We start from the raw sequence: 54,590 nt of genomic DNA, 5'->3' as shown, positions 1-54,590 counted from the left end.
AGTTCAGTTAATCCTGGCAGTGGCGGTTATGCTCCATCAATCGGGTCAACTTCTAATTCACCTTCTGGATTTGGTGGCTCGAATACCGGAAATTCTGGAGTTCAAGGCGGCAATATAGGTAATAGCGGTGTAAGCCCAAATGCTTCCAGCTCAACCGGTGCTAATATAGGTACTAGCGGACGTAGTGGCAACAACGCTGGTACCTCAGCTACGAGCTCATCGGGAGCTACTATAGGAAATACTAATATTCCGGCATCTACCTCAAATTCTACTGGTAGCAATACCTTTGGAGGTTCTTCTACAAATACTAATAATGGTAATATTGGTAGTAGTAGAGTAGGGGGTAGCTCTAATAATGCTATGCCGGTTATTGAAACTGGTAGGGATAATAGTATTAGCAGTAGCAGTAGTGTAGGTTCCAGTGCGGCAAGTACAGGAGCTGTAACTACTAACCCAAATGATGGGTTTAATGCAGCAAGAAGTAACACGAATGCCGGTACTCAAGATATCTCTGAGCGAACTTCTAAAATTAGAGGTGCCGAAAGCTCTTCAGATAGCGTACCTGCAGAACAGGATCAAGGTGTTTCTCGTAGAAGAGGAGAAGCAGTCGGTGCCGGTGATTGTGATAGTAATGAAGTTGCGTATGGTTTATGGGGCGCTCCTTATCTTGGTAGAGCCACACAAAAGGCACAGCATAATCTTATGGGTTATAAAACAAAATCTGTTGGGGGATCGATCGGGGTTGATGCTTTAATAAATGATAATATAGTAGCTGGAGCCGCTTATACGAAAGTTGATACTAAGTTAAATTACCAAGGTGCTAAGGCTGGTAATCATACTAAAGTTAACACGGATATGTTTTCTATATATGGTTTATATAACTTCGTAAATAACCTGTTTATAGAAGGTATAACGTCGTATTCACGTAGTACCATCAAAACTCAGGAGATCCGTAATATAATAAACGGTTTAGAAAATGCACGCTCTAAATATCGTTCTTATTCTTACAGTGGTCAAGTAGTGGGGGGATATAATTATTTATGGAATGAAACAACTTTATCGCCAATGGTTGGGCTTAGACTTGCTAAAATAAAAGATACCGGTCATCAGGAATATGGTACGTCATTCCAGAACTTAACTATCAAGAGGCGTCAATATAATAAACTTGAAGGAATAGCTGGTGGAGAAATTAAAACCACCTTTTATAAAGGCGAGTTTTTAATAAGACCGCAAGTACACGCCTTTATTAATTACGACTTTAAAGGTAAAACGCCGCCAGTTGTTGCAGAGCTTAGCGGTGTTAAAAATCCGCTGCCTGTACCTACTCCTAAATCTACTAAAATACTATATGATTTAGGGGCAGGTATAGAGATTAAAAAAGGTAGAATGGAGTATGGTTTTCACTACGGTTTAAACCTTGCGAAAAAATATCAAGCTCAGAGCGGGACTTTAAAGCTTAAAATAAATCTCTAATTTTTATAAGTGGTGTCATTCCCTCGAAAGAGGGAATTTACTTAAAAATATAATATAAAGTTAAATACCGGCTTTCACCGGTATGACACCAAAATTTGAGCCATGCAATAAAGTTGATAACTCTTGAAGTTGAGGATATTTTTCCGGGTTCCCGTTTGAACTAGAATGAAATAAATTTATACTTAGAAATGTGTGGTTTTTTATTTAGCGATTTGGTTCGTCTAAATGATTTTTTTCGTAATTCTCATGTCGCTCTTGTGCTTCAATACACAATGTAGCAATCGGTCTTGCTTCAAGACGCTTTACGCCGATCGGTTCACCTGTTTCTTCACAATAACCGTAATCTTTATTTTCTATACGCAATAAAGCTTCTTCTATTTTATCAAGTAATTTACGGTATCTATCTCTAGTACGCAGTTCAAAAGCCCTACCTGTTTCACTCGAAGCGCGATCGTTAAAGTCTGGTTCGTTCAAATTTTCTTCTTTAAGATGATTTAAAGTGTCTCTCGATTCGCCTAATAGAGAATCTTTCCATTCTAAAAGTTTTTGTCTAAAATATTCTAGTTGAAAAGGATTCATATAATCTTCTTCATTAGAAGGCGTATAACCTGGCGGTAATGTAAGTTTAGGCATATTAATTTCTCAAGTGTAAAACTTTAAAGTAATATAATATATAATTTTAAATTAAAGCAAGAAGATTATTATGTTTAAGGTATTTTTTCTTGTTTAATAGGATGAGTAGCATTATATACCGCTTCTAAATGTTTAATACTTGTTTTGGTATAATTTTGGGTAGTAGATAAACTTTTATGACCTAATAATTCTTGAATAGAGCGGAGATCAGCACCGTTTTCTAGTAAATGAGAAGCAAAGCTATGTCTAAATGAATGAGCAGTCAAGTGTTCCGGTAGACCGTAAAAACGTCTCAACTTAATAAGCTCTCGATTAAAAACCGGAGGTTGTAGCTTTTTGCCTTGTTTACCTCTAAATATTGGTTCTTGAGGTTGCAAATCATAAGGTAGTAATTTTAAATATTCCTCGATTAAGCTGCGGACTACAGGTAACCAAGGGATAACTCTCTCTTTACTAGCTTTGCCTCTTATCTTAATAAAATCTAAATTTTCTAAGTGAGTTTTAGTAATAGCCAATGCTTCCGAAATACGTAATCCCGATGCATAAATAAGTATAAGAAGTGCCTTGTTTCTAAGTTCTAGCCATTCAATATTAGTAAATTCATTAATATGTTCAAGGGATATAGTAGCTTCTTCTTGCGATAAAGCCTTAGGTAATAATTTACTTTTTCTAGGGGATTTTACGGAGAAAATAATATGAGAATTTATCTGAATTGTTTTTTCTAAAAATTTATAGAAGTTTTTTACAGCAGATAGCCCTCTGGCAATAGAAGAAGCGGTAAAATTATCACAATGCCTTTTTGATAACCAGCTTCTTATAAATCTTATATCTGCTTCCTCTATACTACTAACTGTTACTAATTCTGAATTATAATAATTCATAAATTCTAGAAAATGTTTAAGATCATTACTATAGGAGGTAATAGTGTGATCAGAATAATTTTTTTGTAATTTAAGATATTTTTGCCACTTATCTATTAATTCTTTAGTTTGTGTATCTAGTAGCATCATTACAACTTTAATAATTTGATAATATATCTTAACATGAAATAATAAATATTACTATGTTGACTCATATTTTTATAAATGTTAGCATAAATAATATAAAAGCACCGTTAACAAAATTAATTTTAAAGCTAATTAAAAAACCTTGTTAATAGTGCAAAAGGTTATGTAAATAACGTAATCCGGCTTAACGGTAAACTATAATTAAACTAATCTAAACAATATTTTTAGGAGAAAGGTAATGTTAAATAATACACAATTTTTGGATATGATGAAATCTTATATGAATCCGGAATCTTATATGAATTCCATAAAAAATATGCCTAATGTTGATCTTTCCTCTGTTGCCGGCACCATGCAAAAAGTCATGAATATTTTTACAACGACTAATCAAATAGCTACTGAAAGCATGCAGGCACTAATTAAAAAAAATTCCGAGATTTTACAAAGTAATGTTAATGATATTTTAAATTCCACTAAGGAAGCAATGAGCTCCGGAGATTTAAATCACACATCCGAGTGTCAGAAAAAATGTTTAAAATCGGTTTATGAAACCTCTATGAATAATGCAAAAGAATTAGCAAATATTGCTTATGAATCTTCTGCAAAGATATTAGAGGCCGTAAATAAAAATGTGGCTGAAAATGTGCATCAGGCTGCTGAAAATATACAAAAGAAAAAATAGTACAGCGTCATCGCGAGGATAGGTTAAAGCATATTCTATGTCATTCCCGCGAAGGCGGGAATCCAGAAAAAAATAGTCATTCTGAATTTATTTCAGAATCTACTAAAAAAGATGCTGAAACAAGTTCAGCATGACAAGACTGGATTCCCGCCTTCGCGGGAATGACATAGGGCACTTTTTTAGAACCCTGCAACAATGCTTATAGTTGCTCACAATGACGATTTAGATTCAATATTTGAGCAGATTTAATTGTTGTTCCCGTATGTGAAGTTAAAAAAATTATCCCACCGCTATTTGCTTTCATAACAATCAAATTATTTAACAAATCCCGATTTTCTTTACTTAAATGAGTTTCTACTTCATCTAGTAACCATAAATCAGATTGGCAGGCAATAAGTCTTGCTAATGCCACCGTTTTTTGAGTGCCCTTAGACAATTTATAACATTTTTCATTTAACAACTCATATAATTTAAAATAATGTATTGCTGCCTCAAGAGTTTCAGGGGAATTATAAATTTCTGACCAAAATTTAAGATTATCAAAAACAGTTAATTCAGCTTTTAAACCCAAATTATGCCCAATATAGTTGCAGTAAGGCTTTCCTAGAATATTGCAATCTATATTTTTATAAAAAATATTTCCGCTAGTTGGTTGCATAATATGTGCAATCATTTTAAGAAGAGAAGTTTTTCCTGAACCATTAATCCCTTGCACACAAACAATAGAAGAGGGCAAAAAGGTAATATTTAAGTTAAATAAGTTTCTTTGCGCAATATTAAATTTTAGTTGATGAAATGAGAGCATTTAAGAAACCTGTAGTCATAAACTTAATTGTATTTTAAGAGCATATATAATTAATTGCATATCATCATTAGAAACCGTTGTAATTTTAGATTTTAACCTTACTTTACTTACAGTCATTATTTGATCAGTCATAGCTTTACTTTGTTTACCACTTATTATTACATAAGCTTCACAAGGATAACATTTACTAGTATTATTTGTTAAAGGTACAACTTGTATTCTATTTAATGCTTGATTAGAATAATCGTTGCTAATAATTACTGCAGGTCTAGTTTTATTTATTTCTCCTCCAATTGAAGGATCGAAATCTACCCACCATACTTCACCTCTTTTCATCAAATTCATCCTGGCTTAATCCTTCTATCCACTCCTGTGCTTCTTGTTCTCTCTGCGTGTCCTTAGCCATAGCGTAATAAGCAGCTGCAAGTTGTTCATTAATTAAATACGGTTTCACTAAACCTTCTATAAATTTACTAATTTTTCGTTCACCGATCATTGAGTGTAATTTATAATAAACTGTTTCATCTATAGAAATTGTTAATTTTTTTTGCATAAAATATTTCTGTATACGTGTAGTATACGTATAATATCATATGTATATGAACTAATCCATTATTTTTAATAATTTTTGAAAGAAAATTATACAAGGAAATTAAAATTAAATATTTTTTTGAGCAAATAAATTAAATCATTTAAAATATTTGTTTTTTCTTGTAGGCTAACTAAAGTGATTTAATTTGAGGACAGGATGACTAAAGCCAATAATTCAAAATATGTTAAGGAATTATTAGTAGATAATATTATATATAAAATATTTGATATTAATAAAGCCGCAAGTGATATTAATCTGCCGCTTAAAAAGTTGCCTGTTAGTTTAAGAGTGTTATTTGAAAATATATTGCGTTGTCATGGTCTTGAACAAAATTTGCTAGTTTTTAAAAAATGGTTAATAAATAAAAAATCAGAAGCAGAAATAGATTTTATGCCGACCAGGGTTTTAATGCAGGATTTTACAGGGGTACCTGCTGTTGTCGATTTAGCTGCTATGCGTGATGCTATGAAAAAACTAGATGGGGACCCGTTAAAAATTAATCCGCTTATCCCTGTAGATCTTGTAATAGACCATTCAGTAAGTGTTGATTATTATGCTTCTGATAATTCATTTGATAAAAATGTTCAAATGGAAATGACTCGTAATATAGAGCGGTATGAATTTCTAAAATGGGGGCAGCAAGCATTTGATAATTTTAGAGTAGTCCCGCCAGGTACCGGAATTTGTCATCAGGTAAATTTAGAATATTTAGCAAAAGTCATATGGACAAGGGAAGAAGAAGGCGTAAATATTGCTTATCCCGATACGTTAGTCGGTACGGACAGCCACACTACAATGGTTAATGCTCTTGCCGTTCTTGGCTGGGGAGTCGGAGGAATTGAAGCAGAGGCAGCAATGCTTGGGCAGCCGTTATCGATGATTTTACCGGAAGTAATCGGCGTGAAATTAAGCGGTAAATTAACCGGTACGGCTACCGCTACCGATCTTGTGTTGACAGTAACGGAGTTACTTAGAGAGAAAAAAGTAGTCGGAAAATTTGTAGAATTTTACGGCGAAGGCCTTACCTCTCTTTCACTTGCCGATCGAGCAACTATTGCTAATATGGCTCCTGAATACGGCGCTACCTGCGGTTTTTTCCCGATAGATAACGAAACTTTAAAATATTTGGAACTAACCGGTAGAGATGCTGCACATATTAAATTAGTAGAGCAATATGCAAAAGTACAAAATTTATGGTATGAAGCAGGCGAAGATGCTGAATATAGTGATATTTTAGAATTAGATTTAAACCTAATTCGTTCTTCTTTGGCAGGTCCAAGACGTCCGCAAGATAGAATTATTTTGGAAAATGTTGCAGATAATTTTAAAAAGGAATTACCAGCACTTGCGTTAAATGAAGCTGATATAGATAAAAAATATTCAGTTAGTAATAAAGATTATACTCTCGGCAATGGTGATGTGGTAATTGCGGCGATTACTAGCTGCACTAATACCTCAAATCCTTATGTAATGATTGGTGCCGGATTGCTCGCTAAAAAAGCAGTAGAGTTAGGGCTTGCGACTAAGCCATGGGTGAAAACCTCGCTTGCTCCTGGTTCAAAAGTAGTGACGGAATATTTAAAAGCCAGCGGTCTTGATAAATATCTTAACGAACTGGGATTTAGCTTGGTTGGTTACGGCTGCACTACCTGCATAGGTAATTCGGGTCCGCTTATGCCGGAAATAGAAGAAGCTATCAATAAGAATCAGTTAGTTGTTGCTTCGGTTCTTTCGGGTAATAGAAATTTTGAAGGTAGAATAAATCCGTTAACCAGGGCAAATTACCTTGCATCGCCATTATTAGTAGTAGCGTATGCCTTGACCGGTACTATGAATATGGATCTTACTAGCCGGCCTATAAAAGAAAATATTTATCTAAAAGATATTTGGCCGACAAGGCAGGAGATAGAGCAGGTGATTAAAAATTCAATTAATTCCTCTATGTTTATCAATAAATATTCTGATATATTTGTTGGGCCCAAAGAATGGCAGGAATTAAAAATTAGCAATGCAGCAACTTACAATTGGCGCAAAGAAAGTACTTATATACAAAACCCGCCTTATTTTGAAAATAAAATAGAAGGAGTACATAATATAACTGCGGCACGAATTCTTGCTATTTTTGGAGATTCTATTACTACAGATCATATTTCACCGGCTGGTAATATCAGTAAGTTAAGCCCGGCTGCTAAGTATTTAACCGATCATAATATAGTTTCTACGGATTTTAATTCTTATGGATCACGTCGGGGCAATCACGAAGTAATGATGCGTGGAACCTTTGCCAATATTCGTATAAAAAATGAAATTTGCAGCGGAGTTGAAGGCGGAGTTACCGTAGATTATTTAGATAATCGACAAGTAAGTATTTTTGAGGCGGCAATGGATTATAAAGCGCACAATATTCCATTAGTAATTTTTGCCGGAAAAGAGTATGGTACAGGTTCTTCAAGAGATTGGGCAGCGAAAGGACCGCAGCTACTGGGTGTGAAAGCCGTAATTGCTGAAAGTTTTGAAAGAATTCATCGCTCGAATTTAGTAGGTATGGGGATTTTGCCGTTGATTTTTACCAACGGAATGACCAGAAAAGATTTGCAGTTAGACGGATCAGAGGTTATTAATATTGAAGGCTTAAATGATCAAATAAAGCCTTATCAAAAGCTTAAATGTGTGGTAAAAAGACAAAACGAGATTGTAGAAACTTGTGATCTAATATTGCAAATATTTACAGATAATGAGATAAATTATATAAAGCACGGTAGTATAATGCATTTGGTGGTGGAGAATTTAAGGAGAGTATAAACGTATTCAATGTCATTCCCGCGCGGCGTTAGCGTTGTTGCATGGCTCTTAAAAGCGCTCGATGTCATTCCTGCGAAAGCGGGAATCCAGGAAAAAGTAAAACAAAAATACTAATAATGTATTGGGTATATATATTATGTTCTGATCGCAACGGTACTTTATATATTGGTATTACCAATAATATACTGCGTCGTACTTATGAACATAAGCACAAAGCAATTAAGGGATTTACAGCAAAATATAATGTTATAAAGCTTGTCTATACAGAAGAATTTGCTGATATTAAAGAAGCACTTGCTAGAGAAAAAGTATTAAAGAAATGGAATCGTGGTTGGAAAATAAAATTAATAGAAAAAATCAATCCTGATTGGAAAGATTTAGGCAAAGATTTTTCTGGATTCCCGCCTTCGCGGGAAGGACATAAAAAGGAACAAATATATGGATAAACAAATAAAAGAATACACCAACCCGGGTAAGAAAAACCTAATTATAGTATACATCCTATTTTTATGTGGAATCGTTGCCCCTTTATTAGCGATAGTCGGTGCATTTTTCGCTTATGTTAATAAGGATGTTAGCGATAGATTTTTATCAAGCCATTATATATTTTTATTTCGTACCTTTTGGCTTGCATTTATCGGCTATATCATATCAACAGTTACTATGATAATCCTTATCGGATTTATATTATATTGTATCATAGCTATTTGGTTTTTACTACGACTTGCCGTAGGTTTTAAATATTTATTGAACGACTGGCCTCACCCAAATCCTGAGACATTTTGGATTAAATAAAAATGATCAAACTTACTATAAATACTCAGGAGATAGAAGTGCCGGAAGGTAGTACGGTTTTTCAGGCCTGTACAAAAGCGGGTATAGAAATCCCGCATTTCTGTTATCATGAGAGGCTGAAAATTGCCGGCAATTGTCGTATGTGCCTGGTTGAAATGGAAAAATCGCCAAAGCCTATAGCATCCTGTGCAATGCCTGCTGGTAATGGTATGGTAATTCATACTGATACACCAATGGTAAAAAAGGCTCGCGAAGGGGTGATGGAGTTTTTACTCATTAACCATCCTCTAGATTGCCCTATTTGTGATCAGGGCGGGGAGTGTGATTTGCAAGATCAGGCTTTTAAATATGGTAAAGGCACTAACAGGTTCCACGAGAATAAGAGAACCATTAAAGATAAATATATGGGGCCGCTCATAAAAACGGCAATGACTAGATGTATACAATGCACTAGATGTATTAGATTTGCAAATGATATAGCGGGTGTTGAAGAGATGGGAGCTATCGGTAGAGGTGAGCATATGGAAGTAACTTCATATTTAGAGCAAAGTTTAGATTCTGAAATTTCTGGTAATATGATCGATATTTGTCCGGTCGGTGCTTTAAACTCCAAGCCATACGCCTTTAAAGCTCGCAGCTGGGAGCTGAAGCATACCGATGGTATAGGGGTGCTAGATGCAGAAGGTACCAATATCCGTATTGATAGCAGGGGCGCAGAAGTAATGAGGATATTACCCCGTGTTAATGAAGAAATTAACGAAGAATGGATTTCGGATAAAATTCGCTTTAGTTATGATGGCTTAAAATATCAACGTTTAGATTGTCCATATATACGGAAAAACGGTAAATTGGTCGAAGCAAGTTGGAGTGAAGCTTTAAAAGTTGTAGCCAATAAAATAAAATCATTCCAAGGGAATCAAATAGCAGCTATTGCAGGTCAGCTTGTACCTGTTGAATCTATGTATTTACTAAAAATTTTACTGCAGAAGCTTGGTTGTAATAATTTTAACGTTAATCAGTTTGATTATAAAATTGACGCCTCAAGCCGAGGAAATTATTTGTTTAACACCAGCATTGCAGGTATTGAGAAAGCTGATTTATGTCTATTAATAGGCGCGAATCCAAGACAGATAGCGCCGGTGTTAAATAGTCGAATTGGTAAAATGCAACGACATGGTTCATTAAAAGTTGCAAGGATTGGCAAGGGGCATGACCAAACGTACAAAATTCAGGAGCTGGGAAATAGCGTAGAGATAATTAAAGATTTGGCTGATGGGGTACATGAGTTTGCGCAAGATTTAAGTCAAGCAAAATATCCAATGATTATAATTGGTGATGGGGTATATTCACGAAGTGATGGCTATGCTATTTTAGCGCTTATCCATAAAATTATTGATAAATATAATATTGTACGGGAAGATTGGAGCGGTTTCAATATACTACATAATCATGCTTCTATGGTTGGTGGGTTTGATATCGGTTTTAACTCTATTACCACCAACGAGATTTTAGTCAAAGCAGAAAAAGAAGAAATAAAATTAGTCTATTTGCTAGGAGCCGATGAAATTGATTTTGATAAACTAAAATCGGCTTTTATCGTATATCAAGGTCACCATGGAGACTTAGGCGCTAGCAAGGCTGATGTAATCTTACCAAGTGCTGCTTATACGGAGCAGAGCGGTATTTATGTCAATTTAGAGGGAAGACCGCAAATATCGAACAAAGCAGTAGAGCGGGTCGGAGAAGCTAAAGAAGAATGGTTAATTATTAAAAATCTGGCTGACCATTTAAAAATAGATATTGTCGTAAGCGATTTACAAGAAGTAAGAAGCAAGCTTGAAAAAGAATATCCTGTATTTGCTAATATAAATAAAATTATAGCAAATAAATTTGCTAAATTTAGCTCTAAAGATAAGGTGGTAAAAGATGACATAGTAATGCCGCCCATCAATTATTATATGACAGACGTAATTAGCAGAGCTTCGGTTACTATGGCGAAATGCGTGCAGGCGAAGCAGGAAAGAGAGAAAGTAGCATGAGGAATAACATAAAAGAGTACAATACTGATATATCAGGAGTACTCTTATGCTAGAGCTTTTTTTCGAATATACTTTCCCGTTAATACTTATAGCATTGAAAGTAATTGCGATTACTCTCCCTTTAATATTATGTGTTGCGTATTTAACATATGCGGAGCGTCGAGTGATTGGATTAATGCAGTTACGAAGAGGTCCAAATGTCGTTGGGCCTTTCGGTTTGTTGCAGCCTATCGCCGATGCAGTTAAATTACTATTTAAAGAGCCTATTATCCCGACTAACGCCGATAAAATATTATTTATCATTGCGCCGATGATTACTTTTATCTTAAGCCTTATCGGTTGGGCAGTAATACCTTTTAGTAAAGGCATAGTGCTTGCCGATATAAATGTCGGTGTTTTGTATATTTTAGCGATTTCTTCCCTAAGTATTTATGGCATTATTATTGCCGGCTGGGCGAGTAATTCGAAATACGCATTTCTTGGTGCTATCCGTTCATCAGCGCAAATGATTTCTTACGAAGTATCGATGGGGCTAGTAATTGTTACCGTATTACTGACTACCGGCAGTCTTAATTTAACCGAGATTATTGAAACACAAAAAAACCTGCCGTGGTGGATAGATTTAATGTTACTACCTATGTGTGTTGTATTTTTTATTTCAGTTCTAGCGGAAACTAACAGATTACCTTTTGATTTACCAGAAGCGGAGTCAGAGCTAGTAGCGGGCTATAACGTTGAATATTCTTCTATGGGATTTGCCTTATTCTTCTTGGGCGAATATGCTAATATGATATTAGTTAGCGCAATTACTACAACGTTCTTTTTAGGGGGTTACTTACCGCCTTTTAATATATCACGGCTGGCTTTTATTCCGGGTTTCATTTGGTTTGCTTTAAAAGTCGGATTTTTATTATTCTGTTTTTTATGGATCAGGGCAACCTTGCCGAGATATCGCTATGATCAGCTAATGCGTTTGGGATGGAAAGTATTTTTGCCGTTAACTTTATTTTGGGTTATACTAATGTCAAGCGTGTTGATGTATACGGATAATTTACCGAAATAGTAAAATTATGAATGAGTAAAAATATTAAATCATACTTTTTTATTGAGAAATTAAAATTTTTGCCGTTTGTAAAGGAAATATGGCTTTTTGGCTCTCGTGCTAGAGGTGACAATCACAAGCTTTCTGATATTGACCTTGCAATTATTTGTCCTAATATTACGGATCAAGAATGGCTAAAAATCATAGATATTATAGAAAACGCCGATACCCTTTTAAAAATAGATTGTGTTAGGTTTGAGCCTCTCAAAATAAGTGCGGAGCTTTATGAAAATATATTAAAGAACAAAAAAATCATATATGTCAAAAATAAAAATTAAGTTTGAAAATTTTTGTAAAGCTTTTGTAAAACTTGAAGCTATTTATTTAAAGCCTATAACAGAAGACCGAGCTTATATTGATGCAACAATTCAAAGATTTGATTTTACTTTTGAACTTGCATGGAAATTTTTGAAAGAATATTTTGCTCAAAAGGGAATAATTCTTAACTATCCTAAAGAAATTCTCAAAGAGGCTTTTACTGTCGGTATGATAAGTGATGAAAATCTATGGATTTATATGCTTGTTGATCGCAATATGACATCGCATACTTATGATGAAAAACTTGCAGATGAAATCTATAAACGAATAAGAGATTACGTTCCCGCTATTAAAGAATTACTTAGGCTCTGTGAACAAAATTTTAATGGAATAATTTCAAAATGATAAATTATTTAAAGTCATTTTTTTTATTTGAGATAATAAAGGGTTTGGCACTGACTTTGAAATATTTGTTCAAGTCAAAAGTCACAATTAATTATCCTTATGAAAAAAGTCCGATAAGCCCAAGATTTAAAGGGGAGCATGCGCTTAGGCGTTACGAAAATGGCGAAGAGCGTTGTATCGCCTGCAAACTTTGTGAGGCAATTTGTCCGGCACAAGCGATAATAATAGAAGCAGATGAGCGAGAGGATGGTAGCCGCCGGACTACTCGTTATGATATCGATATGACAAAGTGTATTTATTGCGGGTTGTGTCAGGAGGCTTGCCCTGTAGATGCAATAGTTGAAGGACCTAATTTTGAGTTTGCTACCCTTACTCATACAGAACTACTTTATGATAAGGAGCGATTACTTCGAAACGGTGATATATGGGAGCAAGAGCTGGCGATTAAGTTACATCAAGAGTATAAACATAGGTAATAAATATGGCAGGGGCGTGGGTTTTACTTATAATAGCTGGTTTATTTGAAGTAGCATTTACCGTATCTTTAAAGTTATCGGAAGGTTTTACTAAATTAAAACCTACCGTAGCATTTTTAATATTTTCGCTATTAAGCTTTCTTTGTTTAACAAGAACTTTGAATAAAATTCCTTTAGGAACTGCTTATGGAGTATGGACAGGGATGGGAGCGACAGGAGCCGCTATAATAGGAATTTTGTATTTTAATGAACCTTACACCACAATGAGAATATTTTTTATAACTACCATGATAATATCTATAATAGGGCTGAAAATGTCTTGATTGCGTGCGGTGGCATGCCGTGACTTGATCACGGCATCCAGTCTTTTTATTAAGTTTTTTCTGGATTCCCGCCTTCGCGGGAATGACATACTGCTGCTTTTATTGAGCCACGCAACAACGTTTGCACAAGAATGACATAGAAAACAAAATATAAACAAAAACATTATGCCGATATTTTTTTATTTATTTGCTACATTCATTACTATAAGCAGTATTTGCGTAGTTATAAGCAAAAATCCCGTTTATTCGGTTTTGTGGCTGATTTTTGCATTTTGTAACGGTTCCGGTTTAATGATACTTCTCGGCGCCGAGTTTTTAGCGATGATGCTAATTATTATTTATGTCGGTGCGGTAGCCGTATTGTTTTTATTCGTAATAATGATGTTGGATACTAATTTAACTGCCACAATATCGCATCTAAAGGAAAATTTATTTTTAAGTATCGTGGTAGCATTAGTTATGTTCATCGATTTAATGATTATTATTCTGCTCGGCACTAAAAATATTAATTTTAATTCTGATAAATTATTTGTTATACCGAATAATATTACCAATACTGAAGCAATAGGAGCGGTACTTTATACCGATTTTATATTGCCGTTTCAAATAGCAGGTATTATCTTATTTGTAGCAATGGTTTCATGTATTACGTTAACGCTTCAGAAACGTTCAGGCGTGAAAAGGCAAAATATATCAGAGCAAAATAGTAAGAATAAAGCTAATGCTGTATTAATGACTAGCCCTGATTTAAATAAGGGAGTAGAGGGGATTGAGTATGAATAAGAGTTATACTAGAATCGTCATTGCGAGGAGGCATTGTTGCGTAGATACCCCAAACGTCATTGCGAGCGACTGAAAGGAGCGTGGCAATCCAGAAAATAATAAATTTCATAGCATCTTTAGCTTAATTTTTCTGGATTCCCGCCTCCGCGGGAATGACATAAGAAAATGCGAAAATGACCTTACACAATAGAAAGATAGCAACACTATGAATAATTCTATCGGGCTTGAACATTATCTAATCGTAAGCTGCTTGGTCTTTACTATTGGTATGCTTGGGCTATTTATGCACCGCAAAAATATTATTACGATATTGATGTCGATCGAGTTGATGCTGCTTGCAGTGAATATAAATTTTGTGGCGTTTTCCGTACATATGCAAGAGCTATCAGGGCAAGTTTTTAGTATAATAATTTTGACGATTGCGGCTGCCGAGACTTCTATCGGTCTTGCTATATTATTGGTATATTTCCGTAATAAAGGCTCGATTGAAGTAGCAGATGTTAATCAGATGAAGGGGTGAGATGCACGAAACTATTGCCGTATTAATTGTAATGCTGCCGTTAGCTTCAGCTGTTATCAACGGCATGTTATGCCAGGTAATAAACAAGAAATATGCGTCTATAATTTCTAGTAGTGCTATAATTATTTCAGCACTATTTTCGTTATACATATTTTATTATACGGGGTTGAATCAAAATATATTACATATTACTTTAGGTAAGTGGTTTGAAATTGCTAAATTTAAGGTAAATTGGGCAATTTACGTTGACCAGCTGACTAGTATTATGTTTTTGGTAGTGACATGCGTATCTAGCGTAGTGCATGTCTATTCGCTTGGCTATATGAGGGAAGACAAAGGGCTAACTAAATTTCTTTCATTTCTATCGCTTTTCACTTTCTTTATGTTGATGCTAGTATCCGCCGATAATTTTCTACAGTTATTTTTTGGCTGGGAAGGGGTTGGACTTTGTTCATATTTGTTAATCGGTTTCTGGTATAAAAAAGAAGCGGCAAATAAAGCGGCTATTAAAGCGTTTATTGTAAATAGGGTAGGGGATTTTGCTTTTATCTTAGGCATTATTGCTATTATTTTCTATTGTCATTCAGCAAATTTTCAGGATGTATTCCTAGCTGCCAAAGAACTTGCCAATACTTCGATTAACTTATTTGGTTTCTTACCTTCAAGGTTAGATATTATCTGTTTACTGTTATTCATCGGTTGCATGGGTAAATCGGCGCAAATAGGTTTGCATGTTTGGCTGCCTGATGCGATGGAAGGTCCAACACCAGTATCTGCTCTTATTCACGCAGCAACTATGGTAACGGCAGGAGTGTTTTTAGTAGCTCGCTGCTCCTACTTATTTGAATATAGTCCGGCTATTTTACAATTTATCACTATTATTGGCGGGACCACTTGCTTATTTGCGGCAACTATTGCCATTGCACAAAGCGATATCAAAAAAATCATTGCTTACTCAACATGTAGCCAACTGGGTTATATGTTCCTCGCTTGCGGCGTATCTGCTTATAATATTGCCATATTTCATTTGATTACGCATGCCTTTTTTAAGGCATTATTATTCTTGTCAGCTGGTAGTGTAATCCATGCAGTACATGAACAGGATATCTTCAAAATGGGTGGACTTCGTGATAAAATGCCTGTTACTTATAGTAATTTCTTAATAGGCTCGCTGGCTTTGATTGGTATTTATCCGTTAGCCGGCTTCTATTCAAAAGATTTAATTTTAGAGTCAGTCTATAGCGCCGGCTCATTTATGTTTATATTCGGTATTATTGCCGCAGTCTTGACTGCAATATACTCAATGAAAATTATAATGCTAGTATTTCACGGTAAAACCAAATTAGTACATGACGTTTTTGAACATGCTCATGAATCGCCGAAAATTATGAATAGTCCATTGACAATATTAGTAGCTGGTAGCTTTTTTTCCGGTATGATTGGTTATTATTTACTATCAATAGATAAGCCAGGCGGCTATTTTCATGAGAGTATATTTAGCCTGAATAGTTATAGATTACTAATGAATCATCCGCCGCTATATATTAAATTACTGCCTATGATAGTCGGTATAATAGGGATTATTATAGGTATTTGTTTTTACCACAAAATTAGATTAGATAAAAAAGCTGGCTTTATAGAAAATATATTAAAAAACAAATATTATTTTGATGAGATTTATGAACTAATAATAGTAAAGTTTCTTATTCAAATTAGCCGCTTATTTTACTTTAGCGATCAAAAAATAATTGATCGTTTCGGACCTGAAGGCTTTTCAAAAATTGTTAATTGTTTTGGCTTTCTAGCAAGTAAAACCCAAACGGGTTATGTTTTTAATTATACGCTATATATAGTGTTATTTGTTGTTAGTGTAATTACTTTTTTTATAGGATTGTTTGTTATTTCTGGATGAGTAGAAGCAATAGCTCTTCGCTGTCATTCCTGCGCAGGTATTGTTGCGTAGATACCTAAACGTCATTGCAAGCGACTGAAAACCTTGTTGTGTAGCTCGAATTTTTGGTGTCATACCAGCGAAAGCTGGTATCTAACTTTTGCTATATTGTTAAGTAGATTCCCTCTTTCGAGGGAATGACACCGAGGACGTTTAGGTTATTCACGTAACAATGTCTTGCGGGAATGGCATAGGATAAAAAATATTTTAGAGTCTCAAATGTTACAGTTACCGATTATATCAATTAGTATTTTTTTGCCTTTAATAAGTGCATTATACATAATGCTGTTTACTAGTCAGAACAAAAAGCAAAATACTCAAATATACTCAAATGATTTGGAAAATCGGAATGTAAAACAAGAAGCGAGCACGCGCAGCTTATCCTTAATAAGTGAGCATGCCAGTTCTTCACAGTTTTACAAAGCCAATTTTTCAAAGCAGAAGAGTATACATACAATGTATGTGGCGGTGCTTAGCTCTGTATTAACTTTTATCTCAACCATCTATATATTAATAGAATTTAATTCAAAGAACCCTTCTTATCAGTTTGTTGAGCGTTACAGCTGGATTAGGAAAATCGGGCTTGAATTTCATGTTGGTATTGATGGCATATCAATATTATTCGTAGTTTTGACTTCTTTTCTTACTCTTATTTGTATAATAGCCAGTTTATTTACCGTTAAAAAACACATAAAAGAATATCTACTATGCTTTTTACTAATGGAATCCTTTTGCATCGGTGCATTTACTTCAGTTAATTTATTGCTGTTTTATCTTTTTTTCGAAATAATATTAATCCCGATGTATATTATTATTGGAGTATGGGGAGGGGAAAATAGAGTTTATGCAGCTCTTAAATTCTTTTTATACACTTTCTTTGGTTCAGTGTTTTTCTTGCTATCATTAATTTATATTTATAGTAAGTTTCATAGTTTCAATTTAGTAGAGTTAGGCAGCTCACTTACTAATTTACCATTATTTGCACAACAAATTTTATGGTGGGGTATTTTTATAGCCTTTGCCGTAAAAATTCCAATGCTGCCGTTTCATACTTGGCTTCCTGATGCTCACGTTCAAGCACCGACAGCTGGTTCAGTAATACTTGCCGGCATATTGTTAAAGCTCGGCGGATACGGTTTTTTGCGTGTTTTACTGCCTTTACTGCCTATAGCTTCCAAAGAATTTGCCATTTATGTGTTGGCTTTAAGTATTTTAGCAATAATATACGCCTCACTTGTTGCCCTAGCGCAAAAGGATATGAAAAAAATGATTGCTTATTCATCAGTTGCTCATATGGGATATGTCACGGCAGGTATCTTTAGTCTTACGGAAGCCGGAATTAAAGGAGCCTTATTTCAGATGCTTAGCCACGGCGTGATATCTTCCTGTTTATTTCTGATAGTCGGTACTTTGTATGAAAGACTACACACGAAAGAAATAGCCCAATATGGCGGAGTAGCCAGTAAAATGCCTTTGCTTGCTGTTTTTTTCATGATTGCAATGCTTGGCTCTATTGGTTTGCCTGGCAGTAGCGGTTTTATAGGAGAGCTTTTAAGTTTACTCGGTATTTATCACGTTAATATATTAGCTGCTTTCCTGGCAGCACTTGGGATAATTCTTGGAGCAATTTATATGCTAAAATTATATAAAGAAGTGATGCTCGGAGAGATAAATAATAAAGAGATTCTAAGTTTTAAAGATTTATACGCATATGAAATAATTGCGATCGCTCCTCTGTGTTTTTTAATTATTTATTTCGGTCTAATGCCGCACTCTATTTTCAAAATTCTTAGTTCCTCCGTACAAAAATTAATGGTTAATTTCTAAAAATCCTTGCCTATAATTAAATGGAATATTATAGTTATATTATAAACTATAAATTATGGAGGTAGTTATGAAAAAATTTGGAAAACAACTTACACATGAAATAGATAAAGGTACCAAGCAATTAGACAAGGAAGCTGATAAGTTAGGCAGAGCTGCCGATAAATCTATTGAAAATAATACGGGTATTCAAATAAGTCATATTACCAACCCTGATGCCTCAGATCATAAGGAAGCCGTAAAAAATGCAAAAGAAACGACTGGCCTTGGTGGCGGTACTTCAGAAAATTCTGATTCTGTAAAATTAGCAGGCGATCAGCCTGAAGTTACAAATGAAGGGTAATAGTTGTTTGTGTAAAGAAGTTAAAAGCATATTCTATCATTTCCGTGAAGGCAGCATTGCCTGCGTGGATCGAAAATGCTGACACAACACAACCACACCGTCATTGCGAGCGGAGCGAAGCAATCCAACTATTTTCATAAGATTGCCACGTCGCCTAACGGCTCCTCGCAATGACGAACAAAATATTTTAGATTGTCACGCTCCTTTCAGTCGCTCGCAATGACATTGGAAGTATCCACGCGGACAACGCCTGCAGCGGCTGGCAGTGACCCAAGTAATATTTTTCTCGGGGATTCCCGTTTTCACAGGAATGACATATTAACTAACCTTAAAGCTATTATCTATCACAATTAATATCTATTTTCAACAGACTAGGCCAGATTGTTTCCCAGCCCTTTATATGAGTGGTATTTGGTAGGACTTTTTGCTTAACGCAAGGCGAATTACTAACCTCTACATAGCGCTCTGCAATAAATGGCGGTACTCGCTTGTCACCTGCTCCCGAAAGGTGTAATTGCGGAATGTTATTAACTTGTTTTGCATAATCTATAGGATTAAATGAATGAGATAAATAACCTCGGCCGTTATGAGTATTATCAAATGTAACGGTATCTAAATTACCGGCGATAGTTATGATATCCTTAACATTTTTATTGTTTACCGCAACCATAACCGCAACTCCGCCGCCGCCGGAAAAGCCTACTAAACTGAATTTCTGCCCGTTAGTTATATTATTTATTACATCGTCAATTGAATCTACAACTTCTTTTCCTATTCTTTTTTCGACCCAATAACGGTTGGAATTGCATTTAGGATTTAATTCTAAAGGAGTATATTGACAAGGTCTTGCAATATAAACAATGTTAGGTCTGTTATCCATTATTGCAAGTTGTAATAACATTGTGGTAAGAGGAGTCGGGTTATCTGAAACAGCGGCATATTTTTCAGAAATATGACCGTCGCCTTCAATATAAAATACGTAAGGTAAATTTTTATCGGTAATACGCTGATAAGTAGTAAGAACGAAGTCACCACCTTTGACGTATTTTGGTTGAAAATTATTCTGAGTAGCCAACGCTGCTGAATTTTTAGTTCTGGTAGCCACGTTCGGAGTACAGGCAAATAATAAAATAGATATAAAAAATAGCTTAACAGCGTTGGTAGTCATAATTTTTTATTTATAAATTGTTGAGTGGTGCCGTTTTTTTGCTGTCATCCCGTGACTTGATCAGCGTTGTTGCATGGCTCGGATGTCATTCCCGCGCAGGCGGGAATCCAGAAAAATAACCTTAATATGGATATAAAAATTATATTATTTGATAAAATAAACATATAAAAAACAAGTTTTTTATATGTTTTACTAGATTCCCGCCTGCGCGGGAATGACATTAATCGCTTTTTAAGAGCCATGCAACAACGCCGCCTCTAGCTAGGAATGACATCGAGAGCTTTTTAAAACTGTCCGGTACTAGTACTATAGAATCACGGGATGACAATATTTACATTTAAAAAGGTATCTCGTCGTCCAGGTCGCTATGGTCAAAAGAATTATTTTTATGGTCTGATTGTTTTGCTTCCGTATGATAACTGTCTGAACTACTGCTGCTAGAATTTTTACTATCTAATAATACCAGTTGTGAATTAAAATTTTGCAATACAACTTCTGTTGTATATTGTTCTACTCCTGAATTATTCTGCCATTTCCTAGTTTGCAAGCTTCCTTCTATATAAATTTTAGCACCTTTTTTTACGTAATTTTTTACAATCGATACCAGGCCTTCACTAAATATTACCACTCTGTGCCATTCTGTTCTTTCTTTTTTTTCACCGGTATTGCGATCTTTCCAACTTTCGGAGGTTGCTATCGAAAAATTGGCTATTTCTTTCCCTTCTCCGGTTGTTCTAATTTCCGGATCGCGTCCCAAATTTCCTATTAATATTACTTTATTTAAGCTGCCGGCCATAGATCATACCTATTAAAAATATTATTATTGCAATAATAAAATAAAAGAGCCTATAATACTACTGTTTTTTAAAAAATATCTAAAATATTATGGTTCATTATGGTTCAAGAATATATTAAGGTCCGAGGGGCGAAAGAGCATAACTTAAAAAATATTAGTGTCGATATTCCTAGAAATCGTTTTGTAGTAATTACGGGTCTAAGCGGCTCCGGTAAATCTTCATTAGCATTTGATACAATTTATGCTGAAGGTCAAAGGCGGTATGTTGAAAGCTTATCTTCATACGCTCGGCAATTCTTACATTTGCAGAATAAACCGGATGTTGAATCGATTTCGGGATTATCACCTGCTATAGCAATCGATCAAAAGACTACCTCTAAAAATCCTCGTTCTACCGTTGGAACCATAACAGAAATTTATGATTATCTTAGATTATTATATGCCAGGGTAGGTATTCCCTATTCTCCGACAACGGGCTTGCCTATCCATAGCCAAACCGTTTCCGAGATGGTAGATATAATTAATGAATTACCAAAGGGTACAAAATTATACTTATTAGCCCCGATTGTGCGAGGGCAAAAAGGAGAATTTAAACGTGAAATTCTTAATTTAAGGAAGCAAGGTTTTCAAAAGTTAATTGTTAACGGTGAAGTTTGTGAGATTGATGATTTACCAAAATTAGATAAAAATAAAAAACATAATATAGAAGTAATAGTAGACAGGGTAGCTCTAGAAGGAGATTTAGGTAATAGGCTTGCTGATAGTTTGGAGAGCTCTCTTAAATTAGCGGATGGTATAACTTATGTAGAAATTGTTGAATTACCTGCCGGAATAGAAACAAAATTTGAAAAAAATCAACGTATTACCTTTTCAGAAAAATATTCTTGTCCGGTATCCGGCTTTCAATTGGCAGAAATTGAACCGCGAATTTTTTCTTTTAACAGCCCTTTCGGTGCTTGTCAAGAATGTGAAGGAATAGGAAAAGAATTTTTCTTTGACCGTAACTTAATTGTTCCTGATCAAAGAGTGGCTATTAAGGACGGCGCTATTGTTCCATGGGGTAGCACTACGTCTAAATTTATTCTTGAGACCTTAAAAGCCTTAGCGGATCATTATAAATTTTCCATTGAGGCACCTTTTTCAAGCTTGCCAAATAAAATAAAAGATATTTTATTTAACGGTTCAGAAGAAGAAGAAATAAAATTTGAGTATCATGACGGTTCTAAAACTCAAGTAATAAAGCAACCTTTCGCTGGAATAATACCGAGTTTGAAAGAAAAAGAACGGACTATAGAATCTATTTTAATTAAAGAAGAACTAGCAAAGTTTAAATCTGAAAATAAATGTACGGCTTGTAAAGGTTATAGGTTAAGAGATGAAACGTTATGTATTAAAATAGCAGATATTCATATAGGTCAAGTAGCGGCGATGAGTATTGCAAAGCTACAGGATTGGTTTAACCATTTAGAAGGAAAATTAAATAAAAAACAGTTATTTATTGCTGAGCGGATATTAAAAGAGATTAACGAGAGGTTAAAATTCTTGATGAATGTCGGTCTTGATTATTTAACGCTTGCTAGAGAATCAGGAACTTTGTCAGGAGGAGAAAGTCAACGTATTCGTCTTGCCTCACAAATAGGTTCAGGGCTTAGCGGAGTTTTATATGTACTGGATGAGCCTTCTATTGGGTTACATCAGCGAGATAATACAAGATTAATCGAGACCTTAAAAAGGCTTAGAGATCTTGGTAACACTGTGTTAGTTGTTGAGCATGATGAGGAAACAATGTATGAAGCTGATCATATTATTGATATAGGACCAGGTGCAGGTATTCATGGAGGAAGAGTTATTGCTGAAGGTACTGCCGAGGAAATAAAACAATTCGAAGAAAGTATTACGGGGAGTTATTTAAGCGGCAAGCAATCTATTGCAGTTCCTCTTGAGCGGCGAGCAGGGCATAGTAATAGAATGATAGAATTGATAGGGGCTAGTTCTAATAATTTAGACAATGTTGATATAAAAATCCCACTAGGTACGTTCACTGTTATAACGGGTGTATCGGGAAGTGGTAAATCAAGTTTGATGATTCATACCTTATATAAAGCCGCATTAAAGCATTTAGAACCGACCGCCAAAGTCTTCCCGGGAAAATATAAAGAACTACGAGGACTTGAATATATCGATAAAATTATTGATATTAATCAGTCGCCGATCGGTCGCACACCGAGATCTAATCCGGCAACTTATACCGGTGCATTTACCCATATTAGAGATTGGTTTGTTGAACTACCTGAATCAAAAGCTAGAGGATATAAGGTTGGAAGGTTCTCGTTTAACGTAAAAGGTGGTAGATGTGAAGCGTGCCAAGGTGACGGATTAATTAAAATTGAGATGCATTTTTTACCGGATGTTTATGTAAAATGTGATGTTTGTAACGGTCATAGATATAATAGGGAAACTTTGGAGATAAAATATAAAGGAAAATCTATTGCGGATATATTAATGATGACTGTTGAAGATTCAATGAAATTCTTTGATAAGATACCGTTGATTTATGAAAAACTTATCACCCTGCATGAAGTGGGTCTTGGTTATATAAAAATAGGTCAATCCGCTACTACTCTTTCTGGTGGAGAAGCGCAAAGAGTTAAGCTTGCTAAAGAGTTATCAAGACGTTCAACCGGTAAAACTCTTTATATACTTGATGAACCAACTACAGGCCTGCATGTGGATGATATTAATAAGTTGCTTGGAGTGTTACATAAACTTGTTGATATGGGCAATACCGTGCTGGTTATCGAACATAATTTAGATGTGATAAAAACAGCCGATTATATTATAGATGTCGGACCTGAAGGCGGTGATAAAGGCGGAGAAATAGTTGTTTGCGGTTCGCCTGCAGATGTTGCTGCTTGTGAAGCGAGTCATACAGGCCATTATTTAAAAGATTATTTGAAGGGGAGATAAGATTGTCATTCCGTGGCTATGACGGTGGTTGTATGGCTCTTAAAAAGTGTTCGATGTCATTCCCGCGAAAGCGGGAATCTAGATTTTTTTTGTCATGCGGAACTTGTTTCAGCATTTAACTCAAAAGATCCTGAAATAAATTCAGGATGACTATAATTTTTCTGGATTCCTGCTTTCGCAGGAATGACATAATTTAGTAGGGATCAAGCTGTATATAATACCTACTTGTAATCACTAAGAATATTACTAATTTCTTCTGTTACCGAAAAATCTTAGTAAATATAAGAACAGATTAATAAAGTCCAGATATAGATTAAAAGCTGCCATAATAGACATCTTTTGCCCTAATTCATCGTTACCTGCCATATAATACATTGACTTAATTTTCTGTGTATCCCAAGCGATTAATCCCATAAATACTACAACTCCGATTAGAGAAGTAGCAAAACTGATCGCTGAACTTTGCAAAAACATATTCACTAACGATACTAAAATAAGTCCTATAAGACCCATAGCGGCAAAAGACCCTAGCGATGTTAAATCTTTATTTGTATTGTAACCGTAGAGACTCATTCCGCCAAAAACCGAGGCACAGATAAAGAAAGTGCGAGCTATTGATTCACCGGTATATATAAGACTTAAATAAGAAAGCGACATCCCTGTCAGAGCGGCGTAAACCCAAAATAATATTTGTGCGGTTTGTAGGCTCATCTTACCGAAGCCCATAAAAAAGTATAAAGCAATACCTAAAGGAGCAAACATTATAAGGCGACCAAAACCGGTTTGGAATATCAAATTAGCGAGAGGCTCATATGAGATAGTAGCAATAGCTGCTACTCCCGTTAATAAAAGTGCCAAAGCCATATAGTTATACACTTTCAACATATATTTCCTAAGTCCTTCATCGAAAGACTTATTTTTTGATGAAACCGTAAATGTTTTCGTGTAATCTTGCATAAACAAACCTATTTAAATAGTTATTATTCATAATGTAATATAGACTTTTAAAAGCCTTTTTTCAAGTAATAATTAATCTAAATTGATTTTATATTAAGGAAATTGTTTACAGGCGAAAAAGATGTAGTTATTTTAATATAGCTTAAACACCGTCATTGCGAGGAGGTGTTGTTTCATGGATTGAATTTTTAGTGTCATACCAGCGAAAGCTGGTATCTAATTTTTGTTATATTGTTAAGTAGATTCCCTCTTTCGAGGGAATGACACCGAGGACGTTTAGGATATCCACGCAACAATGTTTTGCGAGGGGGAAAATAGGTGTAGATGCCTCTGTGGTGGAATGGTAGACACGGTAGACTCAAAATCTACCGCCTAAAGGCGTGCTGGTTCAAGTCCGGTCAGAGGTACCAAAATTAGTAGAGTAAAAAACCTAATAGCGATAAATTATATATAAATAATGGTAGAAAGTACTTATGAAGTTCATAAAATTATGTAGTATTCTTGTAATTATTGGCTTTTCTTTAATCGGATGTAAAAGCAAAAAGACAAACGATGATATAGTAATGCCGATCAGCGAGCTTTACAATGAAGGTGTTGCTTTATTGCAAAAACAAAAATATTTAAAAGCTTCCGAATCATTTGGTAAGATTTTTTATCAGCATCCCGGTAACGAATTTACCCCCCAAGCTGAATTAATGCAAGCCTACTCTTTGTTTTTAGCTTCTCAATATGACGAAGCAGTTGACATTATAGATGTTTTTATTAGCCTGCATCCAGCAAATGTTGATATTGCTTATGCCTATTATCTTAAAGCATTATCGTATTATATGTTAATCTCCAATGTTAACCTTGATCAATCAAGAACTTTCTTGGCTAAAAAAAGTTTTGAGGATGTAATTTTAAAATTCCCTAAAACTAAATACGCTATTGATGCTTCTTTAAAAATTGATTTAGTAAATGATCACTTAGCTGGTAAAGAAATAGCAGTAGGGCGTTATTATCTAAATGAAAAAAATCCGATAGCGGCAATTAATAGATTTCAGCAGGTTGTAGATGAGTATCAAACTACTTCCCATACTGCAGAGGCCCTTTATCGACTGACTGAAAGCTATATAATGCTAGGGTTACCTGAGGAAGCTAAGAAATATGCTTCGGTGCTTGGTTATAATTACCCAGATAGTCAATGGTATTCTTATGCATATAAGCTAATTATATCATCTCCGAGTAAATAAAATTATGCTGGAGAGTCTTTCAGTTAAAAATTTTATTCTGATAGACGAGCTAGATATTGAATTTAAAAAAGGTTTATGTGTTATTACCGGTGAAACGGGAGCAGGTAAATCTATTTTACTTGATGCTATTTTATTTTGTTTGGGTTGTAAATCTTTCAGTAATATAATAAAGCATGGTAAAGATCATGCTATTGTAAACCTGGTTTTTTCTTTAAATAAGGAATTGAAGGAGTTTTTAGAGCAGGCAAATATTCAGTATGAAGATGCATTGCTTGTTAAATGTACTCAAAAGTCAGAAGGGCGAAAAAATTTTTTTATTAATGATCAGCTAGTAAACAAGTCGACGATGCAACAGTTAGTCGTTTACTTGTTAGAAATACACGGACAAAATAATAATACTTCTCTATTAGACCTTTCCACTCACCGAGATATTTTAGATAATTATGCTGAGCTTTTAGAAGCACGTTTAGAGCTTGCTAAATGTTTTCATGATTGGCAAGATATTCTTAAAAAAATTGCTAAAATTACCCTTGAGAAAAATGCTATAGATCAAGAAATTGATTATTTAACTTTCGTAGTCGCCGAGTTAACAAAACTTGATATTAAATATGGTGAAGAAGAAAAGTTAATAAATATTCGAAAAGATTTACAAAATCGTGATAAGGAATTGCAGTTACTTAAAGATATTTTCGAGCAAATTAATAACCCAGAAATAAATAACGCAATTAACAAAGCGGAAAGATTGCTTACGCGCTCTACCATGCAAAGTGAAAAATTTACTGCTATTGCAGCAGATATAGAGGAGGCTTATAATAATTTAGAAGAAGCTAGAGAAAAATTAAGCTCAATTGCTGATAATTTTAATCAAAATGAATATAATCTTGACGATATAGAAGAGAGATTATTTTTAATAAAGGCCACTGCGCGTAAATACAATATTCATGCTGATGAAATAGTAGAGTTTTTAAATAAATCATTAGAGAAGTTAAGCATATTGAAAAATAAAGTAGCAAGCAGTGAAGAGTTGAATACTAAACAATTTGCTAAGCAAGCAGAATATTATAATATGGCCAAAAATATCTCGGCTAGACGTCAAGAAGCAGCTGAAAGCCTTGAGAAGGCGGTGCAGAAGGAGTTAGGGCAGCTTAAAATGAAGAAAGCTATATTTAAGATAGATATAGTGCCCAAAGGTGAGCCGGCAGCCACAGGATGTGATAATATCAGTTTTACGGCTTCCACTAATCCTGGAATGGCTTTAGCCCCAATTAATAGAATTGCTTCTGGTGGTGAATTATCAAGATTTATGTTGGCTTTAAAAAATTCTTTGTTTGATAAGCAAATAAAACCTACTATTATATTTGACGAAATAGATGTAGGAATAGGCGGCGAAGTCGCTGATAAAGTCGGAGAACGGCTAAAAAATTTAGGATCTATCGCACAGGTAATAGTCATAACTCATCAGCCACAAATAGCAGGCAAAGCCGATCAACATATTATGGTTAACAAATTACAATTAGAAGAAAGAACGGAAGTAACGGTAAAAATTTTGGATATTATCGAAAGACAGCAAGAACTGGCGCGCATGATCTCCGGACAGTCTATTACGGAAGCTAGCTTAAAAGCAGCGAAGGAGTTATTAACATAAAATATTTTTGTGGAGATGCTCAAACTCGCTATAGGTAAAGTCATGAAGGCTTTATTCACAATTCTCTAAGTTGTTATCGCGAGCAAATATTGTCTCATGGACCGAAAAATGCGTTTTAGCAGGAGGAGGAGATTTATCAACAATATTTGTAAAAGAGGGGTTGGTTAAAGGTACTACCAAAGAATATAGTAGAGCGAGCATTAGAAGCAGAGATGGAAGACCATTTAGTAGGCTATAGGCCGATATACGGTAGGAGGGAAGAGGATAACGTTAGGAATGGTAGTTTTAGTAAGAATCTAATAACAGATAAAAGATAGAAAGGAATTGGCTAATGATTTAAAACCTATATACCAAGCAGCGACTGAATAGGGAGCATATTTAGCCTTAGAGACGTTTGATAGTAAATGGAGTAAGCAATATCCCCATATTGCAAAATCATGGTATAACAACTGGGAAAACCTAACAATTTTCTTGCAATATCCGGGTGCTATCCGTAAGATTATTTATAGTGAAATGTATTGAATTAGGTGTGGTTTATAGGAAAGATTTTATTTTTTTAAGGAAATAGCGAATACCGCTAATAGCTAACCCATTTACGATACCATTTACGATATGAGATATGTTTTTAAAAAAATAAAAGATAATGTAGAAATTGTACCTAATTCAATACATTTTACTATATACCAATAATGCGATTGAATCGGTAAATAGTCAGTTGCGTAAAGTTACAAAAAACAAAAGAGTTTTTCCAAACGAGGCGAGGACGCAGTATTTAAGATTTTATTCTTAACGATTGATAATATGACTAGAAAATGGACAATGCCAATTCAAAATTGGAATATTGCCATGGCTCATTTTATGATCAAATTTGAGGGGAGAATTTAAGGGCTATTCTGGAATTTACACAAATCCTAGGACAGAGCCGGGAAGAATTTAGAGCCTTCTACAGAAATTTACACAATTAAATGGAAACGACCCAGAATTTAATCTTAGGCACAAAAATAAATAATATTAATTTTTTAAGGGCTTAATCTGAAAAATATTTTCTGTAGTAAAGCTGGCGGAGAGAGAGGGATTCGAACCCTCGATACGGTTAACCCGTATAACGGTTTAGCAAACCGTCGCCTTCGGCCACTCGGCCACCTCTCCATACTTTCGGCTTTACTTTATATCACTTTACTTTAAAAATTTCTATAGTTATTTTATAAATTATTCATGTGGATTGTCTGGATATTTGCTTAAGCTTCCTATAATTGGATTATAATCTTCATGATACCATAATAAGGGAAGGGTGCTATGCTTACATAAAGTATCAATTATTTCTGCTATACCTTCAGTACTACTATTATCCTTGAGTATATAAAAGACTTGCTGGGTAACTTTTTTTATCAGTTCTTTATTACCACAGCATTTCTCTATTATATATGCTATAATTTCTCTTTTCTTCTCTGTAGGATATGGATGTAACGTTATAAGATTCAAAAAATTTATATCCTGGTAAAAATCAAATGATATACCAGGATCCTTTTCAATCAAATATGATTCAAGATCATGAGTAGCTTTTCTTTTTGTCATAAAGACTTAAAGAAAGATTCAAGTTCTACTATATTACTTATATTAGTTAGTTTAAATTCATAATCGGTTTTTCGTAGCATGTTAGTCAAAACGCTACCAGCGCCGATTTCAACGATTTCGGTAACCTGTAATTTATTTAGCTTTTCAAGAGTTTCTCGCCACCTTACTCGCCCGCATATTTGCAGAATTAGATTTTCTTTAATTTGAGTAATATCAGTAACCGGTTGCGCGGTAAAATTTTGTATTACCGGAATAAGCGGTTTGTTAACTATAGTTTGATTTAATGCAATTTGCATTTTTTCTTCTGCGGGGCGCATTAAACTACAGTGAAAAGGTGCGCTAACTTTCAATCTTATCGCTTTATATCCTAAATCTTTAACTATTGAAATAACTCTCTCAACGGCTAAAACTTTACCGCTAATCACTATTTGTCCGACTATATTATCGTTGGCTATTTGACATACGCCGAATTCGCTTGCATCTTCTACTATTTGCTCAAGTGTTTCAAGATTAATGCCAATACAAGCTGCCATAGCGCCTTCGCCTTCTGCGCAAGCTTCCTGCATCGAACGACTTCGTACGTCCAGTAATTTCGCCGTATCATCCAGGCTAATACTGCCGGCTGTACACAAAGCCGTATATTCTCCTAAAGAATGACCGGCAACGTAAGTGCAAAGCTCATTAATATTTTTTTTCGTCTGTTCTTTAATAATGTTTATTATCGCCATGGATACAGCCATTAATGCAGGTTGAGCATTAATAGTTAACGTCAGTTCTTCTGAAGGTCCATTAAAAATAGTATTACTAAGCTTGCGCTTTAATACTTCGTCAACAATGTCAAAAGTTTCTTTAGCTGTTTTAAAATTATTGTGAAAATCTTTGCCCATCCCGACCAGCTGTGACCCTTGCCCCGGAAAGATAAATGCTTTGTTCATAATATGTATGTAATCATTAACTAATTTATTTCGAAAGATATATTAATAGATGCTAAAAATAAAGTAAATTAATTATTATAAATTGCTTTATTTATTTAGCCACTTTCCTTCTTCATTTTTATAATATTTTTTTTCGATTGCTGCCCAAGCTACTTTATGTGCCACCGTTTCTTGTGAATCGTTACCACGTCTTTTTTCGGGTGATTTATATTCTTCGAAAGCATGATTAAAAGTTTCACGATAAATATTCTGTGCATGTTTTGGGAGATGGTTCTTAACTGAGTCAGGTAAGCTATCATTATTTTTATACTGCATGACTCCTCTCAATTTAATATTACAAGATAATACTTAAACCTTAGGTTCTGTACACCTAATTAAAATAAATCTAATTTTAGTTCTTTTTTGTTGCAAATTATAAGATTTTTTTGAAATATGAATAACTATTCCAGCAAAAATCTTATAATTTTCACTAAAAATTAACTCAAAATTATAATAATTCAATTAGGGGCACAGAACCTAGATCTTATACAAAATTTTATGACCATAAATTTTTCATTTTATTAAAAAAATTACTGTCATTTTCTTTATCGTTTATCGATTCTTTTTTAAATTCTTCTAATAATTCTCTTTGTCTTTTTGTTAAGTTTTTAGGCACTTCAACATGGATATGTGCAAACATATCTCCTCTAATAGTCGATCTAATCTTAGACATCCCTTTACCTCTAAGCCTTAGTTGATCACCATTTTGTGTGCCGGTCGGAATTTTTAAATTTACTTTCCCTCCTTCTATTACCGGAACTTCTATTTCGTCACCAAGAGCAGCTTTTACAAAACTAATAGGAAGTTTACAATGTAAATTTGTACCGTCCATTTTATAGAGATCGTGAGGCTTTATTGAAATATCAACATACAAATCTCCATTACTGCCTCCTCGTATACCCGCTTCTCCTTCCCCTGTATGCCTTATTCGAGTACCATTTTCAACACCGGCAGGAATATTCACCGTTAAGTTTCTATGCTTAACATAGCGTCCTTTGCCATAACATTTTTTACACGGATTTTTTATAATCTGTCCATTGCCCTGACATTTATGGCATGCTTGCTCCACGGTGAAAAAACCTTGCTGTGTTCTGGTAACTCCATGTCCGCCGCAAACATCGCAATTAATTGCTCCTTCATTAGTTTCGGAACCTGTGCCATGACATGAGTCACATTTTACTTCACCGGAAAAACTAATATTTTTTTCAGCTCCGTGGAAAGCTTCTTCTAAACTAATTGTTAGATTATATTTTAAATCCGATCCTCTAATTTTGCTTGAAGTAGAGCGTGATCTTTTATTCCCGCCCATGAAATCGCTAAAAAAGTCCCCGAATATATCATTAATATCGGTATGAAATCCACCGCTTTGACCATGTGATTGTGGTCCCCCGCTTCTATTTTGAAAAGCATCGTGGCCAAAACGGTCATATGCTGCTCTTTTTTGTTCGTCTTTTAAAACATCGTAAGCGGCACTTATTTCTTTAAATTTTTTCTCGGCATTTTTATCTCCGGCATTATTATTATCGGGGTGATATTGTTTAGCGAGCGTATGATAAGCTTTTTTTAAATCCGCTTGACTTGCAGATTTGCTAACGCCAAGTATTTGATAGTAATCGATTTGGGACATGATTTAAGAGTAATTAATTGTGTGTTTTATTATTGTTATTTATGTTATGCCCGCAAAGGCGGGACATTGTTACATGGTTCAATAAAGCAATAGTGGGTCATTCCCGCGAAGGCGGGAATCCAAACTTTATCTTTGTCATGCTGAACTTGTTTCAGCATCTCTTGAGAAATATCCTGAAATAAATTCAGGATGACTATATAATTTTTCTGGATTCCCGTTTTCACGGGAATGACATCGAGCGTATTACTCCTTACGTTGGTAGAGGAATACCCCTTAACTTAGTTTTTCTCTGCCTCTTCAAAATCGGCATCTACTATTTTTTCATCATTAGCAGCTTCCGGTTCAGCAGCATTTGTATTTTCCGCTTGAGATTTATACATTGCTTCACCAATTTTCATACTAGCAGTTGTTAAGTTTTCTGTTTTCTCTTTAATTTGAGTTACATCTTCTGCCTCTAAAGCAGTTTTTAAGCTAGAAATTGCTTCTTCTATTGTCGCTTTGTCTTCAGTTGATATTTTATCACCATATTCTTTAAGGGTCTTCTCGGTAGAATAAACCAAACTATCAGCGCTATTTTTAGCTTCTATTAATTCTTTTCGCTTTTTATCTTCTTCGGCATTTTTCTCGGCATCTTTAACCATTTGCTCAATTTCTGCTTCACTAAGTCCACCAGAAGCCTGAATAGTTACCTTTTGTTCCTTCCCGCTGGCTTTATCTTTAGCGGAAACATGCACAATACCGTTAACATCGATATCAAAGGTTACTTCTATTTGTGGCATACCTCTTGGTGCTGAAGGAATACCTTCAAGGTTAAACTGCCCAAGTAACTTATTACTAGCTGCCATTTCGCGCTCTCCTTGGAACACTCTAATAGTTACAGCATGTTGATTATCGTCGGCAGTAGAGAATACCTGACTCTTCTTGGTCGGGATTGTAGTATTACGATCGATTAGCCTGGTAAATACACCGCCTAATGTTTCGATACCGAGTGATAAAGGTGTAACGTCTAGTAATAATATATCTGTTACTTCTTTGTTTAATACTCCTCCTTGAATAGCAGCGCCGAGTGCTACAACTTCATCCGGGTTTACACCTTTATGAGGTTCGCGACCAAAGAAATTTTTTACAACTTCCTGAACTTTCGGCATTCTTGTCATACCGCCTACTAGCACCACTTCCTGAATATCGGAAGCTTTTAAACCTGCATCCTTTAATGCTTTACGGCAAGGCTCTATAGTCTTTTCAATTAAATCATCTACCAGTTTTTCTAATTCCGCTCTGGTAAATTTGAGATTTAAATGTTTTGGCCCGCTACTATCAGCTGTAATATAAGGTAAATTAATATCGGTAGTGAGCGCAGACGATAATTCTTTCTTGGCTTTTTCTGCTGCCTCCTTTAAACGCTGTAGCGCTAAAGGATCATTACGTAAATCAATACCGCTTTCTTTTTTAAATGTATCAATTAAATGATTTAATATTCTTGTATCGAAATCTTCACCACCAAGGAAAGTGTCACCGTTAGTCGATTTTACTTCAAAAACACCGTCACCGATTTCAAGAATTGACACGTCAAACGTTCCGCCGCCAAGATCGTAAACTGCAATAGTTTTAGGTTCTGATTTGTCAAAACCATAAGCAAGAGCAGCAGCAGTTGGCTCGTTAATTATACGTAAAACTTCAAGGCCCGCAATTTTCCCAGCATCTTTTGTTGCTTGACGTTGTGCATCATTGAAATAAGCAGGTACGGTAATTACCGCTTGTGTTACTTTTTCGCCTAGATAATTTTCAGCGGTTTCTTTCATTTTTTGTAAAATATAGGCACTAATTTGACTTGGTGAAGATTTTTGTCCGCCTACTTCCACCCAGGCATCACTATTATCCGCCTTTACTATTTTATAAGGGACAATATCTTGATCCTTCTTAACCATCGGATCAGTAAAAGGGCGCCCGATCAATCTTTTTACTGCATATATAGTATTATTAGGATTTGTTACATTTTGTCTTTTAGCCGGTTGACCTACTAATATTTCCTTGTTAGCAAAAGCTACTATAGACGGCGTAGTTCTCTCGCCTTCCGAATTTTCTATTACCTTAGGTTCCTTGCCTTCCATTACGGCAACACAAGAGTTTGTCGTTCCCAAATCAATACCTATTATTTTTCCCATAATATCCTCATTTCTAATTTAAAATTTTGTTGTTGCTATATCTTATTAACTGTGTTTATTATTCATTTCTTTGATATTTGATATAATGCTAGGGTGATAATTTTACAAGAGGAGTGAATGAAAAAATTCTCAATTTTAATAAATATTTTATTTATCGGTAACCTGTTTTTAGTAAATATTGTTAATGCAGCCGCTGCCCCTAACACTTTAGAACACGCAAAAAAAGCAATAGTAACTATCGACAGCAGAATTGCGGTATCTGCTTATAAAGATATAGGTAGTTGGACCGGTACCGGTTTTGTAACCGATAAAGAAAACGGTTTTATTGTTACTAATGCCCATGTAATTGGTAGAGCTTCTATTGGCACTTATTTTATTACCTTTCATAGCGGTCAGCAAGCCGAGGCAAAACTTATTTACTACGATATCTGGCAGGATTATGCTATCTTAAAAGTAGCAAAATCAGATTTACCTGAGTCGATTGAACAAATAATTTTTTCCAAGGAACCGCCTAAACTAAATCAAAGTGTTTTTGTTGTAGGTAATACCGAAGCTCAAGGTTTTTCCTTTCATAGCGGCTATTTATCTGATTTATATAGTATTGACGGGGAAATGCCACAAGGCTCTTATATAATTAATCTTAATATTACCGGAGGAGCAAGCGGCTCACCTTTATTAAATGAAAAAAATGAAGCTATTGGTATAATATATGGTAAGGGAGAAACTTATGCTTTAGCTCTTCACGCGGATTATGTGCAGCGTAGTTTAGAGAGCCTTAAGAATAATAAAATTCCGAATAGAAATCATATAGGTATTATTACCGAATTATATTCTTTAAATAAAGCGGTAAGACATCGTAATTTTCCCCAAGCGGAAATGGATATATATTTAAAGAAATTTCCTGATGCACGCAATAGGGTGGCCACTGTTAAAACTATTATACCTAATTCTCCTGCTGAAAAACTTCTTAAACCAGGGGATATCATTTGGAAAATTAATGATGTAGAACTTGGCGGCAATCTTACCATATTTGATAAAGAAATGGATAATAGTAAAAATAATAATATTAAACTGACAATTTACCGGGAAGGAAAAAAAATAGAACAGCTAATAGATTTGTATAATATTAATGATAACAAAATAGAGCAGCTTGTTAATTTCGGTGGTGCAATCTTTTTTGAAGCCGATGATTATTTTAGTAGCAAATCAGGTGTACCTCTGAAGGTATTGACGATAGCAACCGTTCAATCAGGCAGTAGCTTTAGTACTATACCTGCTTACTTTACACAAGATTATAAAAATTTATATAGAACCCATATATATGAAATAGAAAATCACAAGCTAGATAATATTAAGGATTTAATAAAATATATGCCTAATATTACTAAAGAAAAATTTATAACTATTCGGTTTAGAAATTATCAACCTTATTATTCTCCTTTTGGTCATAGTTTAATTTCTTCTCATGATGATATGATAGCCGATATAGTTCTCGACTCTATCGACACTAAACCTTATATACTAAAGTATAATAATATTTCTAACGATTGGGGTACGGAGGATATAGGATCAGGGGGTTAAAATTTATTCTATGTCATTCTAGTTCAAACAGAGTATTTTTGTATTGTTTCAATCTTATCGTCATTGCGAGGAGATGCGTAGCATCGACGCGGCAATCTAGAACCTTACCCGTCATTAAGCCTTACCCGTCATTGCGAGCGAAGCGAAGCAATCTATTTTTTATTTTTAGATTGCCACGTCGAGACTATGTCTCTCCTTGCAATGACGGTGTAGAATCAATCCACGCAACAATACATTTTCGTGAAAAAGAGAACCTAAACTTTTTTCCTTGTCATGCTGAGCTTGTTTCAGCGTCTCTTAATAGTAAGACCATGAAATAAATTCAAGATGACTATTTTTTTCTAGATTCCCGTTTTCACGGGAATGACATCAAAAATCTGAGTCATACAACAACGCACCTTGAAAATTACTACTATCTAACTCCACAAAGATAACAAAAAGCAATCCTTGAAAGCAAAATAATATATCACTATAATATACTTAAATTAGTAAATATCCTTAAATTGGTAAAGATACTTAATTTAATCAATATACTTAAATTAACATAGGCTGTGTAATTGTGACTGATAAAGATTATCCTAATTTAATACCGGTAAATATCGAAGACGAAATGAAATCGTCTTATCTTGACTACGCTATGAGCGTTATAGTAAGCAGAGCGATACCTGATGTTCGGGATGGGCTAAAACCGGTACACCGCCGTATACTTTACTCGATGTACGAAGCAGGAAATCACGCTAATAAGCCTTATAGAAAATCGGCAAGAATAGTCGGTGATACGATGGGTAAATATCATCCCCACGGTGACAGTGCGATTTACGATTCATTAGTTCGTATGGCGCAAGATTTTTCATTGCGTTTGCCACTTATTGACGGGCAGGGGAATTTTGGTTCAATGGACGGTGATGCCGCTGCAGCAATGAGATATACCGAATCACGTATGGCAAAAGTTGCTCATAAGCTGATTGAGGATATTGATAAGGAAACAGTAGGATTTACTCCTAATTATGATGGTTCAGAAGAAGAGCCATTAGTTTTACCTGCAATGTTCCCTAATTTATTAGTGAATGGTAGCGGCGGTATTGCTGTTGGTATGGCAACTAATATTCCTCCCCATAATCTCGGTGAAGTTATTGATGCGTGTTGTTTATACGTCGATAATAACGATATAGATATTATGGATTTATTAGAAGTAGTGAAAGGTCCTGATTTTCCAACAGCTTCAATGATTTTAGGTACGCACGGTATTAAATCGGCATATTTAACCGGCCGCGGAAGTATTGTAACAAGAGGACGTGCACGGATTGATGATCTGCCGAATAATAGGCAAGCTATTGTTATTACCGAAATCCCTTATATGGTTAACAAAGCCAGGCTGGTAGAGAAAATCGCCGAAATGGTTAAGGAAAAGCGTATTGAAGGTATCAGTGATTTACGTGACGAATCAAATAAAAAAGGCATAAGAATTTATATAGAGCTAAAAAAAGATGTAGTAGCAGAAATAGTATTAAATCAAATATATGCCTGTACTCAACTACAAACAAGCTTTGGCGTGATTATGCTAGCCCTAAAGGATGGGCTACCGAAGGTTATGAATTTAAAAGAAGTAATTGCTGCTTTTGTTCATTTTAGAGAAGTAGTAATTACTAATCGTACGATATATTTACTTAATAAAGCTAGAGATAGAGCTCATATATTACTCGGTCTTACTATCGCAGTTAGCAATATCGATGAAATTATCCGTATTATTAAATCGGCAAGTGATCCAAATAGTGCAAAACAAGAATTGATGGCAAGAAATTGGGACGCTCAAAGTATTTTACCTCTTATGAAGTTAGTTGACGATAAGGCTATGCTAGATGAGCAAGGAAGATGTTATTTTACTGAAGCACAAACCAAAGCTATTCTGGAAATGAGATTGCAGCGTTTAACTGCGATGGAGAAAAATAAGCTAGAAGAAGATTTAAAAAACCTCGCAAAGGAAGTTAGCGAATATCTTAATATTCTTGAACATCGTGAAAGACTGTTGGAAATCTTAAAAGAAGAGCTAATTAAAGTTAAGGAAGAATTTGCAACACCTCGCCTTACTTCCATTGAAATCGGTGATTTTGATCAGGACATAGAGGATTTAATTCAGCGTGAGGAAATGGTAGTAACTGTGACACTTGGCGGTTACATAAAACGTGTGCCGCTAACTAGCTACCGAGCGCAAAAACGAGGCGGTAAGGGAAGGTCAGGTCTTTCAATGAGAGACGAAGACATTACTACACAGATATTCGTTGGCAGTACTCATACGCCAATGCTATTTTTCTCTAATATCGGGCAGGTTTATAGCTTAAAGCTTTATAAATTACCGCTAAGCAATCCACAAGGGAAGGGGAGGCCAATTGTTAATATTTTACCTTTAAAAGATAAGGAATATATTACTAATATTATGCCGCTACCGGAAAATCAAGATGAGTGGGATAATTTAAATATTATGTTTGCAACTTCTTTAGGGAATATTAGAAGAAGTGATTTAGCAGATTTCAAACGTATTCAAGTAAACGGCAAAATCGCTATCAGGCTTGACGATAATGATAAATTAATTGATGTAAAAGTTTGTAAAGAAGAAGAGCATATTTTACTTGCTACAAAAGCCGGTAAAGCTTTAAGATTCCCTGTTGAATCCCTGCGAATTATTAAAAGCCGTACCTCTGACGGTGTCCGAGGAATGAGGTTAGCAAAAGATGATACAGTGATTTCTATGACAGTACTTAAAGGCGTTTCCTGTACTATGGAAGAGCGAGAAGCTTATTTATCGATTCCAACGGAGCGCAGGCTTGAGATTGCTAGAGGAGGGGAGTTTTCGCCGGAAGAATTCAGTTCAACATTAAGTGCTGATATTATTTTACAAATGGCAATTTCAGAAGAATTTATTATGACCGTTAGCGAAAACGGTTTTGGTAAAAGAAGCTCAGCATATGGTTATAGAATTACTGATCGAGGGGGTAGCGGTATTATTAATATGGATATTTCCGATAAAACCGGATTAGTGGTTGGAGTAATGCCTGTCGCTATGGATGATGAATTAATGTTAATTACTAATAGCGGTAAGTTAATTCGTTGCAAGCTTGAAACTGTGCGGATCACGGGTCGTAATACTGGCGGAGTAATACTGTTTAAAACTGAGGATAATGAAAAGGTTGTATCTGCATCACTAATTGCTGAAAAAACCGATAGTGAAGATGAAGAAGAAAATATAAGTGAGGATGAGGAGAAAGTTCTGTAAAGGAGAAAGTCTATTCGAGGGTATAATAGTTGCATAATAATCTCACTAGATACTAATAATTCACCTTCTTAAATATATTTCATTAAAATTTTTATGGCAAATATTCAATAAAATGCTAATAGTGAAGTGGCATAAAATATGGAGAGAAAATAATGCATTGGTTTGATGTTGAAGAAATTGCTATCCAATTAGAAGAAAATTACCCTAATGATTATGAAGGTATAAAATTATTGGATCTTAAGCAGTTGATAACCTCTCTAGATGATTTTGAAGATCAGGAAGTAGAAGTACAAAAAGCTACTTTAGAAGAAATTCGAGACAAATGGAGCGAAATAAGAGAGGGATTGAGTGAAGAGGAAAATGAATAATTTTTATTAGCTAAATCCTAATAAATTTACATAAGCTAGCATGGTTAGTAGTAAATTTGAAAGGCCACAATTAATATCAATTATTGCAAAAAGAATATTCATACAATGTTTGTGTTGTAGCAAAACCTAATTGCTTATATAGATGTTCTCCTAATTCTGAAGCATAGAGTATAGCGTGATTAAGACCTTTACTCGTTGCTAGAGATAAACATGCTTGTGCCACGGCACTTCCAAGGCCGTTACGACGAAAATTTTCTTTCGTAGACATAGTATAAATTCCTGCTTCGTTTTTACCGCAATAAACAAGCGCGGTTGCTGCCGGCTTATCATCATAAAAAGCTAGAAACGGCACACATCCCGCAACTTCAATTAATGGATAAAAGAAATTTTTAAATTCTTTAAGGTCAAACTTAAAAGTATCAATTGCGGTTTCAAACCATAATTGCAGATCATAGTTTGAGATTGGCGAAATTACTTTGATATTATTATGGGAAGTAGCGGCCGGGACATATGAGATTAAATTTATAACCATTTCCGAAAACTTTTCTGGATTCGTAAAGTTAGGTAACGTTAAATCTTGGCACTATATTTTCGGTAAGCCAATAATAAGGCTTACCGTTATAAAATTTATTTACAGCGTCATTCATAAAGCTTGATACAAGCGAATTTTTTAGGATTCGCCTGTGCTCACGTACTTTAGTACGCTGTGCAGGCTCGCCTTTAAATTCATCTTGTCTAAATCTTTCTGAATTTAGCTGTACCGTATGCTGTCTGGATAAATCAGGATTTCCCCATACAAAATTTACTAATGGTAAGTCTCCAGAAGCTTTTAGCGCAAGTATACTGCTCGTCTTTCAAAAGTATATGGCTTGAGTCTGTAATATTTCCCAGCCAGGTATATGAAACATTTTTTTTAAGATTTCTAGGAAATTTGCTTGTTGCAGATGCTTGGATGATACATTGGTAGATTTTTTTTGCATATATAGATATATTTTTTACTATAAGAAAAGCTTTATTATATGGATAGGTTAGCGGCAGTATGTCATTTCCGCACGGCATTGTTGCGGTTAAGCATGCTTTATGTCATTCCCGTGAAAACGGGAAGCCAGGCTAAAAAGCCTTAGCTTATAAGGCTTTTTTCTATATAACTGTAAGTTATCATTACATTTTTAGTTTAATTTTTCTGGATTCCTGCGATCAACGGAATGACATATTGCGGCTTTTATTGAGCTACGCAACAACGCTTCATTGTATAAGCTAATCCAACTGAATTTTAGTAGCAATTACGAAAAAAAATATATAGCAACCAATAAGAAAATAGCAAGTGCCTGAAAGAATACCCTTAAAGACATTAGCTTTGAGCTAAATTTTTTATCAAACTTCCCGCCGATGGCCATTGATACAATACCTATGGTTAGGACTAGTGCTGTTAAACCCAAGGTGATTAATATATATATCATAATAGTCTATGGTGCCAATGTGGGGATTCGAACCCCAGACCTACGCATTACGAATGCGCCGCTCTACCAGCTGAGCTACATCGGCAAAGGATAATGGTTTTTTTGTCTTGTATGTCATTTTCTATGTGTATGGGTATTGTTGCATGGATACCAAAAACGTTCTCGGTGTCATTCCCTCGAAAGAGATAATTTAGACTTTTCTTGTCATGCTGAACTTGTTTCAGCATCTATTGCAAAATATCCTGAAATAAATGAAGTAATAACTATTATTTTCTGGATGCCCTGATCAAGCCACGGCATGACATCGAACGCTTTGTAAAAATTCAATCCATACACACTATCCATCTAATTCAACACATTCGACCATTCAGGATCGGAAGCATCTTGTGGCGTTACAATTTCCCGTTCATTATAGCCTGTTATATCTACTGCGTAAATCTTATTTTTACCAGCGATTTTACCTTTTGGTGACCATCCTTTAGCAAACATAATAACACGACCGTTAGGCGCCCAACAAGGTCCTTCTACCAAATATCCGCTAGTAATTATTCTTTCGCTATTTTCATCAGCATTCGGATATGGTTTCATAATGCCGATAGTAAAACCTTCTCCTCTAGTAATCTTAGTAAATGCTATATAATCCCCTGTCGGTGACCAGCTAGGTGCAGCATAAGAGCCACCGCCAAAGCTAATACGTTGTACATTTGTACCGTCAGAGTTCATAATATATAATTGCCGTGTACCGCTTCTATCAGAGTTAAATACTATTTTGTTGCCATCAGGTGAATAAGTCGGTGAAGTATTAATACCAAAGCCATTAGTTAATGGGTGAAGAGATTTAGTTGCAAGATCCACTTCATAAATATGAGTTGAACCGTTCTTTGCTATCGACATTACGGCTTTGTCCCCCTTAGGAGAAAAACGTGGAGCAAAAGACATACCGGCAAAATTACCGACGATATTTTCTTTACCAGTTTTTAAGTCTTGCTCATAAACTAATACTCTTCTTTTTGCATATGAGACGTAAAAAATCTTATCTGCCGAGCGAGAAAATCTCGGTGTTAATGTAAGAACTTTACCGTCAGTTAAGTATTTATGATTAGCGCCGTCATAATCCATCAACGCTATTCTCTTTACTCTCTTTAAATACGGTCCGCTTTCTGCAACATAAACTATTTTAGTATCAAAATAACCCGGATCGCCGGTGATTTTTTCATAGATTTTATCAGCAATTTTATGTGCTACTCTGCGACTTAAATTTGCCGGTATTTCAAACATTTCACCAACAAGCTGTTTTTCTAGCGCTGTATCCCATAATATAAAACTAACTTTAAGTTTACCGTTAGAAAGCTTTTCAATAGAGCCGTTTATTAAAAGGCTAGCATTAATTTGTCGCCATGCAGCAAAAAGCGGCTTATATTTTACTCCTGTTTTTTCTTCTATAAATGAGACTGAAGAGATTGGACGAAACAAACCCGAAAGCTTTAAATCATTGGCGATAACTTTAACTATTTCAGTGCCGATTTCATTATCTTCACTATTATCCGCATCAAATTTATTCACTGCCACCGGTGTTGGGTTGGCTTGTCCACGTTCTATATTTATAGTTTCAACAGCATAACTATTTAGGCTGAAAATTAATAATATAAAATATATGATATTTTTCACTTAAAAATACTCCAGTTTTATTTTATGTTTGCTGTGACCTCATCTTGTGAGAAGGCATTGTTGCGTTGGATAGGTTAAGCATATTCGATGTCATTCCCGCGCAGGTGGGAACCCAGGCTTTTCTTTGTCATGCTGAACAAGTTTGCCACATCTAATTCAAGAGATCCTGAAGTAAATTCAGGATGACTATATTTTTCTAGATTCCCGTTTTCACGGGAATGACATCGAAGGATTTGTACGATTTCCGAGCCATGCAACAATGCCGCTTTACATAACCAAACCCTATAATTTACTAGGGTCAAAGCTAAAATTAATTTCTTTCCAGTGATTAAAACGTGCAGGGTCAAGATTTTCTATAGGGCTTGCCTGCCATACCGCTCTAGTTGCACTATCAGCTAAGGCCTCGCAAACGCTACCGGCAATATTAGGACAAATTGCTTCTTTAGTTTTTACTTGCTCCACATTACCGACTTTATCTAACACAATATTTAATACTACTCGCACTTTATTATTATTTCGTACCCCTGCCGGGATATTATTCCAATGTCTTTCAATCTGTTTTTTTATTAATGCCGTCTCACTAATAGAAAGCGGAGAGTCTTCTTTATGACTCCCTTTGGATTCCTTTTCTTTATTCTCTTGCTTTGCTCTTGAATATTTATTTGATTTTATATTATTTCCTTCAGAAGATTGCTCAAGATTTTTTAATAGCGAATCTAAATCATCGGTATTTTTTTCTTTCTTTTTTATCTCTTTCGGCTTCTCTTCCAATTTTTTTTCTGGGATTTCTTTTTTCTCTACAGGCTTTTCTTCTTCTTTTGTCTTTTCTTCTTTTACCTGCGGTTTTTCTTCCGGAATAACTTCTTTTTCCTTCTCTATAGGTTTTTCTTCTTGTGTTTTTGGAGGCTCTTCTTTCGGCTTCTCTTCTGTTAAAGGCTTTACTTCCGGTAATTTTTGCTCTTCGGTAGTTTTCGGTTTACTCTGCTCTGATTTCTTAGCATCCTCATTTTCAACAGGTATTTCTTTTTGTTTTTTCTGCGTTATGATATTAGATTTATCGCTAATCGGCAGCATTTCAAAGGCTATTATTTGTTCTTCAGGTAATTTTTCAAAAAGCGAAGGCATACCAAATAGAAAGAAATATAATATTACTAAATGGAATGTAATAGAGCAGCTAAGAAAAATAAGGAAATTGTCACCTGATTTTTGAATATCTTTATTTTTCATTATGCTTAACATTTGAAATAAGAGCTACTCTAGAAAAACCAGCGGCGTGTATTTCGGCAACTACTTCTACTACTTCGCCGTAAGATATGTTTTTATCACCTCGCACAAAAATTCTGGTTTCTTTTTTTTCTTTAGTAATATTTGCCAGCTTGGCAGTTAAAGATTTTCTTTCTATTGGGGTTTCGAGAAGAAAAACTTCACCTTTATTGTTAATGCTAACAACAAGCGGTTCATCCTGACCTGAAATAGGGCTAGAATTCGTTTCAGGTAAATCAACGTTAATGCCTGATACTAGCATCGGCGAAGTAACCATAAAAATAATTAACAACACTAACATCACATCCACCAGCGGCGTAACGTTGATTTCGCTTACTAATGTTCGTTTATTTCTTCTATTACCGGAAGCTGTAAGCTTAATAGCCATTACATCTTCTCCTGATCAATCGCTTTAGAAAGAATAGAATTTAACTCGCTAATAAAATCTTCAACTTTATTGTTAATACAAGTTATGTTTGCCGCAAGATAATTATAAAAAATTACTGCAGGGATAGCGGCAAATAAACCGATTGCGGTAGCAAGCAAAGCCTCAGCAATGCCTGGTGCTACAACCGCTAGAGAAGTATTTTTTGAAGCGGCAATAGATTGGAAGCTGTGCATAATTCCCCAAACCGTCCCAAATAAACCTATAAAAGGTGCGCTAGAACCGACTGTTGCTAAAAAGCTTAAATTTTTCTCTAATTTCTCTATTTCTCGATTTTGCGCCAAATACATTGATTGCATTATTCTTTCTTTATGACCGACTTTTAGGGAATCGGAAAGCCCTTTACTATTTAGGCTTTTACATTCACCCATAGCTGATACAAACACCGAAGCAAGCGGATTATTAACTGATCTTTTGATATTTTCGTATAAATGATCTAATACCCCGCCGGACCAAAAAATGCTTTCAAAAGCCGTAATTTTTTTTCTTACCTGTGCCAAACGGAAAATTTTATCTAAGATAATAGCCCACGACCAAATAGACGCAATTAAGAGCATTAGCATAACGGATTTGCCTATAATATCGGAAGAGCTTATTAAGGTAAAAATTGAAAAATGATCTTGGGTTACGATTTCTAAAGTTTCTTGAATATTTGGAGAGGTACTCATTAAATTACACTGATTGAAATTTATATTTTAAAATTATATATATTTATTTTAACTTTGTCATTTATGAATTTATAAAAATGCTATTTTATCTATTTTAGGAGGGGGTGTTGTATGAATTCATTTTATAAGTGGTGTCATTCCATCGAAAGAGGGAATCTAGAAAAAAATAGTCATTACTTCATTTATTTCAAGATCTTATTATAAGATAGAGGGATTGTTACATGGATAATGAAAGCACGTTTTATGTCATTCCCGCGGGCAACGCCGCTTCGCCATGACTATTTAACTTATCCACGCAACAATGCTTCGCAGAAATGACGCTATTCATTCTTCATTAACTGCAGAACTAAGAACTTCTTTATATAATTCCAGGTTTTTTCGTAGCATTAGATCAAGAGAAAAATTATTAATTACGGTATGCCTTGCCGCTTCTTCAATTTTTTTAGCTTCATCAGTGCCGAGAATTGATAAACAATAATCAATTTTGTCAGCCAAATCATCGGCATCGTTTGGCTTAACATGAAAACCCGTTATCTTATCGCTTATTGTCTCTACCGCTCCGCCAATATTAGTTGCTATAACAAGTTTTTTCATTGCTTGCCCTTCAATAATAGTACGACCGAAAGCTTCGGGTTCAATTGAAGCTGATATAATTACATCCGAAATGCCGTATAGATGAATTATATCGGCATCGTTGCCGAATATCTGAATTTTATTCTGTAATTTTAAATTAGCAATAAGTTCTTTAACTCGATTGGTAAAACTAGGGTGTCTAGATAAGTCGCCGACCATTAAACAATAAAAATCTCGATGTTTTAATTTGCTTAACGCTTCTACTAAAATAAGGTGACCTTTCCAGCTGGTCATACGGGAAGGTAATAATATTATAGGAAGGTTGCTAGGTGCCCCATATTTTTCACGGCATTTTATAAGCTTTTCCTCGGTAAGATTTGATGGATCGAAATAATCGCAATTTGCTCCTCGTTCAATCACAACAATTTTATCTTCTTTAATTTTATAATTTTCGAGTAGATGTTTTTTTACGAAATTAGAAACTGCAATAATTTTTTCGCCCTTAAGCATGATACTATTATAATATTTTTTAAGAAAATTGGAAATATTATAAATACCGTGAAAAGTAGTTATAAATTTAGTGTTAGTCGCTTTTGCTGCCAAGTATGAACTCCAGGCCGGTGCACGTGATCTGGTATGGATTAAATCCACTTTATATTTCTTGATTATTTTTGCTATTATTTTTGCGTTACGCCAGATCATGAAAGGGTTTTTAGTGGCGCTATTCACGCAAATATGCAATATATCATGGTCGTCTAATTCCTTGACCAAAATACCGCCGGCGGAAATAACAATTGGGGTGTGACCGAGTAGCTTAAGATGTTTTGCAACTTCTATCGTACCGCGTTCTACTCCTCCTGAAACCAGAGCAGGAACTACTTGCAAAATAGTATATTTATTGTATCGTTTAGTTGAGTCTAATGAAGACATTGAAATTTTTAATCTATCATAATTAGAATGAATAAATTACATTATACACCACAAGGGGGGTTTGTTGTCTATAATAATTATAAAATTATTGATAAAAGTGTTCCGTCCGTAATTTTTTTGCATGGACTAATGTCCAATATGAACGGCGATAAAGCTGTTTATTTAATGGATTATTGTAAGAAAAATAATTATAATTTTATTGCTTTTGATAATTTTGGTCATGGCAGTGCTTCAGGGAAATTTATAGATCAAACTATCGGCTCGTGGTTATTAGGTCTTGAGATTATTTTAGATAAATTGATAGACGATGAAGTTATCTTAATCGGTTCAAGTATGGGGGGGTGGGTTGCGCTTCTTGCTGCTTTGAAATTTCAAAGTAAAATAAAAGCTTTAATTTGTTTAGCCCCAGCTCCTGATTTCACCGAAGATATTTGGCAGAACCTGTCAAAGGATGAGCAAGCTGAAATGCAAAGCATAGGCATGCTTGAAGTGAGCGGGCGAAATTGCCGGGATAAATATCCCATAAGCCATAATCTAATATTGGAAGCAAAAAATCATTTATTATTAACACGTGATAATATTGATATAAATATTCCTATTCATTTAATTCATGGTATGCTTGACGAAGATGTGCCCTATAATCTTTCTGTTAAACTGGCAGAAAAAATAATAAGTAAAAAAATAGTGATAAAACTTATAAAAGATGGTAATCATAAACTTTCACGAAAAGAGGATTTAAAGATAATAGTCAATTCGCTTGAGGAAATAATTACAATAACTAATAACTAAAAACTTAAAAATATTTTTATGATTACAAAAATAACTAAAGTTCACGATTTCAAAGAAATTGCTGAAAATATTGAACAAGCAAACCATAATAGTTTGGTGCTTTTTGATATTGATGACGTAGTAGTGATGGATACCGATGAGTACAGACTAACACATGATTACAGAAAGGAATTATTTAACAAGATTGAAAAACGCCTTTCAAAACAGCAATGTGAATTATTAATTAGTGTAATTTTAAAAGATAGAAAAGCCCGCTTTGTTAATCCTGACATCATAAATATATTTGATGTATTAAAGCAAAATAAAATTCCAACTATGGGATTAACCAAACTAGCGACAGGAAAGTTCGGAATTATTGAAGATATGATAGAGTGGCGTATTAAAGAACTAAATGAATTGGGAGTGAATTTTGCAGGCTTAACGCCACTGGATGATGAAATATTAATAAAAGACTTTGATGCAGGTTACGGTGTCCCCACATTAAAAGAAGGTGTAATATATACAGCCGAATATGATAAAGGAAGCGTACTTGAATATATTTTACGTGAAAAGAATTATTGCCCTAAATCCATAATATTTATTGATGATATTTTAGAAAATCTCGAATCCTTGCAAAAAATGTGTAATGATTTACAAATTAATTATTATGGCTTTGAATTTACTGGGTCGGCTATTATACCGGAACCTGATCTAGACGAACAGCTTGAGCAAATCAGATTTGAAATTTTAGAAAAAGAATATCGCTGGTTAACTGATAAGGAGCTAAAACTACATGTGTAATAGATTTATCATTTTTTTGATTTTATCCATAATTTCTTTTCCTGTCATAGCTGCAAAGCCTATAAAATCAACTGCAGTAGGAGTAACGGCGGCTAAGATTGAAACGGCTGAGCTTTTTGATGTATTTAACGTTGTCGGACAATGTAAAAACGACAATAGCCGTGACTATTATGCGAATGTTGCAGGTAAGCTTGAGATAGTATCATCAAACCAGGGAGATAAGGTAAATAAAGGAGAAGTGTTATTTATAATTGATAGGAATATAGCGGAAACGGCTAAAACAAATGCAGAAGCTTTATTAAATACCAAACGAGATGAGTATATTAGAAATAAAACTTTAGCTGCTAAAAATTTTATTAGTTCACAAGATTTAGAAAGATCTAAAAGCGATTTTGAAAATGCAAGATTTAACTATTCTAAAGCAGTGAAAACTTATAATGATATGTTAATTACTGCTCCTTTTGACGGTAAAATAGGAGTTATTAAATCAAAACCCGGAGATGACATAAAACAAGGGGATTATCTTTTTAGTATCGTTGAGGGAGACGGTACACAAAGTATTTTTGTTGAACTACCAGAATCATTATACGGAAAAGTATCGAATAATACCGAAGTGATAATAACTGATAATAAAAATGATATAGCTGCAAGTGATCAAATTGCTAATTCCAATGGAGAAATTAAAGGAAAAATTTCCTCGGTTTCCGGATATTTATCTGATAACGGTACTATGGATGCTAAAATAATATTACCGGCTAATAGTAAAATGATGCATAATAGTTATGTAAATGTTACGCTTATTATAAACCCGCACAAAAATTTTGCTGTACCGGAGCAATGTGTACAAAGAAATAATCAAGGTAATTTTATTTATAAAATAGATAATAACATAGTAAAACAGCTATATGTAGAAATCGGTTCTCGAGCTAACGGCTTAATCGAAATTACTTCAAAAGATATTCAAGCAGGAGATTTGGTAGTAGCGGAAGGAATGACTAAAATCGATGATGGAACAGAAGTTACGTTACTGGAAAATAAGGGGTAGAGAATGTCATACCGTGGTCAACCACGGTATGACATTGAGCGCTTCGTAACGATTCCGCTCTACGCAACAACGTCGTTGTGGGAAGGACACAGAAAATTAAATTTATATTAACTTAAAAAGGATCATAAAATGGAATATGTATTATTAGTTTTTAGTGTTATAGCTATTTTAGTTATAATACAAATGGTGAAAGTCGTCCCTCAGCAACAGGCATGGGTTGTAGAAAAATTAGGGAAGTTCGATAAGGTATTGCAGCCAGGTTTAAACTTGTTGATACCGGTAATTCAAAGAGTGGCTTATAAACATACTTTAAAGGAAGAAGCAATTGACGTTACGGCGCAAACAGCTATTTCTAATGATAACGTAACATTATCTATTGACGGGGTTTTATATGTAAAAATTATTGATCCGATGGCAGCCTCTTACGGTGTTAATAATCCTTATTACGCAATAACTCAGCTTGCGCAAACTACTATGCGTTCCGAAATCGGTAAATTACCGTTAGACAGAACTTTTGAAGAACGGGAAACTTTAAATGTTGCGATCGTTGCTGCTATTAATCAGGCTGCCATAAATTGGGGAATACAATGTATGCGCTACGAGATTAAGGATATTCAGCCGCCTCAAACTATCCTTAAAGCTATGGAATTACAAGTTGCAGCAGAGCGTCAAAAACGTGCACAAATTTTAGATTCTGAAGGAAATAGGCAATCAAAAATTAACCATGCTGAAGGAGAAAAGGCACAAGTTGTTTTAAATTCCGAAGCTTCTTATACTGATCAGGTAAATAGAGCAAAAGGTGAAGCGGAGGCAATCGGCTTGGTTGCTACTGCTACGGCAAATAGCATCAATATTATTGCGGCTGCGGTGCAGAAAACAGGCGGTAGTGAAGCTGTATCTTTAAAGATAGCGGAGCAGTATATTCATGCTTTTGGTAATTTGGCTAAAGAATCAAACACTGTAATTTTGCCAGCCAATCTTTCTGAACCTAGCAGTTTTGTTACGCAAGCTTTAAGTATTTTTAACCAACTAAAGATACCTACTGAAAAGAAAGCAGGTAAATAGTAAAGTTCTTTAAATGATAATTTTACCATCTTTTGCACAGGGTTTGGGCAGCCATACCGTGGCTTGACCACGGTATCCAGTCTTTTTATTAAATTTTTTTCTAGATGCCATGGTCACGACACTGTACTTAAAAATTTACTATTGTAATAATTAATTATCTTATATATCATACAAAATTATTTATTTAACTTTATAAGGAGTACAGCAATGCAAGTATTTATTGGTAAGCCAGCTTTAGATTTTACGGCAAAAGCTATTATGCCAGGTAATGAGATAGAAGATGAGTTTACTCTTAGTCATTACGCAAAAGGTTATAAAATAGTATTATTCTTTTATCCCCTTAATTTTACTTTTGTTTGTCCGTCGGAAATTATCGCATTTCATAATAGACTTGGGGAGTTTACGGAAAGGAATACTAGAGTAATAGCGGTAAGTGTTGATTCTCATTTTTCTCATTTAGCTTGGAAAAATACTCCTCATAATAAGGGCGGAGTAGGGCAAATTCAAATTCCTATGATTTCTGATCTTAAAAAGAATATTTCTTCAATGTATAATGTTTTAAATGAAGATGGTGTTTCACTGCGTGGAACTTTTTTAATCGACAAAAATTTTATAGTACGTCATATTCTTGTTAATGATTTACCTCTAGGGCGGAATGTTGATCATACATTACAGGTTATTGATGCATTAATTCATCATCAGCAACATGGAGAAGTTTGTCCGGCTGGATGGCGTAAAGGAGAGGAGGCAATGACTGCTTCGCATGAAGGAGTTGCTCATTATTTGGGTTCTCATGCTGAGAAATTATAGTTGTACGATGTCATTCCTGCAAGGCATTGTTGTGTGGATTGAATTTTTGGTGTCATTGCGAGGAGGCACAAAGTGCCAACGTGGCAATCTTACGAAATTAGCTGGATTGCTTCGCTTCGTTCGTAATGACAGGATTTTTTATTATTTTCTAGATTGCTGCGTCGATGCTGCGCATCTCCCTCGCAATGACGGAAAAACTGATTCGCGCAACAAAGTCTTTCTATGAAAGCAGAAATAACATAAAAAAACATCCCATAATACTAATTAAACTTTAAATAATGCTTAAAGAATTATTTTTTGGGGAAAAGCCTCAAACGCCTTATACGCTTGAAACAATTAATATTTTACGATTAATTAGAAGTGAAAATGTTGGGTCCAGAACTTTTTTTACTTTAATAAAATTATTCGGTAATGCAAGTACCGCCATAGAAAATATTAAAGATTTCTCCGTTCGTGGCGGACGAGCAAAACCAATTAAAGTTTTTTCTCAAAGTGAGGCAGAAAAAGAATTAGAGCTATTAGAAAAAAATAAAGCTAAAATTATTACTTATAAATCTCCCGAATATTCTAGATTACTACTCGAAATTTACGACCCTCCGCCGATACTAAGCTATAAAGGTAATATTAAATTACTTGGATATAAAAAATGTGTGGCTATTGTTGGTGCTCGTAATGCTTCAGCAAATGGCTGTACTTTTGCTTATAAAATTGCTCAAGAGTTAGCTGATAAAGACTACGTAACTGTTTCCGGTCTTGCACGCGGAATTGATAGCGCTGTTCATCAAGCTAGACCCTCTCAAACTATCGGAGTAATTGCCGGCGGGATTGACCATATTTATCCTCTGGAAAATAAAAAATTATTTGCAGAATTAGAAGCAGAGGGGCTAATAATAGCCGAGTTACCTATAACTACTATTCCTTTAGGGCAACATTTTCCTCAACGTAATCGGTTAATTTCTGGTATTTCTCTTGGTACCGTGGTAATTGAAGCAAGCTTAAAATCGGGCTCATTAATAACCTCAAGGCTTGCTCTTGAGCAAAATAGAGAAGTATTTGCCGTGCCGGGTTTTCCGTTAGACCCTAGATGCCAAGGTACTAATAAATTAATTAAAGAAGGAGCACATTTAGTAGAATCTATAGACGATATAGTAATTAATTTACCACAATATGAAAACATTATAAGTAAAAAAGATAATGTAATGAAAGATTTTGTTGATGTGAATAGCGATTTTAAAAGATTAGAGACAAAATATATAAAGCATGTAACAGAAATTGAACGTATACAAATTGTCGATTTACTATCGTCAGTGCCGATCGAGTTTGATTATTTGCAAGAAACAACAAGTTTACCTTTACCAATTATATATACGGTAATATTAGAGTTGGAGCTGGCTGGTAGGATTACTCGCCATTCGGGTAATAAGATATCATTAATTTATAGATAAACATGAAATTAGTAATAGTAGAGTCGCCTGCGAAGGCAAAAACAATAAATAAATATTTAGGGGATGATTTTAAAGTTATTGCTTCATTCGGTCATATTAGAGATTTACCTTCTAAAAAAGGTTCAGTATTACCTGATGAAAATTTTTTAATGAAATATGATATATCAGATAAAGCTGATAAGTATGTCGATGCAATAACGAAGGATGCTAAAAAAGCGGAAGCAGTTTATCTAGCAACCGATCCAGATCGCGAAGGAGAAGCAATTTCTTGGCATGTGGCAGAAGTGATTAGAGAGAAAAACGGTGTTAAATCTGAAGATTTTTTTAAGAGAGTTGCTTTTAATGAAATTACTAAAAAAGCAATTTTACATGCTGTTGAAAATCCTCGGAAACTCGATATTAATCTAGTTAATGCGCAGCAGGCAAGAAGAGCGTTGGATTATTTGGTTGGATTTACTTTATCCCCTATTTTATGGCGAAAGCTCCCAGGCTGTAAATCTGCCGGTAGGGTTCAATCGGTAGCATTACGTCTTATTTGTGAGCGGGAAGATGAAATAGAGCGTTTTAAGACGGAAGAATATTGGGATATTACTCTTAAAATGAAAAATAGTAATAATGAATCTTTTTTAGCTAAGCTAACTCATGTAGAAGATAAAAAGTTAGAAAAATTTTCAATTACTACAGAGAAAGATGCTAAAGATCTACTAAAAGCTCTTGAATCAAAAAAATTCCATATTAATAAAATAGAGAAAAAACAGCAAAAACGTCAACCGCAACCGCCTTTTATTACTTCTTCGTTGCAGCAGGAAGCCGCAAGAAAATTAGGTTTCAGCGCCAAAAAAACCATGCAGATAGCTCAAAAGCTTTATGAAGGTGTGGATATAGGCAAAGAAACGGTTGGACTTATTACTTATATGAGAACTGACGGCGTTACTTTAGCCGGTGATGCAATTACGGACATACGTCAGCTAATTCGCAGTAATTTCGGCGATGATTATCTGCCAGACGCTCCGAGAGCCTATAAATCAAAAGTAAAAAATGCTCAAGAAGCACATGAAGCAATAAGACCGACGATAATTACCAATACACCGGAAAGTTTAAAGGAAAAGTTAGATAAGGATTATCATCGATTATATGACTTAATTTGGAAAAGAACTGTTGCATGCCAAATGGAAAATGTGATTATGGATTTGGTGGTAGCGGGGCTTGAATCGGAAAATAAGGAATTTTCAGCAAGAGCGACGGGCTCAACCATAGCATTTGACGGTTTTTATAAAGTGTATCGTGAAAGTGTTGACGATGAAGCGGAAGAAGAAAATAAAATGCTACCGCCTTTGAAAGAAGGAGAAAAATTAGTAACCGAAGAGATAAAACCTAATCAGCATTTTACGGAACCACCACCAAGATATTCCGAAGCCAGTTTAGTTAAGAAACTTGAGGAATTGGGAATTGGTAGACCATCGACTTATGCATCAATCTTATCGGTATTACAAGAGCGGAAATATGTAAGCTTAGAAAAAAAACGTTTTACGCCGGAAGAACTAGGGCGTTTGGTTACAGTATTTTTAATCGGTTTCTTTAAAAAATATGTTGAGTATGATTTTACCGCTAGTTTAGAAAATGAATTAGATGAAATAGCAGCCGGCAAGCTTGAATGGAAGACATCACTGAGCAACTTTTGGGGTGGCTTTAATAGTAACGTAGAATCGGTTAGCGAACAAAAAATAACCGACGTAATTAGCTACGTGCAAAAAGCTTTAGACTACCATCTATTCGGAGAAAATAAAGAAGCAAAAAAATGCCCGTCATGTGCTACCGGTGAGTTAAGTTTAAAATTAGGTAAATTCGGTGCATTTTTGGCATGTAGTAATTATCCTGATTGTACTTTTAAAAAGCCGATTACTGCGGGTAATAGTAAGAGTGAAGGGGAGGAAGGTAATTATGAGGTTAGTGAGAATAAAATTTTAGGTACTGATTCAGAAGGAGTTGAGATTTATCTAAAAAAAGGTCCATATGGGCCATATATTCAACGTGGAGAGAGAACTCCTGACAACGCAAAGCCAAAACGTGCGCCAGTACCGCCTGCCTTACAGAAAGATATTACATTTGAAACAGCTTTAAAGCTTCTAAGCCTACCTATTAAATTGGGTGATCATCCAGAGACAAAAGAAGAAATTTTAGTAGGATTCGGTAGATTCGGTCCTTATTTAAAATATATGAGTAAATTTATTTCAATACCTAAAAAATATGATTTCCTAACTATTACGCAAGAGCAAGCAGTAGAGTTAATTAAAGAAAATAATAATAAACTACAGAAGAAAGGAGATACTATGTCATTCCCGCAAAAGCGGGAATCCAGAAAAAAATAGTCATCCTTTAGTCATCCTGAATTTATTTCAGGATCTTTTTCAATAAGATGCTGAAACAAGTTCAACATGACAAAAACAAAGCCTGGATTCCCGCTTTTGCGGGAATGACAACGGGAACGTTTGTACATTTCTGATTCAAAC

Annotated in this window: 49 protein-coding genes, 3 tRNA genes and 2 pseudogenes; 32 read left to right on the top strand and 22 right to left on the bottom strand. The window is 34.9% G+C overall.

Annotated elements, in window-relative coordinates; translation table 11 throughout:
• On the top strand, nt 1-1,473 hold a 1,473-nt coding region (locus tag OTR29_RS06230), incomplete at its 5' end, for an autotransporter family protein (protein WP_422230064.1).
• Nucleotides 1,474-1,677: 204 nt separating this feature from the next.
• Here the strand turns inward: OTR29_RS06230 and dksA are convergent.
• Both dksA and OTR29_RS06220 read right to left on the bottom strand, forming a co-directional pair.
• Nucleotides 1,678-2,106 (bottom strand): RNA polymerase-binding protein DksA, encoded by a 429-nt coding sequence (dksA, locus tag OTR29_RS06225; protein WP_422230062.1) that lies wholly within the window; start codon nt 2,104-2,106, stop codon nt 1,678-1,680.
• Nucleotides 2,107-2,180: 74 nt separating this feature from the next.
• Nucleotides 2,181-3,113, bottom strand: a complete 933-nt coding sequence (locus OTR29_RS06220; RefSeq protein ID WP_422230068.1) for a tyrosine recombinase XerC — start codon at nt 3,111-3,113, stop codon at nt 2,181-2,183.
• 238 nt (nt 3,114-3,351) lie between these two features.
• Between OTR29_RS06220 and OTR29_RS06215 the strand changes: the two genes are divergently transcribed.
• Nucleotides 3,352-3,795, top strand: coding sequence for a phasin family protein (locus OTR29_RS06215; protein WP_422230060.1), 444 nt, complete (start codon nt 3,352-3,354; stop codon nt 3,793-3,795).
• Between the two features lie 199 nt (nt 3,796-3,994).
• On the opposite strand, the gene ccmA is transcribed toward OTR29_RS06215, so the two are convergent.
• From ccmA to OTR29_RS06200, 3 genes are read right to left on the bottom strand one after another with little or no spacing between them, the layout of a single operon-like run.
• Nucleotides 3,995-4,600, bottom strand: a complete 606-nt coding sequence (gene ccmA / locus OTR29_RS06210; protein WP_422230058.1) for a heme ABC exporter ATP-binding protein CcmA — start codon at nt 4,598-4,600, stop codon at nt 3,995-3,997.
• 15 nt (nt 4,601-4,615) lie between these two features.
• Nucleotides 4,616-4,936: a type II toxin-antitoxin system PemK/MazF family toxin gene (locus tag OTR29_RS06205; RefSeq protein ID WP_422230056.1), complete on the bottom strand. Its 321-nt coding sequence runs from the start codon at nt 4,934-4,936 to the stop codon at nt 4,616-4,618.
• The gene (locus tag OTR29_RS06200; protein WP_422230055.1) at nt 4,923-5,153 is read right to left on the bottom strand and encodes a hypothetical protein; all 231 of its coding nucleotides are present in this window, start codon (nt 5,151-5,153) and stop codon (nt 4,923-4,925) included. The genes OTR29_RS06205 and OTR29_RS06200 overlap by 14 nt, the downstream gene beginning before the upstream one ends.
• A 195-nt stretch (nt 5,154-5,348) precedes the next feature.
• On the opposite strand from OTR29_RS06200, the gene acnA reads away from it, so the two are divergent.
• From acnA to OTR29_RS06130, 14 genes are all read left to right on the top strand, one after another.
• Nucleotides 5,349-7,994, top strand: a complete 2,646-nt coding sequence (gene acnA / locus OTR29_RS06195) for an aconitate hydratase AcnA (protein WP_422230053.1) — start codon at nt 5,349-5,351, stop codon at nt 7,992-7,994.
• Nucleotides 7,995-8,110: 116 nt separating this feature from the next.
• On the top strand, nt 8,111-8,440 hold the full coding sequence (locus tag OTR29_RS06190; protein ID WP_422230066.1) for a GIY-YIG nuclease family protein: 330 nt from the start codon (nt 8,111-8,113) through the stop codon (nt 8,438-8,440).
• Nucleotides 8,433-8,789, top strand: a complete 357-nt coding sequence (locus OTR29_RS06185; RefSeq protein ID WP_422230051.1) for a DUF4870 family protein — start codon at nt 8,433-8,435, stop codon at nt 8,787-8,789. Before OTR29_RS06190 ends, OTR29_RS06185 begins: the two co-directional genes overlap by 8 nt.
• A 2-nt stretch (nt 8,790-8,791) precedes the next feature.
• Nucleotides 8,792-10,828 (top strand): NADH-quinone oxidoreductase subunit NuoG, encoded by a 2,037-nt coding sequence (gene nuoG, locus OTR29_RS06180; RefSeq protein WP_422230049.1) that lies wholly within the window; start codon nt 8,792-8,794, stop codon nt 10,826-10,828.
• Nucleotides 10,829-10,874: 46 nt separating this feature from the next.
• A complete protein-coding gene (gene nuoH / locus OTR29_RS06175) occupies nt 10,875-11,891 on the top strand; it encodes an NADH-quinone oxidoreductase subunit NuoH (RefSeq protein ID WP_422230047.1) in 1,017 nt (338 codons plus the stop codon).
• An 11-nt stretch (nt 11,892-11,902) separates the two neighbouring features.
• Nucleotides 11,903-12,208 carry a nucleotidyltransferase domain-containing protein gene (locus OTR29_RS06170; RefSeq protein WP_422230045.1) on the top strand — a complete coding sequence of 102 codons (306 nt, stop codon included), beginning with the start codon at nt 11,903-11,905 and terminating at the stop codon, nt 12,206-12,208.
• Nucleotides 12,189-12,593 (top strand): HI0074 family nucleotidyltransferase substrate-binding subunit, encoded by a 405-nt coding sequence (locus OTR29_RS06165; protein WP_422230043.1) that lies wholly within the window; start codon nt 12,189-12,191, stop codon nt 12,591-12,593. The genes OTR29_RS06170 and OTR29_RS06165 overlap by 20 nt, the downstream gene beginning before the upstream one ends.
• Nucleotides 12,590-13,069 (top strand): NADH-quinone oxidoreductase subunit NuoI, encoded by a 480-nt coding sequence (gene nuoI, locus OTR29_RS06160; protein ID WP_422230041.1) that lies wholly within the window; start codon nt 12,590-12,592, stop codon nt 13,067-13,069. The genes OTR29_RS06165 and nuoI overlap by 4 nt, the downstream gene beginning before the upstream one ends.
• A gap of 5 nt (nt 13,070-13,074) precedes the next feature.
• Nucleotides 13,075-13,392 carry a DMT family transporter gene (locus OTR29_RS06155; RefSeq protein ID WP_422230040.1) on the top strand — a complete coding sequence of 106 codons (318 nt, stop codon included), beginning with the start codon at nt 13,075-13,077 and terminating at the stop codon, nt 13,390-13,392.
• A 165-nt stretch (nt 13,393-13,557) separates the two neighbouring features.
• Nucleotides 13,558-14,175, top strand: a complete 618-nt coding sequence (locus OTR29_RS06150; protein ID WP_422230037.1) for an NADH-quinone oxidoreductase subunit J — start codon at nt 13,558-13,560, stop codon at nt 14,173-14,175.
• 205 nt (nt 14,176-14,380) lie between these two features.
• Nucleotides 14,381-14,695 (top strand): NADH-quinone oxidoreductase subunit NuoK, encoded by a 315-nt coding sequence (gene nuoK / locus OTR29_RS06145; RefSeq protein ID WP_422230036.1) that lies wholly within the window; start codon nt 14,381-14,383, stop codon nt 14,693-14,695.
• Between the two features lies 1 nt (nt 14,696).
• A complete protein-coding gene (gene nuoL / locus OTR29_RS06140) occupies nt 14,697-16,607 on the top strand; it encodes an NADH-quinone oxidoreductase subunit L (RefSeq protein WP_422230034.1) in 1,911 nt (636 codons plus the stop codon).
• A 258-nt stretch (nt 16,608-16,865) separates the two neighbouring features.
• Complete coding sequence (locus tag OTR29_RS06135) at nt 16,866-18,473, top strand: NADH-quinone oxidoreductase subunit M (protein WP_422230032.1); 1,608 nt, start codon at nt 16,866-16,868, stop codon at nt 18,471-18,473.
• Between the two features lie 67 nt (nt 18,474-18,540).
• Nucleotides 18,541-18,813 (top strand): hypothetical protein, encoded by a 273-nt coding sequence (locus tag OTR29_RS06130; protein WP_422230030.1) that lies wholly within the window; start codon nt 18,541-18,543, stop codon nt 18,811-18,813.
• A gap of 337 nt (nt 18,814-19,150) precedes the next feature.
• On the opposite strand, the gene OTR29_RS06125 is transcribed toward OTR29_RS06130, so the two are convergent.
• A complete protein-coding gene (locus OTR29_RS06125) occupies nt 19,151-19,981 on the bottom strand; it encodes an alpha/beta hydrolase family protein (RefSeq protein ID WP_422230028.1) in 831 nt (276 codons plus the stop codon).
• Nucleotides 19,982-20,318: 337 nt separating this feature from the next.
• Nucleotides 20,319-20,777, bottom strand: a complete 459-nt coding sequence (gene ssb / locus OTR29_RS06120) for a single-stranded DNA-binding protein (RefSeq protein WP_422230026.1) — start codon at nt 20,775-20,777, stop codon at nt 20,319-20,321.
• Nucleotides 20,778-20,876: 99 nt separating this feature from the next.
• Here ssb and uvrA point away from each other — a divergent pair, with 99 nt between their 5' ends.
• A complete protein-coding gene (gene uvrA / locus OTR29_RS06115) occupies nt 20,877-23,744 on the top strand; it encodes an excinuclease ABC subunit UvrA (protein WP_422230025.1) in 2,868 nt (955 codons plus the stop codon).
• A 246-nt stretch (nt 23,745-23,990) separates the two neighbouring features.
• On the opposite strand, the gene OTR29_RS06110 is transcribed toward uvrA, so the two are convergent.
• Nucleotides 23,991-24,701: a Bax inhibitor-1/YccA family protein gene (locus OTR29_RS06110; RefSeq protein ID WP_422230023.1), complete on the bottom strand. Its 711-nt coding sequence runs from the start codon at nt 24,699-24,701 to the stop codon at nt 23,991-23,993.
• A 326-nt stretch (nt 24,702-25,027) separates the two neighbouring features.
• On the opposite strand from OTR29_RS06110, the gene OTR29_RS06105 reads away from it, so the two are divergent.
• The 5 genes and pseudogenes from OTR29_RS06105 to OTR29_RS06085 all read left to right on the top strand — a co-directional run.
• Nucleotides 25,028-25,111 (top strand) — tRNA-Leu (locus OTR29_RS06105).
• 63 nt (nt 25,112-25,174) lie between these two features.
• Nucleotides 25,175-25,933, top strand: a complete 759-nt coding sequence (locus OTR29_RS06100; RefSeq protein WP_422230021.1) for an outer membrane protein assembly factor BamD — start codon at nt 25,175-25,177, stop codon at nt 25,931-25,933.
• Between the two features lie 4 nt (nt 25,934-25,937).
• A complete protein-coding gene (gene recN, locus OTR29_RS06095; RefSeq protein ID WP_422230020.1) occupies nt 25,938-27,578 on the top strand; it encodes a DNA repair protein RecN in 1,641 nt (546 codons plus the stop codon).
• Between the two features lie 309 nt (nt 27,579-27,887).
• Nucleotides 27,888-28,088, top strand: a pseudogene (locus tag OTR29_RS06090) (transposase); the annotation flags it as partial.
• 163 nt (nt 28,089-28,251) lie between these two features.
• Nucleotides 28,252-28,463 (top strand): annotated as a pseudogene (locus OTR29_RS06085) (transposase); the annotation flags it as partial.
• A gap of 173 nt (nt 28,464-28,636) precedes the next feature.
• Here OTR29_RS06085 and OTR29_RS06080 read toward each other — a convergent pair.
• The 6 genes from OTR29_RS06080 to dnaK all read right to left on the bottom strand — a co-directional run bounded on the left by OTR29_RS06080 (nt 28,637) and on the right by dnaK (nt 33,919).
• Nucleotides 28,637-28,727: transfer RNA gene (locus tag OTR29_RS06080), tRNA-Ser, on the bottom strand.
• Nucleotides 28,728-28,787: 60 nt separating this feature from the next.
• Nucleotides 28,788-29,153: a hypothetical protein gene (locus tag OTR29_RS06075; RefSeq protein WP_422230019.1), complete on the bottom strand. Its 366-nt coding sequence runs from the start codon at nt 29,151-29,153 to the stop codon at nt 28,788-28,790.
• On the bottom strand, nt 29,150-30,088 hold the full coding sequence (gene fabD, locus OTR29_RS06070; protein WP_422230018.1) for an ACP S-malonyltransferase: 939 nt from the start codon (nt 30,086-30,088) through the stop codon (nt 29,150-29,152). Before fabD ends, OTR29_RS06075 begins: the two co-directional genes overlap by 4 nt.
• Before the next feature lie 87 nt (nt 30,089-30,175).
• A complete protein-coding gene (locus OTR29_RS06065; RefSeq protein ID WP_422230016.1) occupies nt 30,176-30,403 on the bottom strand; it encodes a ChaB family protein in 228 nt (75 codons plus the stop codon).
• Between the two features lie 220 nt (nt 30,404-30,623).
• A complete protein-coding gene (gene dnaJ, locus OTR29_RS06060; protein ID WP_422230014.1) occupies nt 30,624-31,754 on the bottom strand; it encodes a molecular chaperone DnaJ in 1,131 nt (376 codons plus the stop codon).
• Between the two features lie 278 nt (nt 31,755-32,032).
• Nucleotides 32,033-33,919: a molecular chaperone DnaK gene (gene dnaK / locus OTR29_RS06055; RefSeq protein ID WP_422230012.1), complete on the bottom strand. Its 1,887-nt coding sequence runs from the start codon at nt 33,917-33,919 to the stop codon at nt 32,033-32,035.
• A gap of 117 nt (nt 33,920-34,036) precedes the next feature.
• Between dnaK and OTR29_RS06050 the strand changes: the two genes are divergently transcribed.
• The 3 genes from OTR29_RS06050 to iscX all read left to right on the top strand — a co-directional run bounded on the left by OTR29_RS06050 (nt 34,037) and on the right by iscX (nt 39,139).
• Nucleotides 34,037-35,500 (top strand): S1C family serine protease, encoded by a 1,464-nt coding sequence (locus OTR29_RS06050; RefSeq protein ID WP_422230010.1) that lies wholly within the window; start codon nt 34,037-34,039, stop codon nt 35,498-35,500.
• Nucleotides 35,501-36,059: 559 nt separating this feature from the next.
• Complete coding sequence (gene gyrA, locus OTR29_RS06045) at nt 36,060-38,771, top strand: DNA topoisomerase (ATP-hydrolyzing) subunit A (RefSeq protein ID WP_422230008.1); 2,712 nt, start codon at nt 36,060-36,062, stop codon at nt 38,769-38,771.
• A 152-nt stretch (nt 38,772-38,923) separates the two neighbouring features.
• Complete coding sequence (gene iscX, locus OTR29_RS06040) at nt 38,924-39,139, top strand: Fe-S cluster assembly protein IscX (RefSeq protein ID WP_422230006.1); 216 nt, start codon at nt 38,924-38,926, stop codon at nt 39,137-39,139.
• A 76-nt stretch (nt 39,140-39,215) separates the two neighbouring features.
• Here the strand turns inward: iscX and OTR29_RS06035 are convergent, their stop codons facing one another.
• The 8 genes from OTR29_RS06035 to OTR29_RS06000 form a co-directional block, all read right to left on the bottom strand.
• The gene (locus OTR29_RS06035; protein WP_422230004.1) at nt 39,216-39,671 is read right to left on the bottom strand and encodes a GNAT family N-acetyltransferase; all 456 of its coding nucleotides are present in this window, start codon (nt 39,669-39,671) and stop codon (nt 39,216-39,218) included.
• 751 nt (nt 39,672-40,422) lie between these two features.
• A complete protein-coding gene (locus OTR29_RS06030; RefSeq protein WP_422230002.1) occupies nt 40,423-40,599 on the bottom strand; it encodes a twin transmembrane helix small protein in 177 nt (58 codons plus the stop codon).
• A 9-nt stretch (nt 40,600-40,608) separates the two neighbouring features.
• Nucleotides 40,609-40,684 (bottom strand) — tRNA-Thr (locus OTR29_RS06025).
• A gap of 260 nt (nt 40,685-40,944) precedes the next feature.
• A complete protein-coding gene (gene tolB, locus OTR29_RS06020) occupies nt 40,945-42,267 on the bottom strand; it encodes a Tol-Pal system beta propeller repeat protein TolB (RefSeq protein ID WP_422230000.1) in 1,323 nt (440 codons plus the stop codon).
• A 282-nt stretch (nt 42,268-42,549) separates the two neighbouring features.
• Nucleotides 42,550-43,494, bottom strand: coding sequence for an energy transducer TonB (locus OTR29_RS06015; protein WP_422229998.1), 945 nt, complete (start codon nt 43,492-43,494; stop codon nt 42,550-42,552).
• On the bottom strand, nt 43,484-43,918 hold the full coding sequence (tolR, locus tag OTR29_RS06010) for a protein TolR (RefSeq protein ID WP_422229996.1): 435 nt from the start codon (nt 43,916-43,918) through the stop codon (nt 43,484-43,486). Before tolR ends, OTR29_RS06015 begins: the two co-directional genes overlap by 11 nt.
• Nucleotides 43,918-44,643, bottom strand: a complete 726-nt coding sequence (gene tolQ, locus OTR29_RS06005) for a protein TolQ (protein ID WP_422229994.1) — start codon at nt 44,641-44,643, stop codon at nt 43,918-43,920. The genes tolR and tolQ overlap by 1 nt, the downstream gene beginning before the upstream one ends.
• Nucleotides 44,644-44,967: 324 nt before the next feature.
• On the bottom strand, nt 44,968-46,146 hold the full coding sequence (locus tag OTR29_RS06000) for a glycosyltransferase family 4 protein (protein ID WP_422229992.1): 1,179 nt from the start codon (nt 46,144-46,146) through the stop codon (nt 44,968-44,970).
• Nucleotides 46,147-46,173: 27 nt separating this feature from the next.
• Between OTR29_RS06000 and OTR29_RS05995 the strand changes: the two genes are divergently transcribed.
• The 7 genes from OTR29_RS05995 to topA all read left to right on the top strand — a co-directional run bounded on the left by OTR29_RS05995 (nt 46,174) and on the right by topA (nt 54,449).
• Nucleotides 46,174-46,935: an alpha/beta hydrolase gene (locus OTR29_RS05995; RefSeq protein WP_422229991.1), complete on the top strand. Its 762-nt coding sequence runs from the start codon at nt 46,174-46,176 to the stop codon at nt 46,933-46,935.
• An 18-nt stretch (nt 46,936-46,953) separates the two neighbouring features.
• Nucleotides 46,954-47,715 carry a DUF2608 domain-containing protein gene (locus tag OTR29_RS05990; RefSeq protein ID WP_422229988.1) on the top strand — a complete coding sequence of 254 codons (762 nt, stop codon included), beginning with the start codon at nt 46,954-46,956 and terminating at the stop codon, nt 47,713-47,715.
• Nucleotides 47,708-48,760, top strand: a complete 1,053-nt coding sequence (locus OTR29_RS05985) for an efflux RND transporter periplasmic adaptor subunit (protein WP_422229986.1) — start codon at nt 47,708-47,710, stop codon at nt 48,758-48,760. The genes OTR29_RS05990 and OTR29_RS05985 overlap by 8 nt, the downstream gene beginning before the upstream one ends.
• Before the next feature lie 129 nt (nt 48,761-48,889).
• Nucleotides 48,890-49,825 (top strand): SPFH domain-containing protein, encoded by a 936-nt coding sequence (locus OTR29_RS05980; RefSeq protein ID WP_422229984.1) that lies wholly within the window; start codon nt 48,890-48,892, stop codon nt 49,823-49,825.
• A 207-nt stretch (nt 49,826-50,032) separates the two neighbouring features.
• Nucleotides 50,033-50,635 (top strand): peroxiredoxin, encoded by a 603-nt coding sequence (locus OTR29_RS05975; protein WP_422229982.1) that lies wholly within the window; start codon nt 50,033-50,035, stop codon nt 50,633-50,635.
• A 278-nt stretch (nt 50,636-50,913) separates the two neighbouring features.
• Complete coding sequence (gene dprA / locus OTR29_RS05970) at nt 50,914-52,080, top strand: DNA-processing protein DprA (protein WP_422229980.1); 1,167 nt, start codon at nt 50,914-50,916, stop codon at nt 52,078-52,080.
• A 2-nt stretch (nt 52,081-52,082) separates the two neighbouring features.
• Nucleotides 52,083-54,449 carry a type I DNA topoisomerase gene (gene topA / locus OTR29_RS05965; protein WP_422229978.1) on the top strand — a complete coding sequence of 789 codons (2,367 nt, stop codon included), beginning with the start codon at nt 52,083-52,085 and terminating at the stop codon, nt 54,447-54,449.
• Nucleotides 54,450-54,590: the final 141 nt, after the last annotated feature.

The organism is Rickettsia endosymbiont of Halotydeus destructor, assembly GCF_049278075.1.
Classification (GTDB): Bacteria; Pseudomonadota; Alphaproteobacteria; order Rickettsiales; family Rickettsiaceae; genus Rickettsia.
This window is presented reverse-complemented; position numbering and strand designations above follow the sequence as displayed.

Bases quoted from the DNA above. Each gene is read 5' to 3' on its own strand.
- dksA (WP_422230062.1), bottom strand. From the start codon at position 2,106: ATGCCTAAACTTACATTACCGCCAGGTTATACGCCTTCTAATGAAGAA.
- OTR29_RS06220 (WP_422230068.1), bottom strand. From the start codon at position 3,113: ATGCTACTAGATACACAAACTAAAGAATTAATAGATAAGTGGCAAAAA.
- OTR29_RS06215 (WP_422230060.1), top strand. From the start codon at position 3,352: ATGTTAAATAATACACAATTTTTGGATATGATGAAATCTTATATGAAT.
- ccmA (WP_422230058.1), bottom strand. From the start codon at position 4,600: ATGCTCTCATTTCATCAACTAAAATTTAATATTGCGCAAAGAAACTTA.
- OTR29_RS06205 (WP_422230056.1), bottom strand. From the start codon at position 4,936: ATGAAAAGAGGTGAAGTATGGTGGGTAGATTTCGATCCTTCAATTGGA.
- OTR29_RS06200 (WP_422230055.1), bottom strand. From the start codon at position 5,153: ATGCAAAAAAAATTAACAATTTCTATAGATGAAACAGTTTATTATAAA.
- acnA (WP_422230053.1), top strand. From the start codon at position 5,349: ATGACTAAAGCCAATAATTCAAAATATGTTAAGGAATTATTAGTAGAT.
- OTR29_RS06190 (WP_422230066.1), top strand. From the start codon at position 8,111: ATGTATTGGGTATATATATTATGTTCTGATCGCAACGGTACTTTATAT.
- OTR29_RS06185 (WP_422230051.1), top strand. From the start codon at position 8,433: ATGGATAAACAAATAAAAGAATACACCAACCCGGGTAAGAAAAACCTA.
- nuoG (WP_422230049.1), top strand. From the start codon at position 8,792: ATGATCAAACTTACTATAAATACTCAGGAGATAGAAGTGCCGGAAGGT.
- nuoH (WP_422230047.1), top strand. From the start codon at position 10,875: ATGCTAGAGCTTTTTTTCGAATATACTTTCCCGTTAATACTTATAGCA.
- OTR29_RS06170 (WP_422230045.1), top strand. From the start codon at position 11,903: ATGAGTAAAAATATTAAATCATACTTTTTTATTGAGAAATTAAAATTT.
- OTR29_RS06165 (WP_422230043.1), top strand. From the start codon at position 12,189: ATGTCAAAAATAAAAATTAAGTTTGAAAATTTTTGTAAAGCTTTTGTA.
- nuoI (WP_422230041.1), top strand. From the start codon at position 12,590: ATGATAAATTATTTAAAGTCATTTTTTTTATTTGAGATAATAAAGGGT.
- OTR29_RS06155 (WP_422230040.1), top strand. From the start codon at position 13,075: ATGGCAGGGGCGTGGGTTTTACTTATAATAGCTGGTTTATTTGAAGTA.
- OTR29_RS06150 (WP_422230037.1), top strand. From the start codon at position 13,558: ATGCCGATATTTTTTTATTTATTTGCTACATTCATTACTATAAGCAGT.
- nuoK (WP_422230036.1), top strand. From the start codon at position 14,381: ATGAATAATTCTATCGGGCTTGAACATTATCTAATCGTAAGCTGCTTG.
- nuoL (WP_422230034.1), top strand. From the start codon at position 14,697: ATGCACGAAACTATTGCCGTATTAATTGTAATGCTGCCGTTAGCTTCA.
- OTR29_RS06135 (WP_422230032.1), top strand. From the start codon at position 16,866: ATGTTACAGTTACCGATTATATCAATTAGTATTTTTTTGCCTTTAATA.
- OTR29_RS06130 (WP_422230030.1), top strand. From the start codon at position 18,541: ATGAAAAAATTTGGAAAACAACTTACACATGAAATAGATAAAGGTACC.
- OTR29_RS06125 (WP_422230028.1), bottom strand. From the start codon at position 19,981: ATGACTACCAACGCTGTTAAGCTATTTTTTATATCTATTTTATTATTT.
- ssb (WP_422230026.1), bottom strand. From the start codon at position 20,777: ATGGCCGGCAGCTTAAATAAAGTAATATTAATAGGAAATTTGGGACGC.
- uvrA (WP_422230025.1), top strand. From the start codon at position 20,877: ATGGTTCAAGAATATATTAAGGTCCGAGGGGCGAAAGAGCATAACTTA.
- OTR29_RS06110 (WP_422230023.1), bottom strand. From the start codon at position 24,701: ATGCAAGATTACACGAAAACATTTACGGTTTCATCAAAAAATAAGTCT.
- OTR29_RS06100 (WP_422230021.1), top strand. From the start codon at position 25,175: ATGAAGTTCATAAAATTATGTAGTATTCTTGTAATTATTGGCTTTTCT.
- recN (WP_422230020.1), top strand. From the start codon at position 25,938: ATGCTGGAGAGTCTTTCAGTTAAAAATTTTATTCTGATAGACGAGCTA.
- OTR29_RS06075 (WP_422230019.1), bottom strand. From the start codon at position 29,153: ATGACAAAAAGAAAAGCTACTCATGATCTTGAATCATATTTGATTGAA.
- fabD (WP_422230018.1), bottom strand. From the start codon at position 30,088: ATGAACAAAGCATTTATCTTTCCGGGGCAAGGGTCACAGCTGGTCGGG.
- OTR29_RS06065 (WP_422230016.1), bottom strand. From the start codon at position 30,403: ATGCAGTATAAAAATAATGATAGCTTACCTGACTCAGTTAAGAACCAT.
- dnaJ (WP_422230014.1), bottom strand. From the start codon at position 31,754: ATGTCCCAAATCGATTACTATCAAATACTTGGCGTTAGCAAATCTGCA.
- dnaK (WP_422230012.1), bottom strand. From the start codon at position 33,919: ATGGGAAAAATAATAGGTATTGATTTGGGAACGACAAACTCTTGTGTT.
- OTR29_RS06050 (WP_422230010.1), top strand. From the start codon at position 34,037: ATGAAAAAATTCTCAATTTTAATAAATATTTTATTTATCGGTAACCTG.
- iscX (WP_422230006.1), top strand. From the start codon at position 38,924: ATGCATTGGTTTGATGTTGAAGAAATTGCTATCCAATTAGAAGAAAAT.
- OTR29_RS06035 (WP_422230004.1), bottom strand. From the start codon at position 39,671: ATGGTTATAAATTTAATCTCATATGTCCCGGCCGCTACTTCCCATAAT.
- OTR29_RS06030 (WP_422230002.1), bottom strand. From the start codon at position 40,599: ATGATATATATATTAATCACCTTGGGTTTAACAGCACTAGTCCTAACC.
- OTR29_RS06015 (WP_422229998.1), bottom strand. From the start codon at position 43,494: ATGAAAAATAAAGATATTCAAAAATCAGGTGACAATTTCCTTATTTTT.
- tolR (WP_422229996.1), bottom strand. From the start codon at position 43,918: ATGGCTATTAAGCTTACAGCTTCCGGTAATAGAAGAAATAAACGAACA.
- tolQ (WP_422229994.1), bottom strand. From the start codon at position 44,643: ATGAGTACCTCTCCAAATATTCAAGAAACTTTAGAAATCGTAACCCAA.
- OTR29_RS06000 (WP_422229992.1), bottom strand. From the start codon at position 46,146: ATGTCTTCATTAGACTCAACTAAACGATACAATAAATATACTATTTTG.
- OTR29_RS05995 (WP_422229991.1), top strand. From the start codon at position 46,174: ATGAATAAATTACATTATACACCACAAGGGGGGTTTGTTGTCTATAAT.
- OTR29_RS05990 (WP_422229988.1), top strand. From the start codon at position 46,954: ATGATTACAAAAATAACTAAAGTTCACGATTTCAAAGAAATTGCTGAA.
- OTR29_RS05985 (WP_422229986.1), top strand. From the start codon at position 47,708: ATGTGTAATAGATTTATCATTTTTTTGATTTTATCCATAATTTCTTTT.
- OTR29_RS05980 (WP_422229984.1), top strand. From the start codon at position 48,890: ATGGAATATGTATTATTAGTTTTTAGTGTTATAGCTATTTTAGTTATA.
- OTR29_RS05975 (WP_422229982.1), top strand. From the start codon at position 50,033: ATGCAAGTATTTATTGGTAAGCCAGCTTTAGATTTTACGGCAAAAGCT.
- dprA (WP_422229980.1), top strand. From the start codon at position 50,914: ATGCTTAAAGAATTATTTTTTGGGGAAAAGCCTCAAACGCCTTATACG.
- topA (WP_422229978.1), top strand. From the start codon at position 52,083: ATGAAATTAGTAATAGTAGAGTCGCCTGCGAAGGCAAAAACAATAAAT.